Origin of the sequence: Muricoccus vinaceus, from assembly GCF_042433125.1 — a bacterium.
GTDB classification, from domain to species: domain Bacteria; phylum Pseudomonadota; class Alphaproteobacteria; order Acetobacterales; family Acetobacteraceae; genus Roseomonas; species Roseomonas vinacea.
The window spans coordinates 1-53,667 of sequence record NZ_JBHLVZ010000002.1; the positions used below are offsets into that span (position 1 = coordinate 1).

The window sequence follows — 53,667 nt, forward strand, 5'->3', positions numbered from 1 at the left end:
AGCGAATCACATCCGCAGCACGGGCGGGATCACATCCGAGTCAGCGACCAAGGCGCTTGGTATCACACCTTCGCCCGATTGGCCGGGGATAGGCACGGTGCTTCGGGCCGAGGCCGGCTGATCCATGCCGCGCCGCAGATGCCGTGCATCTCCCCTGCCCGACGAAGGGGTCCTTGCTTGCCATGCAGATGCCGATCCTCGCCGACGCGGTCCGCACCGGAGCGCAGCCTGCCACCTTGCTGAACTCCGACAACGGCGCGGGTTCGCACGGCGGAAGCGAGCTGCCGCGGCGCCGCGCCACCGGCCACCGGGCGGGTGACGTGGCGGTGGCGCTGGCGCTGTTGGCGCTGACGGGCCCGTTGCTGCTGCTGACAGCGCTCGCCATCCGGCTGGACAGCCCCGGCCCGGTTCTGGTGGGCTTGCCGCATTTCGGGGAAGGCGGGCAGCTGTTCCACCTCCTGGCCTTCCGGAGCACCAAGGGCGGCGTGCCGGGCCTCTCCGCGCCGAGCCGCATCGGGTTGCTGATCCAGCCGCCCCGGATCGATCAGCTGCCCATCCTGTTCAACCTTCTGCGCGGGGACATGGCCCTGAGCGGTCCTCCGCCTGTGCCATCCGGGTCGGGCTTCTCCGCCCCCGCCGCGCTCAGCCTGCAGAAGCCGGGCCTGTACGGCTGGCTCAACTCCGCCTGAGGCCGTTCAGCCCACAATCCAAACCAGGAACTGCGCCAACAGCCACCAGAGCAGGAAGGAGGCGGCGAAGACCAGCACGGCGCAGACCGGCCAGGGCAGCCGGCTGCGCCGTGCGTCCAGGGGTGCCCTTCCGGGGGCTGTCATGCCGGTCCTTGAGACGTTCTCATCCCGCGCCGCAAGGCTCTCCCTTGCACGAAGCGGCTCCATGCTTCCGGGAGGCCTTCTCCTCCCGCATCATCCTTTGTGAAGCCCGGGCCGATGGCAGGCCGTGGCTCGCAGCCGCCGTTCGGCCTGCGCCGGGCCTCACCGTTCCTCCAGGCGCCTCTGTGCCTTGCGGAGGAGCCAGCCCCATACACCCGGGGCCTTGGCGATCGCATCCTTCAAGGCGCGCAGCTCGGCTTCGGCACGGGATTTGGCGACCGTGGCCTCCACCGCCTGACCGCGGGCGACCTGCCGGTGCTCCTCCAGTTCCGAGAGGCGCCGGCGCAGAAAGTCGTCGGCTCCATTCTGCTCGACCGCGTGCAGCCGGGCGCGCGCCTCCTCCAGCTCCCGGCGCAGCTGGACGATCTCCGCCTTGGGATCCGAACGGTGACGCATGCCCCTCGCGGGCTTCGGAGGACGGCGCCTCATGATCTTCGCTCCTGCAGACGCGGGCCAGCCGGGCGCCCCCTCCACGCGCCAGGCAAAGGCCATGCCCGACCCGGGAAGGGGCGCCTTCCGGTGCCGCCTTCCTTAACTCGCAGCGCCCGGCCCGCAAGTCACGCCCACGCCCTGCCCGCATGGGGTAACCGGGGCCGGAAACCAGCCGCTCAGGCCGGCATGGCAGCGCGCGGGCGACGGCGAAGGCCAAAGAGGCCCAGCAGTCCCATGCCGAACAGCGCGGCCGAGGCGGGCTCGGGCACCGCCACGGCCAGCTGGTCATGGGCGATCCGCTGCAGGGCGATCGCCTGAGCGGTGGTGAAGCCCAGGTCACGGGCGACGTACTCGTTGGCGCCCAGGCTCAGCGGATCGAGACCGGTGACCTGGCCGAAGACCATGAGGCCTTCCAGATAGTAGCCGAAGGGACTGGCATGGTAGTTGTCGGGCGCCCACAGATTCACCAGCCCGGCCGCGATGCCGTCATATGGGTTGGCATCGGCGAAGCCTGTCTCGATCGCGCGGTTCCAGGCGGCGCCAACCGGGATCACCCCGTCGATCAGGGGCGAGTTCGCCTTCGCCGCCTCGTACCCGGCCTGCACGTCCTGCTGCATTGCGCTGATGGGCTGCCCGAACCAGAAGCCCGAAGGAAGGTAGGTCTGGTCCGCGCGGGACCAAGTGGCCATCAGGTTGACGTCCACGTTCGGGTTGCGCGCGGTCAGCTCGTTCGCCAGCAGCGCGGAATACTGGATGAGCTTCGCCGGGTTGCCGGGGTTGGTGGAATCCAGGGTGCTGTAGCTCTGCAGGACCACATGGTCCCAGGGCTGGTTAATCAGGCCCAGGCGGTTGTTGTAATGAAAATCCAGGCCGGTGCCGCCCTGGGTTTCGAGGCTGACGCTGTAGTTGAGGCCGGCCTGCGCGGTGAAGGCCTTGAACAGCGAGGGAACGCCGCCGATGCCGGTGTTGTTCAGGTCGGTCACGGTGTTCGTGCGGTAGTTCTGCACCACCGGCGGGGCGCCGGCCGGTTCGCCGTAGGTGAAGCTGTTGCCGACGAAGAGGATGCTTTCCGCGGAGGCCGGGCCGCAGGGGGCCGCCACAGCGAAGGCAACGGCCGCCACGGCGGTCACCGTTTCGGCGCGCCATCGAAATAACTTCATTGTTTCCTCCGAACACAAATCAAGCCTGATGGTCCATCGGAATACAGCCGCATGAACCGAGCAGACGCAGCGCAAGTTCCATGCCCGATTCCGACCTTTGTCTTTTCATGGCGTTACTTGATCTTCTGCTTGCGTAATATCTCAAGTGTAAAGTTGGTCGACCACCCAACCAGGGATTGTGGCCACCAGCTGGCCGTTCCGGAGGAGCAGGAGACAGCAAGTCCTCAACCGGGTGGGTTCGTTCCAGCCGATGCGCCGTCCCGGTTCCGCCTGCTACTCGGTTGCGGGCTGATGTCAGGCGGTCTTGGTCGAGGCGGGGGCGTGCAGGCTGGCTTACGTCCAACCCTGTTCCGTCGCCCGGGCCCGCCATCTCGGTGCGCCTGGGCCACGGTTCGCACGACGCCCGGGCTGATCGCCGGCAAGGGAGCAACCCGGATGGAACAGCGTTTGGGCAGAGCGAGGAGGCCTCTGGCCGCGCAGGGACCATGACGGATGGCCTGAGCGGCCCCACTCGGCTTCCGGGCCACCATTGCCTGCGTCACCCTCCGGCGGAGCAAGCACTCTGCGGGGCGAAGTGGAGACTTTACGGCATGCCGCCGACCGGAAGGGCTGATTTCCGGCCGGTTAGGCTGCAGGCAGCCACACCGGGACAGCGGTGCCTGATTCCACCCGCTACATCCCGGAAGGGTTCAGGCGGCCTTGATGAATTCAAGGCCGGCACGCGCCCCGCTCGTCCACCGGCAGCGCGCCGAATAGGTGCCGCGATTTCGGATCATGAGGGTGACCTGCGCCGAAATGGGCGCCGGATGGGCGAACTCCACCTGCGCGCCGCCATCGGACAGATCCAGAACCACACAATCGAGGGCTGAACCGCCGGTGGAAACCTGAGCACTCAGATGCACCCTGCGCCGCGGCCAGCGCCGCTTCTCCTCGAAGTCGGTCACCTCTCCCAGCGGCGACTCTTCACCGGCTCGGCTCAGCTTCGATTCCTGCCTTTGGATCTCCGCTTCAAAGATACGGGCCAAGCGGGCGCGCATGGCGATTTCCTTCACGGGGTCCTGCAGCGTTGGCGCCTCCGTGAGCACTTGCTTGAGCTGTCCCCTTAGAAGTCTGAGTACCTCTGCCGGGGCCTCATCAGGTTCATGACGGGAGAGAACGGCCGTCAGCGCGGCGGCAACCGCACTGTTCAGACCATCTTCGTTCGGCGGATCGAGCTCATCAAACATTTGGCGCGCTCCTTTCCAGTGGCCCCAACGGAACGCGAGACCTCCGCGGAGGTTATTGAGAAGAGAATATCCGGTAACGGGCGTGTCTGGGTGTTTTCCTTGGGAAGTGCCAACTTCTCACAATCTCTGGAATTCAGCGGTGCATGTCAGCACAGATGGAGGGCAAAATGGCCGCGGACCCGAAAGAAGGCGACAACCCGCTGGTCGGCAGCGACGAGCGCGACGAAGAGGGCTTTCTGGGCGCCACCCGCGACCTCGCCGCATTCGCCCGCAAACAAGGCTTTTCCAGGGCCGATACGCTCCTGACCGAGCTTCTCGCCATCATTTACGCGAGGAAATCGTAGAACAACCCCGAATCTGGGGTTCTCGGGAAACGAGAGAAGCGCTGGGTGCCGCCGCCCGCATCCGTACGAGCTGACCCGAGGGCGAACCTTCGTCCGACGGGGCGACACCGATGGGCGTGACCTCTTCGTGTTGCAAGAAGGGATGGTGGGCGCAGTAGGGCTCGAACCTACGACCCGCTGATTAAGAGTCAGCTGCTCTACCAACTGAGCTATGCGCCCGCACCACCATTCCGGCCCCTGGGTCAGGTGGCCGGATGTCCCGGAAGAAGATCTTCATCGCCCGGGCGGCGCCTTCTATCCGATCCATGGGACAGGTCAACCCCCGGCGGCAGAATTCTGCCGATCAGAGCGCGGACCGCCTAGCCCGCCGAGGACAGGACATGCCCGAGGCGCTTGATGTCCTCCAGCGCCCGCGCCGTGCCGAGCGCCACGCAGGACAGCGCCTCCTCCGCCACGATCACAGGCAGGCCGGTCGCCTCGCGCAGGACGCCGTCCAGCCCGTGAAGAAGCGCGCCGCCACCGGTCAGCACGATCCCGCGGTCCACGATGTCCCCGGCGAGCTCGGGGGGCGTGTTCTCCAGCGCCTCCCGCACGGCCTCGACGATCCGGAGGACCGGTTCGGCAAGGCTCTCCGAGATCTGGCGGCGGGAAACGAAGACTTCGCGCGGGACACCGCTGGAAAGATCCCGGCCCTTGACCTCGGTGACCGGCCCCTCCTCTCCTTCCTCGGGAGCGGTGGCGGCGCCGACCTCCATCTTGATGCGCTCGGCCGTGCTTTCCCCGATCAGCAGGTTAAACTGCTGGCGGATATGGGCGATGATGGCCTCGTCCATACGGTCGCCGCCCACGCGCAGGCTGCGGGCATAGACGATGCCCCCGAGCGATATGATCGCCACCTCCGTCGTGCCGCCGCCGATATCCACGACCAGGGAGCCCGAGGCCTCGGTCACGGGAAGGCCGGCGCCGATCGCCGCGGCCATCGGTTCCTCGATCAGGAGCACCTTGCGGGCACCCGCCGCCTCCGCACCATCCTTGATGGACCGCCGCTCCACGGCCGTCGCGCCCGAGGGCACGCAGACGATCACCAGCGGCAGCGAAAGGGTCCGGCCCTTGTGCACCTTGCGGATGAAGTGCCGGATCATTTCCTCCGCGGCGCCGAAGTCGGCGATCACGCCATCCCTGAGGGGCCGGATGGCGGAGATGTTCCCGGGCGTGCGGCCGAGCATGATCTTGGCTTCCTCCCCCACGGCCAGGACCTGCTTGCGGCCGCCGATCTCGGCGATGGCCACGACGGACGGCTCGTTGAGCACGATGCCCCGACCCTTGACGTAAACAAGCGTGTTCGCGGTGCCGAGGTCGATCGCCATGTCGGCGGAGAGGAGGCCGAACAGGCGGGAGAACATGGGGGCTTGACCTCTGCTTGGCGAAAAACGGCCGGGTGTTCCTGGCGCTGCGGTGACTAGCGGCTCGGCCACGAGCGCTCAAGCCGGAAACGCCGCAACACCGGGAAGATGACGTTACGGAAACCGTACGCTCGGGAGGACGTTCCTCCTGCAGCGATCAACAAGCCAGGGAACTAGCCCCATGCGGAAGACCAGCCTTGCCCTTCTTGCCCTCGCCGGGCTCAGCCTCGGGGCCTGCGGCTACAGCACGGGCGATCGCGCGGTGTCGGGCGGCCTGCTCGGTGCGGGTGCGGGTGGCCTCGTCGGCTCGCTTTCGGGCAATGCCGGCGCAGGCGCGCTGATCGGCGGCGCCGCCGGTGCTGCGGGCGGCGCCTTGACCACCGGCAACGACGTGAACCTCGGGCGCCCCGCCTGGCGCTGAGCCGGACGGGAAACTCCGGCGTATCGTGAAGGGCGCCCCGAAGGGGGCGCCCTTTTTCGTTGCTGCGCGCTGCAACCGGTTGGGCTTGCAAGGTATCCTGACACAGTCTTCCATTCTCACCAGAGCGCCGGCCGAAGGATGCCGGTGCGCGCAGGGATGGAAAACGAACCAATGGCGATGCTGTTCTGCGAAGCGGGGACCCATGACGTGGTCTGCGGCTGCCGGCCTGCCCCTTTGGCGTCGGGTGGGAGACGGGATCTGCTGCGCGGTGCGGCGGCCATGGGAATGGCGCTGGGAAGCGCTTCGTTGCTGTCCGGACGCGCTCAGGCCCAGGCTTCCCGCCCACGCCGGATCGACGTGCACCATCACCTGACCCCGCCCATCTACAAGGACGCCGCCCTGCGGCGGGTGGAGATGACCCCGGTGGCGCGCGACTGGACACCCGAGAAAACGGTGGCCGACCTGGACGCCGCTGGAATCGACGTCGCACTGCTGTCCGTCAGCACGCCGGGGCTGGGTTTCGCCGAGGGCGAGGAACGGCGGCGGCTGGCGCGGGTCTGCAACGAGTACGCGGCGGAAATGGGCCAGCGCCATCCCGGGCGCTTCGGCTCCTTCGCCGCGCTTCCTTTGCCCGACGTGGACGGCGCCCTGGCGGAAGCCGTCTATGCGCTGGACACGCTGAAGGCGGACGGTGTGCTGCTCTTCACCAGCTACGGCAACATGTATCTGGGCGACGAGAAGCTGCACCCGCTTTACGAGGAGCTGAACCGGCGCAAGGCGGTCGTGGCCACGCACCCGCTCTCCCCGCAGTGCTGCGGCAACCTGGTCCCCGTGATCGCGGACACCGTGGTGGAATTCGGGACGGACACGACGCGCAGCATCGCCAGCCTGATGTTCTCCGGCACGGCCGCGAAGTACCCGGACATCCGCTTCATCTTCTCGCACGCGGGCGGGACCATGCCGTTCCTCATCGAACGGCTGGACTTCCAGGCCCGCCCGCCCGCGCAGTCCGCGAAGCTCGTCGGCGGGGCCGTGCGCCCGGCGCTCGGGCACTTCCTGTATGACACGGCGCAGGCGGCGAACCCCGTGGCGATGGGAGCCCTGCGGCAGCTCGTTTCCGCCGACCGCATCGTGCTGGGCAGCGACTTTCCTTACCGGACCAGCCAGGAGCAGGTGCGCGGGCTGGCCGGCTGCGGGCTGGATGCCGCCACGATGCGGCAGATCGAGTGCGGCAACGCGGAGGCGCTGATTCCCCGGCTGAAGGGGTGAACCGGGCCGGGCCGCCCCTCGCAGGGGCGGCCCGGCCTGCTCAGGCGGCGGGCGCCGCCATTTCGGCCGGGGCGGTGCGCTCGCGCTTGTTCAGCAGCTTGTTGAGCGCGTGCACATAGGCGCGGGCGGAGGCCACGATGGTGTCGGTATCCGCACCCTGCCCGTCCACCAGCTTGCCCTTCTCCTCGAAGCGCACGGTGACGCGCGCCTGGGCATCGGTGCCACCGGTGACGGACTGCACGGCGTAGAGCTTCAGCGCGACCTCATGGGGGAAAACCGTCCGGATGGCGTTGAAGGTGGCGTCCACCGCGCCGTCGCCCACCGCCATGCCCTCGCGCTCCTCGCCGTCCACCTCGACCTTGATGGTCGCCATGGGGCGGGTGTGCAGGCCCGAGGTCACCGTCAGGCCCGTCAGCTTCACGCGGTCGTGCTGGCGCACCACCTCGTCGTCCACCAGGGCGGAGACATCCTCGTCGTAGACGACCTTCTTGCGGTCGGCGAGGTCCTTGAAGCGCCGGAAGGCGTCGTTCAGCGCGTTGTCGCCCAGCTCGTAGCCCAGCGCGCGCAGCTTGTCGCGGAAGGCGGCGCGGCCGGAATGCTTGCCCAGCACCAGGGAGTTGGTGGTCCAGCCCACGCTTTCCGGCGTCATGATCTCGTAGGTGGAGGCATCCTTCAGCACGCCGTCCTGGTGGATGCCGGATTCATGGGCGAAGGCGTTGCGGCCGACGATGGCCTTGTTGGGCTGCACGTCGAAACCGGTGATGGTGGCCAGCAGGCGCGAGGTGCGCAGGATGTTCGGCGTGTTGATGCCGGTGCGCCGCGCGATGGCGTTGCCGCGCGTGCGGAGCGCCATCGCGACCTCCTCGAGAGAGGCATTGCCCGCGCGCTCGCCGATGCCGTTGATGGTGCACTCCACCTGCCGCGCGCCGGCCTGGATGGCGGCCAGCGTGTTGGCGACGGCCAGGCCCAGGTCGTCATGGTTATGGGTGGAGAAGATAACGCCGTCGGCGCCTGGCACCCGCTCGCGCAGCATGGTGAAGATGCGGGTCATGTCCTCGGGCAGCGCATAGCCCACCGTGTCCGGCACGTTGATGGTGGTGGCGCCGGCCTTGATCGCCGCCTCCACGCAGCGGCAAAGGAAATCCGGATCGGTGCGGCTGCCGTCCTCGGCCGACCATTCGACGTCGTCGGTGTGGCTCCGGGCAAGGGCCACGCTGCGGGCCACGGCGGCCAGCACGTCCTCGTTCGACATGCGCAGCTTCACCCGCATGTGCAGCTCGGACGTGGATATGAAGGTGTGGATCCGACCGCGGGCGGCAGGCTTGATGGCTTCGGCCGCGCGCAGGATGTCGCCGTCGGCGGAGCGCGCCAGGCCGCAGATGACCGGCCCGTCCTTGCTGAACCGCGTGGAAATGGAGTGGACGCTGTCGAAGTCGCCGGGGCTGGCAATGGGAAAGCCGGCTTCGAGCACGTCCGCGCCGAGTTCCGCCAGGCTCTCGGCCATGCGGAGCTTCTCCTCCAGGTTCATGGAGAAGCCGGGGGACTGCTCGCCGTCGCGCAGCGTGGTGTCGAAGATGATGACGCGATCGTCGGCGATGGTGCCGAAGCTGGGGTGGTTGCTGGCCATCTGAGCCGTTCCTTGGGTGCCGTGTGGATGGACATACGGGCGCATCGCCCGGGGGACCCCCTGAGCGATGCGGGCCGGTCAGCCGCGCGTCACGCCCAGGGGCGGCGAAGTCGAAGGAGGAGCGGAAGGAGGGCGAAGGCCGGGCGCGCGGCAGCTTCGGCCAGGAGGCCGGTGCGGGTGGGCGCGAAACGGGCGTCGGTCGCCTGCATGGGTCGAAGTTACGTCGCGCCCTGGGTTGAGGCAAGCAGCGAAGTGGCCGAAACGCCCGTGGCAGTCGCGTGCAGCGCGGAAGCGCCGCTTGCATTCTTGTTGCAGTGCAGCACATGAGGAAGCTTCGCTGACGCTCTGGCCGGAGGCATTCCGTGGGCCTGCCGCTCTTCTCCCTCTCGGTGGCCGCCTTTGCCATCGGGATGACCGAATTCATCATCATGGGGCTGCTGCCCGAGTTGGCCGCGGACCTGCGCGTGGGCATTCCGCAGGCGGGCTTCCTGGTCTCCGGCTACGCCCTCGGCGTGGTGCTGGGCGCGCCCATCATGGCGGTCGCGACCGCGCGCGCGCCGCGCCGGCCCGTGCTGATCTCCCTGATGGGCCTGTTCCTTCTGGGCAACGTCGCCTGCGCGCTGGCACCCAGCTATGGCTGGCTGATGGCCGCGCGCGTGCTGACCGCCTTCGCCCATGCCGCCTTCTTCGGCCTGGGCGCCGTGGTGGCCACGCAGGTGGTTCCGCCGGGGCGGCAGGCCCGGGCCATCGCCCTGATGTTCATGGGCCTCACCCTGGCCAATGTGCTGGGCGTTCCGATCGGCACCGCGATCGGGCAGGTGACGGGCTGGCGCTCCGCCTTCTGGGGCGTGGCGGGCATCGGTGGCTTGGCCATGCTCGCGCTGCACCTCTGCCTTCCGCGAAGCCTCGCGCGCGGCACCGGCGGACTCGGGGCGGAGTTCCGGGCCCTGGGGCGGCCGCAGGTGCAGCTTGCCATGCTGATCAGCGTGCTGGCCTCGGCAGCGATGTTCGCCGTGTTCACCTTTATCGCACCGACGCTGCGGACCGTAACCGGCATCACGGGACAGGGAATCTCCGCGGTGCTGCTGGTGATCGGGCTGGGCATGACGATCGGCAACCTGCTGGGAGGGCGGCTCGGCGACTGGCGGCTGATGCCGATGGTCATCACCCTGCTCCTGATCGCTGCGGCGGTGATGGTGGCGATGTCGCGCGTGCTGGGCGTACCCACCCTGGCGGTGGCCGCCATCCTGGCCTGGGCAATCGCGATCTCATCGATCGGCACGCCCATGCAGATGCGGGTGATCCAGATGGCGCCGGGCGCGCCGAACCTGGCCTCCACCGTGAACCAGGGGGCATTCAATCTCGGCAATGCCGGCGGGGCCTGGATCAGCGGGGTGGCGCTGACGCACGGCGCCACCTACCCGATGCTGCCGCTGATCGCGGCGGGGATCGCGGTGCTGGCCGCGAGCCTGGCGGCGCTGTCCCTCGTGATGGAGCGGCGGCAACGGCTCGCCGCCCCCTGCCCCGCCCCGGCGGCGTGAGGCGCACGGCGCCGGGCGGATGGCCCGGCGCCGGTTTCGGCGATCAGTTCTTGGTCTGGTCGACCAGCTGGTTCTTCTTGATCCAGGGCATCATCTCGCGGAGGCGCTCGCCCACCTGCTCGATCGGATGCTCGGCCAGGCGGCGGCGGGTGGCCTTGAACGAGGCCTGGTTCACCTTGTTCTCCAGCATCCAGTCGCGGGCGAACTTTCCGGTCTGGATGTCCGTCAGCACGCGCTTCATCTCGGCCTTGGTCTCGGCCGTCACGATGCGGGGGCCGGTGACGTACTCGCCGTACTCGGCGGTGTTGGAGATGGAGTAGTTCATGTTGGCGATGCCGCCCTCGTAGATGAGGTCGACGATCAGCTTCACCTCGTGCAGGCACTCGAAATAGGCCATCTCCGGGGCGTAGCCGGCCTCGGTCAGCGTCTCGAAGCCGGCCTTGATCAGCTCAACGAGGCCGCCGCAGAGAACCGCCTGCTCGCCGAACAGGTCCGTCTCGCACTCTTCCTTGAAGGTCGTCTCGATGACGCCCGAGCGCCCGCCGCCGATGGCGGAGGCATAGGAGAGCGCGATCTCGAGGGCGTTGCCGGAGGGGTTCTGGTGCACGGCCACGAGGCAGGGCACGCCGCCGCCCTTCTGGTACTCGCCGCGCACGGTATGGCCGGGGCCCTTCGGCGCGATCATGAACACGTCGATGTCCGAACGCGGGTCGAGAAGGTTGAAGTGCACGTTCAGGCCATGCGCGAAGGCAAGCGCGGCGCCCTCCTTCATGTTCGCGTGCAGGTGCTCGCGGTAGAGGTCGCCCTGGCCCTCATCGGGGGTCAGCACCATGACCACGTCGGCCCAGGCCGCAGCCTCGGCGGGGGGGAGGACCTTGAAGCCCGCGGCCTCGGCCTTCTTCGCGGAGGCGCCGGGGCGCAGCCCGATGACGACGTCCTTCACGCCGGAATCGCGCATGTTCATCGCGTGGGCATGGCCCTGGCTGCCGAAGCCGATGACCGCGACCTTGCGGGCCTTGATCAGGTTCACGTCCGCGTCGCGGTCGTAGTAAACGCGCATAGTCTTCCCCTTGTGGTCGGATATCGTCAGGCCGCGAGGCTGCGCGGACCCCGCGCGATGGCGACGGCGCCCGTGCGGGACACCTCCGCCAGCCCCAGCGGCCGCATCAGCGCCACGAAGGCGTCGATCTTGTCGGCCGTGCCGGTCATCTCGAAAGTCGCGCTCTCGTGGCTCGCATCCACCACGCGCGCGCGGAAGGCGTCGCCCAGGCGCAGCGCCTCCATGCGGGCCTCGCCGCGGCCGATCACCTTCACCAGCGCCAGCTCCCGCGTCAGGTGCGGGCCTTCCAGCGAAAGGTCGGCCACCATGTGCACGGGCACCAGCCGGTCGAGCTGCGCCTTGATCTGCTCGATGATCATGTCCGTGCCGGTCGTGACCACGGTGATGCGCGAAAGCCGCCGCTCCGCGTCCACGGGCGCCACGGTCAGGCTCTCGATGTTGTAGCCGCGGCCGGAGAAGAGGCCGATCACGCGCGCGAGCACGCCGGCCTCGTTCTCCACCAGCACGGCGATCGTCGCCGTGCGCTGAGTCGTGTCGGACATGCTCAGACCAGCACCTTGCCTTCGTCGGTGACGCCGGCAACGCCCCCCGCCTGACCCGCGCCGAGGATCATCTCGTTGTGCGCGGCGCCCGAGGGGATCATCGGGAAGACGTTTTCCTTCTGGTCCACGCAGATGTCGGCGATCACCGGGCCGGGATGGGCGATCATCTCGCGGATCACGTCGTCGAGCTGGCTGGCATCGGTGGCGCGCAGCCCGCGGGCGTGGAAGCTCTCGGCCAGCTTCACGAAGTCCGGCAGGGAGGCCGAGTAGCTCTCGGAATAGCGCGATCCGTGCAGCAGTTCCTGCCACTGGCGGACCATGCCCATGTACTCGTTGTTCAGGATGAACACCTTCACGGGCAGGCGGTACTGCGCGAGCGTGCCCATCTCCTGGATGTTCATCAGGATGCTGGCCTCGCCGGCAATGTCGATCACCAGCGCGTCCGGGTAGGCGATCTGCACGCCGGCAGCGGCGGGCAGCCCGTAGCCCATGGTGCCGAGCCCGCCGGAGGTCATCCAGCGGTTCGGCTTCTCGAAGCCGAAATACTGCGCCGCCCACATCTGGTGCTGCCCGACCTCGGTGGAGATGAAGGTGTCCCGCCCCATCTCGCGCGTGATCTCATACAGGCGCTTCACCGCGTGCTGCGGCTTGATGATGGAGCCGGACTGCTCGTAGCGAAGGCAGTCGCGCGCGCGCCATCCGTCGATCTCGCGCCACCAGGCGGAGATCGCCTCGCGGTCCTGCTCGGCGCCGTCCGCCTCCCAGGCCTCGATCAGGGCGCGCAGCACGGCGGCGGCATCGCCCACGATGGGCACGTCCACCTTGACGTTCTTGTTGATGTTGGAGGGATCGATGTCGGCGTGGATCTTCTTCGAGCCCGGCGAGAAGGCGTTCAGCCGCCCCGTCACGCGGTCGTCGAAGCGGGCGCCGATGTTGAACATCACGTCGCAGCCGTGCATCGCGAGGTTCGCCTCGACCGTGCCGTGCATGCCGAGCATGCCGATGAAGCGCGGGTCGCTGGCGGGGAACACGCCGAGGCTCATCAGCGTGTTCGTGCAGGGCATGTTGGCCATGCGCACGAATCTGGCCAGCAATTCGCTCGCCTCGGGCCCGGCGTTGATGACGCCGCCGCCAGCATAGACCACCGGGCGGCGCGCGCCCTTCAGCAGGGCCACGGCCTTGGCGATCTGGGCGCCATCGGGCCGCGTCTGCGGGCGGTAGGAGCGGTGCTCCTCGCGCGGGGCCTCCTCATAAGTGCCCTTGGCCAGCAGGATGTCCTTCGGCAGGTCCACCACCACCGGGCCGGGGCGGCCGGAGCGCGCGACATAGAAGGCGTCGTGCACCGTGCGGGAAAGGTCGCCGATCTTCTTGACGAGGTAGTTGTGCTTCGTGGCCGGGCGGGTGATGCCCGTGGTGTCCGCCTCCTGGAAGGCGTCGTTCCCGATCAGGTGCGTCGGCACCTGCCCGGTCAGGCACACCAGCGGCACGGAATCCATCAGCGCGTCCAGCAGCCCCGTCACGGCGTTGGTGGCGCCGGGGCCAGAGGTGACGAGCACGCAGCCCACCTTGCCGGTGGAGCGCGCATAGCCCTCGGCGGCATGCACCGCCGCCTGCTCGTGCCGCACGAGGATGTGGCGGATGGCGTTCTGTTGGAACAGGGCATCGTAGATCGGAAGCACCGCGCCGCCGGGATAGCCGAAGATGACCTCGACGCCCTGCTCCTTCAGCGCGCGAAGGACGATCTCGGCGCCCGTCAGGGTGCTCTGGTCGGTCTGGGCAGGCAGAGTGGCGGACATGGCGGCTCCTCCGGCGAAGGTCTCGCGGGAGGGGTCATCTACGGGTGTTGTTGCGGCGCGTCAATGCGGCAATTTCAGGAATGATAAGATTTCCCGCATCCAGCTTTCCGAAAGTTGCGCTGTGCCGTCGATTCGCGCATCGATGATATGCGTTCTGCACAAGGCGGCGAGGTCGTGATGGCGGAACCAGGTGGCCTGCCGCTTGGTGTACTGCCCGATGGCCAGGCATGCCCGCCGGCCCGCCTCGGCGAGATCATGGCGCCCCGAAAGCACGGCGGAAAGCTCCGGCACGCCGTGCGCGCGCATGGCAGGCAATGCCGGGTCGAGCCCCTGGGCAAGCAGCGCCTCCACCTCCACCAGCGCGCCGGCGCGCAGCATCCCCTCCCAGCGCGCGGCGATGGCCGCGCGCAGGCTGTCGCGAGGGGGATCGATGCGAATTGCACGAAAGGCGTAGGGCGCCGGGCCGGTGGAGGGGGCCTCCTCCTGCCACTGGGCGATGCCCCGCCCGGTCGCCCGCCAGACCTCCCAGGCGCGGGCCAGGCGCTGCCCATCGCCGGGGCGGAGCCGGGCCGCACTCTGGGGGTCGGCCAACAGAAGCCTGGCGTGCAGAGCCGGCGCGCCCTCCCGTTCCAGCAGGGCACGCGCCTCCTCGCGCAGGGCCGGCGGGATGTCGGGCATGGCGGAAAGGCCGCGCGTCAGGGCGCTGAAGTAAAGCCCCGTGCCGCCGCACAGGATTGGCAGCCGCCCCGCCGCACGGGCCCGCGCCATGGCGCCCAGCGCCGCCTCCCGCCACCAGGCGACCGAGGCCGCCTGCGCCGCGGGATGCACCCCGTAAAGGTCGTGCGGCACCATCCCCTCCTCCTCCACGGATGGGCGGGCGGTCAGGATGCGCAGCTCCCGGTAGACCTGCATCGAGTCGGCGTTGATCACCACTCCGCCCAGCCGCCGTGCCAAGGCGAGCGCCAGGGCAGACTTGCCCGAGGCCGTGGGGCCGGCAACCAGCAGGGCGGGGGGATCCTCGGCGGGCATTTGCTCCAATCCGGCGGCGCGGGCATGAACCGCGCCCATGTCGCACGTCCTCACCCTCGTCGCACCCCCGGGCGCGCTCGCCCCTGCCCTTCCTGCCCGCGCGCGGGACGCCATCGCGGCGCTCGGGGCCGATCCCGGCTCGCCGGACTGGCTGGCCGAGGCCGAGGCCGCCGACCTGCCCTTTGCCAACCTGAACCCCGAGCAGGCCGTCGCCGCCGCACGCGCCGCGCTGGGCGATGCCCCGGTGGACGCCATCGCCCAGCCCGCGGAAGGCCGGCGCAAGGCGCTCCTCATCGCGGACATGGACAGCACCATCGTCACCTCGGAAACCCTGGACGAGCTGGCCGCCTTCGCCGGCCTGAAGGAGCGGGTGGCGGAGATCACCCGCCGGAGCATGAACGGCGAGATCGATTTCGCCACCGCCCTTCGCGAGCGCGTCGCCATGCTGCGCGGCCTGGGGCTGGAGGCGCTGGAGGAAACCTGGCGCGGGACGCAGCTGATGCCCGGCGCGCGCGCGCTGGTGCGGACCATGGCGGCGAACGGCGCCCACTGCGCCCTGGCCTCTGGCGGCTTCACCTTCTTCACCGGCCGGGTCGCAGCGCTCTGCGGCTTTTCGAGCCACCACGCCAACATCCTGCTGGATGACGGAAGCGCCCTGACGGGGCAGGTGGCCGAGCCGGTCTTCGACCGGGACGCCAAGCTCGCCACGCTGATCGCGCTTGCGGCGGAAAAGGGCCTGCCCATGGCCGGGACGCTGGCGGTGGGAGACGGGGCGAACGACCTGGCGATGATCGGCGCGGCCGGGCTGGGCATCGCCTATCGGGCCAAGCCCATCGTCGCAGCGGCCGCGCGCGCGCGGGTGGACCATGCCGACCTGCGCGCGCTTCTCTTTGCCCAGGGCTACCGGGCGGCGGAGATCGCCGCGGACTGAGGCGGAGGTGCCTACAGCGCCCGCAGGGCGGCGCAGACACGCGCGACCTGCGTGTCCGTGATCTCCGGGAAGATGGGCAGGCTCATCACCTCCCCGGCGGCACGCGCGGTTTCGGCGCACCCGGCCGGTCCCATCGCGATGCGACCCTCATAGGCACCCTGCTCGTGCACGGGCACGGGGTAGTGGATGGCGGTGGCGATGCCCTGCACCCGCAGGCGCTCCATCACCGACTCGCGCCCGGGCACCCGCACCACGTACTGGTGAAACACGTGCTCCACATCCGGCGCCCTGTAGGGGGCGGCGAGGGGACCGTCGGCCAGGGCGGCGTCATAGGCATCGGCCACGGCACGGCGGCGGGCGTTCCCGGCGTCCAGCAGAGGCAGGCGCACACGCAGGATGGCGGCCTGCATCTCGTCCAGCCGGCTGTTCACGCCGACCTCGTCCGAGATGTAGCGGCGGTGCCAGCCATATTGCCGGATCGCCGCCATCCGCTTCGCCAGCTCCGCATCCGGCGTCGCGGTCACGCCGGCATCGCCCAGCGCGCCGAGGTTCTTGGTGGGATAGAGGCTGAAGGCGGCGGCGTCACCGATCGTGCCGAGCATGCGGCCGCCCACGCGCCCGCCATGGGCCTGGGCGACGTCCTCCACCACGGCGATGCCGCGCGCGCGGCAGGAGCGGAGGATCGCGTCCATGTCGCAGGCATGGCCGTAGATGTGAACGGGAACCACGGCCCGGATCGGCGGCAGGCCCGGCGGCGGGCTGCGGAGAACCTCCTCCAGCTCGGCCGCGTCCATGCAGAAGGTCCGCGGGTCGATGTCGATCAGCAGCGGGGTCGCGCCCACCATTTCGATGGCGGCGACGGTCGCGACCGCGGTGTGGGACACGGTCGCCACCGCGCAGCCTGGCCCGATGCCCAGGCCGCGCAGAACCAGCGCGATGGCGTCCGTGCCGTTGGCGCAGCCGACCGCAGACATGGCCGGCGCGTCTCCGGCCGAGAGCCAGGCTCCGTATTCCCGCTCGAAGGCCAGGCCCTCCTGCCCAAGGATGAACCAGCCACTCGCCAGCACTTGCGCCACGGCGGCGTCGATCGCCTCCTTTTGCGCGCGGTAGGCGGCGCCCAGGTCGGCCTGCGGAACGGTGATATCCTGTGCGTTCATCGGGGTGGGCCTCAAAGCTCGTCAGTGAGATAGGCGGGAAGGCGGGGGCGGAACCAGTCCAGGGTCCGGCGCAGCCCCTCGGCGAGCCCCACTCCGGGGGCCCAGCCGGTGAGCGTGCGGAAGGCGCGGTCGTCGGCGTGATAGGAGCCGATGTCGATGGCCGCACGCTCGGCCGGAAAGGACTTCAGAACATAGGACCCCTCCCCGGCCGCGGCGACCATCGCATCGCCCAGCGCCTGCAGGCTGATGGGGGCGTCGCCACCCAGGTTGAAGGCCCGTCCGGCCGCGCCGCCCGGGGAGGACAGGGCCTCGGCGGCCGCGATGAAGGCGCGCACCACGTCCTCGGCATAGGAGAAGTCGCGAAGCTGCTCGCCGCCCCAGACCTCGAAGGGCTGCCCCTCCAGAACGCGCCGCACCCAGATGCCCAGAAAGGTCTGCCGCGCATCCACCACGCGCATCCGCGGGCCGTAGCAATTGGTCAGGCGCAGCGCCGTGACGGGCCGGCCGTGAACACGGGTTTCCAGCAGCCAGTACTGCTCGGCGGCGAACTTGGAGACGCCGTTGGCGTCGGGCGGCACGATGGGGTGGGTTTCGGCCACCGGCAGGCTCTGCGGCCGGCCATAGAACTGGCGGGTGGAGGCATGCACCACCCGCGCGCCCGGCGCGGCGGAGCGAAGTGCCGCGATCAGGCGAAGCTGGGCGTGCCCGTTGATCGCGAGATCGGTGAAGGGATCGGCCTGGCTACCGGCATGGCTGGTCTGCCCGGCCATGTTGAACAGCACGTCGACACCTTCGACCAGCGGGTGGAGGTCGGCATCGCGCAGGTCGGCCTCGATCAGGCGGGCGCCGCTGCCCTCGAGGTTGCCCCGGCGCGCGCCGGTGCCGGGCATGAGCGCGTCGAGCGCGACCACCTCCGCGCCCAGGCCCGCCAGGGCGTGGCAAAGCGCCGAGCCCAGGAAGCCCGCCCCGCCCGTGACCAGCACGCGCCTGTTGCGCCAAGCTTCGCTCATTCCCGAACCCTGTCCTCTGCCGAACCTCCGGCCCCATCCAACATGGCCCAGCGCCACGGCGGAAGAGGGACGGAATTGCGGCGGCCGCCGGGCACCCCTCCGCGCCGCTCCCGCCTGCTCACGCGCGTCATTCCCCTCCCGGTCCGGCGTCGTCGCGCCGCGCTTCGTCGGCCGAAAGCCGGCTGCGCGTGATCTCGTAGAAGCCGAAGAGCAGCAGGATCTGCCCTGCCAGCACCTCCACCGCCGCCAGAAGCCGCGCCCCGTCGTCCACCGGCCAGATGTCGCCATAGCCCACGGTTGATATGGTGACGATATTGAAATGGAAGGCGTCGCGGAAGTTCATCCGGATCGGTCCGAAGGGCCCCGAGAAGAGCGCCACATGGGACAGCCCGTCGGCGATGCGGAACAGGCAGGCGAAGACGATGGTGATGAGCGAGAACAGCGCCGCGTAAGCCGCGATCGGCACCACCAGGGCCACCACCCGACCGCTGATCGCGTCCATGAGCTGGGCCATGTCCACCATCAGCCGCACGAGTTCGCGCACCGCCTGCGCCGCCAGCGCGCCGATCAGGCCGGCGCCGGCCACCATCACCAGCCCCTGCAGGCCCGGCGTCATGCGGTTCGCCGGAACGGAAAGGCTGGCCGTGCCGATCAGGGCGAGCAGCAGAAAGAAGCGCCCGATCCGGCGCAGGTGGCGCTCGTCCGGGGTCTCGCCCGCCTCAACCAGGTGGCGCAGCGGGCCCTGGCGCAGCAGCACCGCGAAGAGGAAGCTCGCCATGGGCAGGAGAAAGGCCAGGCCCACCAGAAGATCGGGGGCCTCCGGGAAGGCTGTGCGGGCCACGATGGTGAACAGCGCCGCATAGGTCGCGAAGCCGATGGCGGCGCCCAGGGCGAAGTCCAGGCCGCGCGGGAAGACGCGGAACAGCACCGCGAAGCCGATGCCGGCGGTGGCCAGCACCACCATGGGGAACCAGATCCCGTCGTCCCCCACGCCGCAGGCCACCAGCCCACCCAGCCCCATGGTGGCCAGGAAAGGCCGCAGCCAGGCCTTGTCGCCGGTGAAGATCATCGCGGCAGCGCCCGCGCGGCCCGCCTCATCGGGGCGCGAGGGCGATGCCGGTGATCTCCACCCTCCAGGCCGGGTTCACGAGCGGTGCCTGGATGGTCATCCGCGCCGGCTTGGCGGAGGAATCGAGCCAGGCGTCCCAGGCACGGTTCATGGCCGGAGCGTCCTTGATGTCGGCCAGCACGATCTGCACCTGGACCAGCGCGCGCTTGTCGGTTCCGGCCTCAGCCAGCAGGGCATCCACCTGGCGCAGGATGTCGGCGGTCTGCCCCTCGGCATCAAGCGTGGCGTCGTCGGCCACCTGCCCGGCCAGGAACACGAACCCCCCCGCCACGGTCGCGCCGCTCAGGCGCTCTTCCTCCGCCAGCCTTCTGATGCCCGTCATGTCCGGCCCCTTCGGTTCGCCCTTGTTGTGCCGGTCAGGCAGCCATGCGGGCAAGTGCGGCGGGCAACATCCTGCACGCGGCAGTCTCCTGCCGGCCGCTACCCCGTCGCCGCGTCCTCCAGCGCGCCGGGCACCCGCGGCGCCGTTCTTCCGGCGCTGCGCGTCCCGGCCGGTGCGGGGCGGGTGGAGGGTGCGCCCAAGGCGCGGGCAACGCCCGGGCCACCGGCGGAGGATCGCCCGCCGGTCAACTGAGCGGGCCTTCCCCCTCACCGCCGGCCGGGCGGAAGCCGACCCTCATTCCGCTCGCGGGCGCGCGGTCGATCTGCGGGTGGAGGCGGTGCCGCTCCCCGATGCGCGCGGCGGCGGCGGCGATGTCGTCCTTCTCGCCCTCGGTGCAGGTGATCGTCACCGTGCCCCGCGTCCGGGCCGCCTGTTCCAGCCGGTCATCCCATTTCGAGGTCATCGCCGCATCCTTCGCACCACCCGCTCAACGCAAACGCCGGGGAAAACGCGGCAGGGCGGAGATGGTGGCAGAATGCCCGTCTTCCCCGGCGGGCAGCGGGCCGCAGATGAGCCCGCCGGGAACTAGCCTGCCAAGTGGCGGCGCCGCACCACCCGCGCCAGCACCCCGTCCACCGGCCCCGCCAGCACGGAAACCGCCCAGGCCAGCCCGGCCGAGAGCACCACGGCTGGCCCGGTCGGCACGTCCAGGTGGAAGGAAAGGAGGAGCCCCGCCAGCGAGGCGAGCGCCGCGATCCCCACGGAGGCATAGACCATGCCCCCCACGCCCCGCGCCCAGTGCCGCGCGGCGACCGCCGGAAGCATCATCAGCCCCACCGCCATGAGCGTCCCCAGCGCCTGAAAGGCCGAGAGCACGTTCAGCACAACCAGCGCCATGAACAGCATGTGCCAGAGGCCGCCGCGCGCCCCCTCGGCACGCGCGAAGGAGGGGTCGAAGCATTCCAGCACCAGGGGCCGCCAGGCCAGGGCGAGGGCGAGGAGCGTGATGGTGGCAACCCCGGCCATCATGAGCAGCGAAGGGTCGTCCACGCCCAGCACGCTGCCGAACAGCAGGTTGGTCAACTCCACCGACCCGGCTGTCGCCGAGATCATCACCACGCCCAGCGCCAGGGCCACGAGGTACAGCGCCGCGAGCGTCGAGTCCTCCCGCCCGCCCGTGGCGCGTGAGAGCGCCCCGGCGCCCAGCGTGACCAAGAGCCCCGCGACGAGCCCGCCGAGCGACATGGCGGTGACCGAGAGCCCGGCCACGAGGAAGCCGGCCGCAACCCCCGGCAGGATGCCGTGCGCCAGCACGTCCGCCGTCAGGCTCATGCGCCGGAGCACCAGGAAAACCCCGAGCGGCGGCGCCGCGACCGACAACGCCAGGCAGCCGACGAGGGCGCGCCGGAGAAAGCCGAACTCGGCGAATGGCGCGATCAGGAGGTCGTGGAGCAAGGGATCAGGCGGCGATGCCGCATGGCCCGGCGGCGGCGTCCCAGCTTTCGGCCATCATCCGGGCGCGCAGGCGGTTGGAGGCGGCCAGCGCTCCCTCCGTGCCGCCCCAGGCGATTGGGTCGCGGGCGAGCAGCAGGGTTTCCGGGAATTCCCGCCGCACGAGGTCGAGGTCGTGCAGCACGGCCACAACCGTGCGCCCTTGCCCATGCCAGCCGCGCACCAGGCTCAGAAGGTCGGCCGCGGTGCGCGCGTCCACGGCGTTGAAGGGCTCGTCCAGCAGGATCACCGGCGCGTCCTGCACCAGAAGGCGCGCGAACAGCAGGCGCTGGAACTGCCCGGCCGAAAGGCTGCCCACCGGGCGGCGGGAAAAGCCGGACAGGCCCACGGCCTCCAGCGCCGCCTCGGCCACGGCCCGCGCCGCGGCGCCAATGCCGCGGAACGCCCCGCTCCGCGACCAGTGGCCCAGCATGGCCACGTCCAGGCAGGCGATGGGAAAGGAGCGGTCCAGCGCGGACATCTGCGGCAGCAGGGCAATGCGCTCCGCCGGGCACTCGATGCGGCCCTCGTCCAGCGGGTGCAGCCCGGCGATCGCGCGCAGAAGGGTGGTCTTGCCCGCGCCGTTTGGCCCGACGATGGCCGTCAGGCTGCCCGGGGCGAACTCGCCCGAGAGGTGGTGCACCGCCGGGCGGCGCTCATGCGAGAGCGTCACGTCGCTGAGGCGTATCCCGCCGCTCATGCCGAAAGCGCCCAGAGCACGGCGACCCAGAGGCCGGCGCAGACCAGCACGCCCCATCCCAGCCGCGGCTGGGCGCCGGCGGAAAGCGAGAGCGGGTCCTGGAGGCGGAAGCGTGGGGTCGGGATCATGGTGTTACGACATAACATACGCCCCCCGGCTTCCCCGTTCAACCGCGGAGGGCCATGCCCTTCGGCCCGGCTTCCGTGCAGCCAGGGCCTGGAGAAGCGATGCGCGGATCGCCACTCTTGGCCGGGATGGACATGACGCCCCCCGAAGCCCCCACCCTCGAACCGGCCCGCACGGCTTTCCCGGGCGGTGGTGGCGATGCGGCCCTCCGGGTCCGGCTGAACCGCCAGCGCCGCATCGCGAACGGCCTGCTGGCGGGCATGGCGGGGGTGACGCTCGGCTCCTACGCGCTGCCACCGGGCTACGCGACCGACCTGCTCCAGGCCTCCGCCAAGGCGGGGCTGGTGGGGGGGCTGGCCGACTGGTTCGCCGTGACCGCCCTGTTCCGCCACCCGCTGGGCCTGCCCATCCCGCACACGGCCATCATCCCCCAGCAGAAGGCCCGCCTCGGCCAGGGGCTGGGGCGCTTCGTGGCCAACCACGTGCTGACGGAGGCCGAGGTGCGGCGCGTGGCCGGACGGATCGACGCCCCCGCCCTGCTGCGCCGCTTCCTGTCCGACCCCGAAACCGTGCGGCCGATGGCGGAGGGCATCGCCGCCGCCCTGCCCCGCATCCTCCGCTCGCTGGAGGATGGGCGCGCGCGCCGGCTCCTGCTGCGGCTGCTGCCGCGCATGGTCTCGGGCCCCGCGGCCTCGCGGATGGCGGCCCGTGCGCTCCGGCTGCTGGTGCAGGGCGGGCGCCACCACGAGGTCTTCGACCTTGCCCTCTCGCAGCTCCGCGTCCTGATGACGGCCAAGGAAGAGAGCCTGAAGGTGGCCATCGCCCAGCGGGTGCGGGCGGAGGGCGGGGCGCTGGTCGGCTGGATGGCGGGTGCGGCCGTCGCCCGGCGCGTGCTTTCCGCGCTGAACGCCGAGCTGGACAAGATGGGTCCGGACGACAGCGACCTGCGCGCCGCCTTCGAGGCATGGGTGCAGGCGGAGATCGACCGGCTGGAGAACGATCCGGCGCGTGCGCAGGCCATCGCGGGCGCGCTGCGCGGCGCACTTTCCCACCCCGCCGTCGCCGCCTGGCTGCTGGATGCCTGGGAGCGGCTCCGCGCCGCGCTGGAGGCCGACGCGACGCGCCCCTCGGGCCGCACGGTGTCCCTGATCGCGGGCCTGCTGGGCAATCTGGGCGACCTGCTGGAACAGGACGGTGCCGCGCGGGCGCGGCTGGACAGCGGCATCCAGTCGGCTCTCCTCGCGGTTCTGCCGGCGGCACAAGGCCGCATCGCCGGCTTCATCGCCGAGGTCGTCGCGGGCTGGGACACGGCCACCGTGGTGGACAAGATCGAGCTGCGCGTGGGGCGCGACCTGCAATACGTGCGGATCAACGGCACCGTCGTGGGAGCGCTGGCGGGCGGGGCGCTCTTCGCGATCCTGCACGCGGTGTTCGGGCGGGTCGCCTTCTAGGCCGCGCCGCCGGCCTTGCGGTCCCGCACCCAGGCGATGTGACGACGCAGGTCATAGATCCGGTCGGCGTAGCTGTCGGGCAGCTTCAGGCCCGCCGCTTCCTTGTCCAACGCCTCCAGCCGGGCGACGACCTGCATGGACATGCCCTTCGCGCTCTCCTCTTCCACCTTCCGGACCCGGCTGTAGATGTTCCAGAGCTGCCGCTCGATCTGCCAGGTGTAGATGGGCGGCGCGATGCGGGCGAGCGGCAGCAGCAGCGTCACCAGCGGGATCAGCAGCACCCAGAGCCGCTCCACCGTGATGGCCAGCCAGAAGGGCAGGTAGGTCTGGAGAAAGGAGACACCCTTCTCGTAGAAGCGCGCCGCGTCGGCCTGCAGCGGCAGCTCGGGGTTGAGGCCGGAGGGAAAATGCCCGGCGGCGGAGAACAGGGTGCGGCCCTGGTGCGCGTCGCGCAGGATCCGCATCATCAGCGCCGCCACCTGCGGGTTGAGGTCCGCGCGTGCAAGGAGCGAGGCCGCCGGCGCCATCAGCGTCACGTCCCCGGCCGGCAATCCCTCGGGCAGGCTCAGCGCCGCGTTGGGAAGCCTGACGGCGTTGAGGAAGGGCAGGTTGGCCTCGTAGGCCTGTGCCCGGCTGGCGAAGTTCAGCAGGGTTATGCCGGGGCTGCGCATCAGGCGGTTGATGCCCGGGCTGGGCTCGGCCGCGACCAGAATGGCGGCCTGCACCGCGCCCGTCGCCAGGGCTTCGGCCGCCTCGCTCCCGGCCAGGGGCACGGGGTCGATCGCTCCGGCCGGCAGGCCGTTGGCCGCCAGCATCGCCAGCGCGAGCACGCGCGTGCCGCTGCCCTCCGGCCCGACCGCGACGCGCCGCCCGCGCAGCGCCTGCACGGGGTTGCCGCCCTGCTCGCCCGCCCGGATGAAGAACCAGGCCGGTTCGAAGAACACCTGGCCGAGGCTGACCAGTCCCGCGCTGCCCGAGGTGGAAGGGACGCCGCCCTGCACCAGGGCGAGGTCCACGCGCCCCTCCCGCAGCAGGCGGATGTAATCCACCGAACCCTGCGCCGCCACGCGCTCCACCTTGAAGCGCTCGGCCTCCAGCCCCGCCGCGTACCGGTCGACGGCGCGGTTATAAGCGCTGGCGGGCTCGGCCGTGACGGCGAAGCGCACGGTGTCCGGCGGCGCCGGGGAAACAAAGCGCCAGGCCAATAGCAAGCCCAGGACGGTCGCGAGCGCGACGAGGCCCCATGAGCGGAACAAGGCACCGATCCATCGCCACATGGCGGCGCAACGGCGGGCCGCCCGCGGGGTTGCCGGGCCACTGCAAGGGGAAACCTCCCGCTGCCCGGCGACGTTGCGTTGCCGATCCACCATCGACGGGCCCTCACCGGGACCGCGGGATCGCAGAACAGGAGACTTCCATGTCCCGCAAGCTCGCGGCCGCTGCGGCCGCCTTCGCCTTCACCGCCCTTGTCGCCGTCGCGCCGGGCGCTCACGCCCAGGCCCAGAGCGACATGGTCGCGCCAGGCGCCATGCCCGGCAGCTCCATGCCCGGCACCATGCCGCAGGGCCGCGCCATGGCTCCCGCCTCGCGCGGCACGATGCCGCAGGGCAGCATGTCCTCCGGCGCGATGCCCGAGGCGGCTCCGATGCACCGCGGCATGCACCACAGCCGCGCGATGCGCGAGGAGCGGCGCGAGCGCCGCGCCATGCGCCGCGAGATGCGTGCCGACCGCCGCGCCGCGAACAACCCGGACGCGGCCTACATGGGCGGCGGCGGCGTGTTCGAGCGGGCGCCGGACGGTTCGCTGCGCCCCGTCATGTGATTGCTGGTGCACGGGGCGGCCGCGACGCCGCCCCGGCATGAACATGACGCCGCCGGGTCATCCCGGCGGCGTTTTCGCGTGCATGGCCTCAGCGGCTCAGCAGCACGTCCGGGAGCCAGGTCACCGTGCGCGGCCACACCGTGATAACAGCGACGGTCACGACCAGCATGAGGAAGAAGGGCAGAGAGGCCCGTGCCACCGCCGTCTGCTCGCGCCCGGTCATGGTCTGCATCACGAACAGGTTGAATCCGACCGGCGGCGTGATCTCCGCGATCTCCACCAGCAGCACGATGAAGATGCCGAACCAGACGAGGTCGAAGCCCGCCTGCTGGATCATGGGAACCACGATGGACGTGGTCAGCACGATCATGGAGGTGCCGTCCAGCGCGGTTCCGAGCAGCACGTAGACCACCGTCAGCATCGCGATGATGCCGTAGGGGCCGAGCCCCATCGAGGCCACCGCCGCGGCCAGGGCGGCGGGAATGCCCGTCAGCGCCATGGCCTTGGTCAGGTATGCGGCGCCCGCCAGGATGAACATGATCATGCAGGAGAGCCGCGTGGCGCCCGTCAGGCTGTCTCGAAAGCTTTCCCAGGTGAGGCAGCGCGTGACCGCTGCCAGCAGAAGGCTGCCGAGCACCCCGAAGGCCGCGGCTTCCGTCGCGGTCGCCCAGCCCACGAACATGGTGCCGATCACGCCGACGATGAGGATGCCGCAGGGGATGAGCTGGGCCGACTGCCGCATCTTCTCCCGGAAGGACATGCGAGGTTCCACGGGCGGCTGCTTCTTCGGGTTCAGCAACGCCCAGATGGCGATGTAGAGGCTGAACAGCACCATCACGATCAGCCCGGGGATGCAGCCGGCGATGAAGACCCGGACGATCGAGACCTCCGCCGCCACGGCATAGACCACCATGATGATGGAGGGCGGGATCATGATGCCGAGCGTGCCGGAGGTCGCGAGGCTGCCGATCGCGATGTCCTCGTCGTAGCCGCGGCGCTTGAGTTCGGGCAGGGCGATCTTGGACACCGTGGCGCAGGTGGCGGCGGAGGAGCCGGACACCGAGCCGAAGATGCCGCAGGCCAGGATGTTGACGTGGAGCAGCCGCCCGGGAATGCGCCGCACCCAGGGAGCGAGGCCGTTGAACAGCTCCTCCGACAGCTTGGTGCGGAACAGGATCTCGCCCATCCAGACAAACATCGGCAGCGCCGCCAGGGTCCAGGAGCCGGTCGCCTCCCAGAATGCGCTGGCGAGATAGGTGCCGGGCTGGGGATGCACGAAGGAGACGGCGACGAAGCCGACAAAGGCAAGGCTCATCCCGATCCAGAGCCCGCCGGCCAGCAGCAGGCCGAGCAGAAGGAGCAGCAGGCCCGAGAGTTCGAGCAGGTCCATCGACTACACCTCGGCCGAGAAGTCGCCGCGCGCGGCACGCTCTTCCGCCGCGATCACGTAGTTCGGGCGGCCGCCGCGGATCACCGTCGCCAGCTCGTCCAGCACGGCGACCAGCAGCACGCCGGCGCCGAGCGGCATGGCGAGCTTCGGGATCCAGAGCGGGATCGCGAGGGCACCCTGCGCCATGTCCTCGATCTCGATCGAGAACAGCACGTCGTCCGCCGTCCACCACACCGCGTAGGCGCAGCCGATGGCGGCCAGCGTCAGCGCCACCATCTCCATCACCCGCCGCGGCCCGGGCGGGAGCTTCTCCAGCAACAGCCCGACGCGGATCAGCTCGCCCCGCTTGAAGGTGAGGGCGAGGGCGAAGAAGGTGGTCGCCACGCAGAGATAGGCGCTGATGTCATCCGCGCCGGGAAATTGCAGGTTCAGCGCGCGCATCGCCACCTGGGCCATCATGACCAGGAAGATACCGAGAAGGGAGAGCGCGGCCATTGCCGCGCCCGCCGCGTACAGGGCGTCCAGCCCCCGCCGGATCACCGCCGCGCGCTCAGGCAGCCTTGTAGGCTTCGATCAGCTTGCGGCCATCCTCGCCCGCCTTGCCCGCCCATTCCTCCGTCATCGTGGCGCTGATGCGGTTGAGCCCATCCTTGAGCGCCTGGCTCGGCTGCTCCAGCTTGAGGCCGCGCGCCACCAGCGTGTCCTGCGCCTCCTTCTCCGAGGCACGGGCCATCTCCAGCCCGCGCGCCTGCGCGGCCCTGGCGGCCTCCATCACCGCGCCGCGCTGCGCGGCCGGCAGGCCCTCGAGCGCGCGGCGGCCGACAAAGACGACGTTGTTGGTGTAGCTGAAGTTCACGGGCGTGAAGACCTTGCAGTAGTCCCAGGCCTGGCTGTCCACGCCAGTGGCGGCGCTGGTGACCATGGCGTTGATCACGCCGGTGGCGAAGGCCTGCGGCACCTCCGCCGCCTGCACCAGCGTGGGGTTCGCCCCCACCAGGCTCGCGAAGCGGTTGGTCATGGTGTTGAAGGTGCGGAAGCGCGTGCCGCGCAGCGCGTCCAGGTTCTCGATCGGGGCGTTGCTGTAGAAGCCGCCGGGAGGCCAGGGCACGTTGTAGAGCATCGCCAGGCCCGTGCGCCCGAAGCGCGCCTCGATGAAGGGCTTGGCCGCCGCCGCCAGCTTCACCGCCGCGTCGAAGCTCGGCGCCAGCAGCGGCACGCCGTCCAGCTCGAAGAACGGATCCTCGTTGCCGTAGGCGGAGATCAGGATCTCGCCGAGCTGCACCTGGCCCTGCTGCACGCCGCGCTTGATCTGCGCCATCGGCAGCAGGGAGCCGTTGGTGTGGAGCTGGACCTGCAGTGCCCCGTTGGTGGCCTTCTGGATGTCCTCCACGAAGCTCTTCACGTTGCGCGTGTGAAAGTTCGTATCGGCATAGGGGGTGGCGAACTGCCAGCGCGTGGCCGCCTGCGCCCGGGCCTGGCCCAGCCCGGCAAGGGTCGCGGCGCCGGCGCTGCCGGCCGCCATGAGGTTCCGACGGGTGAGGGCCATGGGGCTGCTCCGCTGCTGCTGGGATGGTGGGACGCCGGGCTCGGCCGATTCCAGGCCGCATCTTCGACACCCCGGCCCCACCGGCGCAAGGGCGGGCATGGCGGCCGGATGCAGGCGCGGGCCCGCACCTGCCGCTTATCCCGGCATGTGCAGAAAGCGCGAGGCCTCTTCTGCCACCTCATTGGGCGACAGCGCGGAGAGCGGCTCCCGCCGCAGCACGGAAACAGCCCGGCCGCGCGGCGCGCAGCGGGCTGGCTCGCTTTCCCCGCCGAACAGGGCCAGCGTCGGGCTGCCGGCGGCCGCGGCCAGATGCGTCGGCCCCGTATCGTTGCCCACCGCCACCGCCGCACGCCGCGCGATGGCGGCCAGCTGGAACAGGCTCGTGCGCCCGGTCAGGTCGATGGTGCCCGGTGCCGCCGCCACGATGGCCGCCGCCAGCTCCGCCTCCCCCGGCCCGCCCGTGACCACGCAAGGCTCGCCCAGCCGCGCCGCCAGCGCCGGAAAATGGGGCCACCGCTTCCCGGGGCGTGAGGGGCTGGCGCCCGGAACCAGCAGCGCGAAGCGATCGGGCAGCGCGAGGCCCGACAGGTCGGCATCCAGCCAGGACAGGTCGGGCCGTGGCACGGCGGGAATGCCGGCCATGCGAAGCTGCTCGGCCTGGCGCTCCACCGTGTGCATGTCGTCGCGGCCGGGATTGGCATGCGGGTGGCTCGCGCCCCAGGCGATGCCGGACCACTCGGCACGAAGCCCCACCAGCAGGCGGTAGCGCGAGGACCGGCCAGAGGTCTGCAGGTCATAGACGCGGTCGAACCGGCCGCCGCGCAGGGAGCGCAACAGGGCGAGCCGCCCGCGCCAGTCCGCCCCGCGCGGGCGGCCATGGGTCCACACCACGTCGAACCACGGGCTGCGGCCCGCCAGTTCGGCGAAGGGCGGCGTGGTCAGCAGGGTGATGCGCGCGCCCGGGTGATGCGCCCGGATGGCCGCGAAAGGCCCGAAGGCCTGCACGAAATCGCCGAGCGCACCGAGCTTGATGACCAGGATGCGCCCGCTCACGCCACTTCCCCGTAAACGGCCAGCGTCGCCGCCTGCATGGCGCGGGTGGTGTAGCGCGCCAGCACGGCCGCCCTCGCGGCCTCCCCGATCGCACGCCGCGCTTCGTCGGGCATGGACAGCGCGCGGCCGATCGCCGCGGCGAGCGCCGGCGGGTCGCCCGGCGGCACGCGCCAGCCGGTCACGCCCTCCTCCACGGTCTCGCGGGGGGCGCCGAGATCGGAGGCGATCACCGGGCGGCGCATGGCCTGGGCCTCGACGATGGTGCGGCCGAAGGCCTCGGCATCGGTGCTGGCATGCACCACCACATCGGCCAGCAGCAGCGCGGCGGGCATGTCGGCGACAGGGCCAGGGAAGCGCACGGTGGCGCCGGCCCCGATCGCCAGCGCCTCCAGTTCCGCCCGAAAGGCGTCCCTCCCCTGCGCGTCCCCGGCCAGAACCAGCACCGGCCGGGGCTCCGGCAGGTGGGAGGCGGCGCGCAGCAGCACCGCCTGCCCCTTCCAGCGTGTCAGCCGGCCGGGAAGCAGGATCACGGGCCGGCCGGGCGGCAGGCCCCAGGCCCGGCGCAGCGCCTCCGCCCGGGCGGGGTCCACCGCCTCGGGGTCGAAGGCATCCGGGTCCACGCCGCGGGGGATCACGCGCAGCCGGTCCGGCCCGACGCCGTGGCGCGCCCGGACCAGCTCCGCGATGTGGCCGCTGATGGCGATCACCCGGTCGCCCCGCGCCATGACGGAGTTGTAGAGGCGCTTGCCCGGGAAGCCCTCGTTGTAGGAGCCGTGATAGGTGGTCACAAAGGCCGCGCCGGTCGCCCGTGCAGCCATCAGCGCGGACCAGGCGGGAAAGCGGCTGCGCGCATGCACCACGCGCACGCCGTCCCGCCGGACGATGCCGCGCAACGCCAGGGCGTTGGCGAGAAGCGCCGCGGGGTTCTTCCGGTCCAGCGGCAGGAGGATGTGGCGGGCGCCCGCTTCCTCCAGCTCCGCCACAAGCGGGCCGCCGGCGGAGGCGACCAGGGCCTTGCCCCCCGCCTCCACCAAAGCGCGCGCGATCTCCACCGTGCCGCGCTCCACCCCGCCGGAGCCGAGGGCGGGCAACACCTGGAGAACGGTGGGGGGAACGGGCGGCATGGGCCTGCCCATACAAGGCGCCGCCGCCCTCGTCACGCCGCCTCCGGCTTGTGCCCCCCGCCCCCGCGGCGCTAGGCCGGGCGAATGGACGAGATCACCGGCACTGTCGCCCGCCCCGACGGCACCCCCCTGGCCTTCGCCGCCCTTCCCGGGACCGGGCCCACCGTGGTGTTCCTGGGTGGCTTCCACTCGGACATGGAGGGCTCCAAGGCGCTGCACCTGCGCGATCACTGCGCCGCGCGCGGACGGGCCTTCCTTCGGCTGGACTATTCGGGCCATGGCAGCAGCGGCGGTGTCTTCGAGGAGGGCACGATCGGTGCCTGGGCCGGGGATGCCGCCCTGGTGATCGAGGCCCGCGCGCCCGGCCCGGTGGTGCTGGTGGGTTCCTCCATGGGCGGCTGGATCGCCCTGCTGCTCGCCCGGCGCTGGGGCGAGGCGCGGGTGCGCGGCCTGATCGGCATCGCCGCCGCGCCGGATTTCACGGAGCTTCTGATCCGCCCCGCGCTGACGGCGGAGCACCGCGAGACCCTCGCGCGCGACGGCGTGCTGCGCGAGCCTTCCGAATACGGCAATCCCATTCCCATCACGCAGCGCCTGCTCGCGGAGGGCGCGGAAAACCTCGTTCTGCCAGGGCCCATCCCTTACGCCGGGCCGGTGCGGCTGCTGCAGGGCATGGCCGATCCCGACGTGCCCTGGGGCCACGCGCTCCGGATCATGGAGGCCCTGCCCGGCCCGGATGCGGAACTCACGCTGATCAAGGACGGCGACCACCGCCTGTCCCGCCCGCAGGACCTCGCCCTGCTGGTGCGGGTGCTGGAGGCGCTCCCGGCCTAGTCCCCGCCCCGCAGCAGGGTGGCCAGGGCAGGGGAAAGCCCCACCGAGTCCCGCCCGCGCACAGGCGCCATCGGCCCATGCCGGGGCTTTGGCGGGGCCAGGGCGACCAGGACTTCGGCCATGCGCACCGCGCAGGCGATGCCGTCCAGCAGCGGCACGGGAGAGGCCGCGCGAAGGGCGGGCTCCATCCCCGCCAGGGCCGCGCCGCCCAGCACCACGCTGTCCGCCCCGCCCGCGGCAAGGGCCGCGATGCCCTCCGCCACCGCCCGCACCGCGGCCTCGGGGTCGGACAGCGCGCGCTGCGGCGTGAAATCCACCCCGACGAGGCCGGACAGGCGGGAGGAAAGCCCGTGCCGCTCCACGAGCTGGCGGTAGGATTCGGTGTGCCCGAAGGTCACCAGCCCGAACCGGTTGCCCAGCATGCAGGCGGTGAGGCAGGCGGCCTCGGTCATGCCCACCACCGGGCAGGGCATGAGCTGGCGCGCGGCTTCCAGCGCGGTGTCGAGGGAAACGGCCAGGACCACCGCGTCCACGGAACCCGCGTGCTCCGCCAGCAGGTCCAGGATGCCATGGGCGGCGATGGCATTCTCCAGCCCCGAGGATATCACCGCCGGGCCGAAGCGCGGGGTGCCCGGCACGATCTCGGTGCCGGGCGAGGCCACCGCGCGCCCGGCGGCGGCGCAGCGCTCGGTGATGGCCTCGGTGGTGTTGGCGTTGGCCAGGAGGATTCGCATGAGCCCTATGCCAGCCCGGAGAAGCCCTCGTTGTCCAGCCGCGACGGCTCGGTGCGGCAGGCCTCCAGCAGCGCGCCCGGCACGCGGTCCGCCCAGACCAGGAAGGGGTTGAGCGCGAGGATGTCGCCGGTGCGGAGCGGCAGGGGGAGGGCCTCACCCAACGCCTCGGCCAGGGCGGAAGGCAGGCGGTCGGCCGGCAGGGCCGCGTCGTCCCAGCGCGCGGCGAAGATGCCGCCATCGTTGGAAAACACCGGCACCGCCGGCTCGCCTCGCGCCTCGTACAGGGCGGCCAGGGCCGCGCGGTCCTGGCGGAGCAGGGTGTTGTGGATGGTGGCGGCCGATCGCAGGGCGGTGGCCGCCGGTTCCGTGGCGCGCAGCAGCAGGATGTCGCAGGCTTCCGCGTGTCGGCTGCCGGTCGCCGGGGCGGGCGGCACAACGCGGCCCAGCCGCCCGGCCAGGGCGCGCAGCGGCGCGGCGGGGTCGCCGTGCATGGGAAGGCCGCGCAGCAGCGCGAAGCCGCGGCCATGGTCCAGGCGCGGGCGAAGCTCCTCCGTCAGCGCATCCAGGCGCGGGGTCGGACCGCTGCCGGCCAGTTCGGCGGCGTGCTCCGCGCCCAGGGGGAGCATCTGCTCGCTGGGCGGCAGCTCGGCCGCCAGCCAGGCCAGGGGGCCCGCGATCGGCACCAGGCGGCGGGGGACGACGTTCAGGGGATCGCTCATTCCACCGTGTCTAGCGCGCGCCGCGCGGCGGCGCCAAAGGCCTGGCCCGCGCGGGCTTCACCCGGCCGCGCCGATCGCGCAGGCTGGAGGGCGCCACACCAAGGATCCCGCCGCATGGATGCCCTTCCGGCCCGCCCAGCCCTGAACCTTCCCTTCGACACCGAGGCCATACTCGGCCGCCTGCGCCCCTGGGTCGAATGCGAGAGCCCGACCTTCGACGCCCGGGCCGTGAACGGGATGATGGACCTCGCCTCCCGCGACCTGGCGATGCTGGGCGCGCGGGTGGAGCGGATTCCCGGCCGGATGGGCTTCGGCGACGCCGTGCGCGCGCGCTTCCCCCATTCCGCCGGCGATGCGCCGGGCATCCTGGTGCTGGCGCACCTGGACACGGTGCACCCCGTCGGCACGCTCTCGGCCCTTCCCTTCCGGCGCGAGGAGGGGCGCTGCTACGGCCCCGGCATCTGCGACATGAAGGGCGGCACCCTGCTGGCCATCGAGGCGATGCGTGAGCTGGCGCGCGCGGGCATTCCCACCTCGCGCCCCGTCACGGTCCTGCTCACCCCCGACGAGGAGGTCGGCACCCCCTCCACCCGCGACCTGATCGAGGCCGAGGCCGCGCGCCATGCCGTGGTGCTGGTGCCCGAGCCCGGCCGGCCCGAGGGGGACAGCCCCATGGGCGGCGTGGTCACCGGCCGCTACGCGATCGCGCGCTTCAACCTGCGCACCACCGGCCGCCCGAGCCACGCGGGCGCGAAGCTCTCCGACGGGCGCTCCGCCATCCGCGAGATGTGCCGCCAGATCCTGGCGATCGAGGCCATGACCACCGAGGCCGCGACCTTTTCCGTGGGCGTGATCCATGGCGGGCAGTGGGTGAACTGCGTGGCCACCCATTGTGATGCCGAGGCCCTGAGCATGGCGCGCCGGCAGGCTGACCTGGACCAGGCGGTGGCCCGCATGCTGGCGCTGCGCGCCGACGCCCCCGACACGGTGCTGGAGGTGCGCCGCGGCGTGACCCGACCGGTCTGGGAACCGGACGCCGCGGTGATGGAACTCTACGGGCGGGCGCGCGAACTCGCGGCCTCGCTCGGGCATGCCATGGGGCACGAGAGCGCGGGCGGCGGTTCGGACGGCAACTTCACGGGCGCCATGGGGATCCCCACCCTGGACGGCCTCGGCGTGCTCGGTGCCGGCTACCACACGCTCGGCGAGTACATCCGGGAGGACAGCCTGGTTCCGCGCGCGCGGCTGCTGGCGGGGCTGCTCGCCAGCGTGTGACCCGGGCGCTTGCGCGGCGACAGCGTGCCCGGGGTTTCGCTCATCCGGTGAAGGGCACCTCCGCGGCGGCCTCCCAGGGCCCGCCGCGATAGTGCCAGAGCAGAAGACCCTCGGCGCGGCCTGCCCAGGGTTCGAAACCCGCGGAAAGCGCGGCGAGCAGCGTGGCGGCGGCCTCCGGCGTCACCTTGTTCTGCAAGGTCACGTGAGGCCGGAAGCCCTGGGCGTCCTGCCGGGTCAGCCGGCGCGCCCAGCCATAGGCCAGCGCCTTGCGCAGCGCGACCAGGGCCGGTGCCTCCACCTCCAGCGCCACGCCGCGCCCGAGGGAGCGGAGGCCGCTGAAGCGAAGCTCCATCGGCGGCGTCGCGGCGCAGGCGGTGCGCAGCCCCGAGACGACCTCCTCCAGCGCCTCTCCCGGCAGCGCGTGGAACAGCGTGAGATGGGCCGGGATCTGGTTCCGCTCGGGGGGGAAGTGCGCGCGGCGCAGACCGTCCAGCCGCGCGAAGGCCGCGTCGTCGAAGCGCAGCGTCAGGATCAACGGTGCCTCGCTCATCGGACGGGCAGCGCCAGCAGGGCGTCGAGGCCGTCGCGGTCGGCCAGCAGCGCCGCCTTTTCCGCGCGGCTGAGCGCGCCGAGCGCCTCCTCCGCCGATGTGGCGGCGGCCACGCGGGCACGGCCCATCACCAGCGGCACCTCGAGCGCCGCGGGGCGTGCCGGCGCAGGCCCCGCCAGCATGGAGCGGTGCGCGGCCAGCAGAGCGGGATCGGCGCGCAGGCGCGCCACCGCCTCGCCTTCCGGCGCCAGTTCCTCCCACTCGCGGCGCAGCGCGACGGTGCGCGCGAGGATCGGCGGCGGATCGCGCTCCTCCGGGATCAGCAGCAGGCCCGCCCGCCGCAGCGCCTGCCCGGCCCCCCGCCGCGCCGTCCAGGCCGCGAGCGGAATGGCCAGCGCCAGCCCCAGCACCACCGGAGACATCCAGGCCGCGAGATAGGGCGAGACGAGGAAGGCGGCGACGCCGAAGGCGAGCCCGAAGGCGGTGTGCCGCCAGTAGAGCCGCGCAACCTGCCCGAGCGGCAGGATGCCGTCGTCCCGCGTCTGGGCGGACCAGCCGGAATCCCGTCCGCGCAGGATCGAGACCACGTCGGCGGATTGCGTCAGCATGGTCACGGGCGCCAGCAGCCCCGCCAGCACGGTTTCGATCAGCACGCTGGCGAGCGAGCGCAGCGCCCCGCCATGCCCGCGCCGCCACGCGCCATCCGCCAGCATGGCGCCCCAGGCGAGCAGCTTGGGCACCAGCAGCAGGCCCATGGTGGCGATGAACACCCATTTCGCGCGCACGGGATCGACCACCGGCCAGTTCGGGAACAGCGTCGGCCCGGCCGAGAAGTATTCCGGCAGCACGAAGCGCGCCTGGAGGGCGAGCAGGACGCCGGCGATGAGGAACAGCAGCCACAGCGGCGCCGTGACATAGGACCCGATCCCGACCAGGAGGTGCGAGCGCGAGATCGGGTGCAGGCCCCGCGCCGGCAGCACGGCCAGGTGCTGCAGGTTGCCCTGGCACCAGCGCCGGTCGCGGATCGCGAGGTCCGAGAGCGCCGGCGGGCTTTCCTCGTAGCTTCCGGGCAGGGCCGGGACGAAGTGGATGCCCCATCCACGGCGCCGCATCAGCGCGGCCTCCACGAAGTCATGGCTCATCACCGTGCCGCCGAAGGGCTTGCGCCCGGGCAGGTGGGGCAACCCGGCCGCCCCCGCGAAGGCCTCGGTGCGGATCATGGCGTTGTGGCCCCAGTAGTTGCCCTCCGCCCCGTGCCAGAAGGCGATGCCGTGGGCGATCACCGGGCCGTAGAGGCGGCCCGCAAACTGCTGCATGCGGGCAAAGAGCGACCGGCCGTTCACGATCACCGGCAGGCTCTGGATGAGGCCCACGCGCGGGTGCGCCTCCATGGCGGCGGCAAGCCGAACCAGGGATTCGGCGGACATCACGCTGTCCGCGTCCAGGATCAGGAACTGCGGGTAGGCGCCCCCGTGGCGGCGCACCCAGTCCGCGATGTTGCCGGCCTTGCGGTCGGTGTTCTTCGCGCGGCGGCGGTAGAAGATCCGCGCCCCCTCCCCCGCGCGTGCCCGGAGCGCGAGGAAGGCCTCCTCCTCCCGCGCCCAGGCGTCCGGATCCGTGGTGTCGCTCAGGATGAACAGGTCGAAGCGGTTCGCGCGGCCGGCGCCGCGCAGCGCCTCCAGGATGGCCTCCAGCCCGGCGAGCACCCTGCGCGGGTCCTCGTTGTACACGGGCATCAGAAGCGCCGTGCGCGAGGCCGGCTCCGGAAGCGGCGCCGCGGGATCGATCCCCAGCGCCCATCCCCCGCCCGAAACGACGCTGAGCACGCCGCAGAGACTGCTGACAAAGGACAGGGCGATCCAGCCGAACAGCGGCACGAACAGCGCGAGCACCAGCGCGCCCGGCGTGAAAACGGAATCGACGCCGAACACCAGCGCCATTTCCCGCGCGCCGAAGGCCGTCAGCAGAAAGGCGGCGCCGAACACCCCGATGCGCCGCCAGGCCATGCCGCGTGGCCCGGTGCCGGGCCTGGGCACCGGCCCGGGGCGCTCGTGGAAGTCCTGCACGGGCATGGCCAGCGGCGCCTCGGCCGGCATGGCCTCCAGCGGCGGAACGCCGGCTTCGGGACGGGTCAGGGTGTCCAGCGGAAGAGCCATGTCTCGCTCAACGGTCCCTCATCGTTCTTCAGCCGGGCCCAGAGCTCGACCAGCTTCTCGTTTCCCGGCACCAGCTCGAAGGAGAGGCGCCAGCCTCCGGTTTCCGGATTGGGCTGCGCCACCACGTTCTGGATCTTCCCGGCGCTCGCCGAAACCTCGGCAACGGGTTGGACCCCTTCGCCGAGGGCCGCGAGGCGCCCTCCCGCCGCTTCCAGCACAAAGAGCCGCGTGCCCGGCGGCTGAGGCTTGCCGCCCTGCCGGGCCTCCCGGAACTGCGCGGGCGCCGGACGCCCCCCCGCCGCGAAGGCGGCGGCCGAGGCCCAGTGAAGGCGATAAACGTAGCTGTATTCCTGCCCCGGCCTCAACGAGGCCTTCGGGCGCCAGAAGGCGGCGATGTTGTCGTGGATTTCCTCCCGGGTTGGAATCTCCACCAGATGCACCGCCCCTTCCCCCCAGTCGCCGATGGGCTCCACCCAGGCACCGGGCCGGCGCTCGTAGCGCGCCTCCAGATCGTTGTAGTCGCTGAAGTCGCGGCGCCGCTGCATCAGGCCGAAGGCGCGCGGATTGGCGTCGGCGAAGACGCTCACCTGGAGTTCGCGCGGGTTGGCCAGCGGCCTCCAGATGGCCTCGCCCCGGCCGGTGGACAGCATCAGCCCGTCGGAGTCGTGCACGGCCGTGCGGTAGTCGTCGGTGCCGAGGCGGTCCAGCGGGGAGAGAAGGAACATGCTGGTCAGCGGGGCGATGCCCACCGTGCTCATCTCGGCGCGCGGGTAGAGGCGGCATTCCACGTCGAACACCGTCTCCTCCCCGGGGCGGATGGTGAAGCGGAAGGCGCCCGTGGTGCTCCGGCTGTCGAGCAGGGCGTGCACGACGGCGGAATTCCCACCTGACTGCGGCCGCTGGAGCCAGAAGGCGCGGAACACCGGAAATTCCTCGCCCGAGGGCTCGGCCGTCGCGATCGCGAGGCCCCGGGCGGAGAGCCCGTAGATGTGCCCCTTGCCGACCGCGCGGAAATAGGAGGCCCCGACAAAGGCCGCCACCTCGTCGAAGTGGTCGGCGCGGTTCATCGGGTTGGTCAGGCGAAAGCCCGCGAAGCCCAGGTCGCCGGCCTGGGGCCCGCCGACCTCGGCCAGGGTGAAGGCGGCGGGGTCGTAAGCGATGGGGGCCGCCCGGCCGTTCGCCACCTCGAACAGCTCCACCTTCTGCTTGAACAGAAAGCCGCGGTGGAAGGGCTGCATCTGGAAGGGCAGGTTTCCGTCCCGCCAGAGGGCGCGCCGCGCGTCGAAGCGGATCGTCCGGTACTGGTCGTAGCCCAGGTCGGAGAGCGGGCCCGGCAGGCGCTCGTCCGGGGCGGCGAAGGGCCTGGTGGCCAGTTCGCGCGCCATCTCGCGCACGGTGGTGTCGTCAAAGGGGCGCGCGGGCGCGTCGGCGGCGCGGGCGGCGCGGATGCTCGCCGGCGAGGCCCCGGGAAGCAGTCCGGCCATGGCGAGGCCGGTCAGGATGGCACGGCGGTTCAAACGGTTCTCCAGTTCCGGCCGGCTTGCGGTGCGGGCCTCACGGCCTAGAAAGGAACGCGGCGGGGTTGGTTTCCGTCGGGGGGCGGACCGCGTTTCGCCTGACGCGCACAAGGGGCCCGGCAGGGCATGATCACGCTTCTCCAGGCCCTGCCGCTGCTGCTCCTGCTGGGGTTGCTCGCCTCCGGCCGCGCGGCTCCGGTCCCGGCCTGCCTGCTGGCCCTTCTCGCCGCCCTGCCAGGGGTGGCGCTGGCCCTGCCGCCCGGCCTGCCGCTGCCCCGCTTCCTGCTTGCCGAAAGCCTCCGCGCGGCCTTTCTCGGCATCCAGCCCGTGGTGATCCTGGCGGGCGGGCTTCTGTTCAGCCTGGCCGTGGCGCCGCGCGTGGACGAGCCGGTGCCTCCCTCCCCGCGGCGGATCTACCTGATGGTTCTTGCGGGCTGCTTCGTGGAAAGCGTGACCGGGTTCGCCGTGGGAACGGTGTTCACCCTCGGCGCGCTCAGGGCCATGGGCGTGCGGGGCGCGCCCGGGGGCCTGCTGGCCATGCTTTCCCTCTGGCTGGTGCCCTGGGGCGGGCTCGGACCGGGGCTCGCGCTGGGCGCCGCGCTGGCGGGACGGCCGGTGGCGGAGTTGTCGATGGTGACGGCCCTGCCCCAGGCCGCCTGGCTGATCTGCCTGCCGCCCGTGGCATGGCGCGCGATGGAGAGCGCCGGCCTGCCCGTGCCCGGCCGGGAAAGGCTGGCGCAGCTGGGCCTCCAGGCCGCGCTCGCAAGCCTCGTTCTGCTCGGCGCCCGCTTCCTGCCCGCCGAAACGGTGGCGCTCGTGGCCAGCGGCGCGGTTCTGCTGCCCGCCCTCTGGCGCCTGGCACCGCCGCGGGACGCCGCCGCGCGCGTGCGGGCGCTCGCCGCGCTGGGCCCCTGGGCGCTGCTCAGCGCCTGCCTGCTGCTGGCGCGCTCGTGGCATGGGGGCCCGGCCTGGAGGCCCTATGGCGACCTTCCGGCGGTGCCGGTGACACATGTGGCCGTCGTGCTCTGGCTCGTTTCCCTCGGCTTCCTCGCGGCCCTGCCGGACGGGGCAGCACGCCTGCGGGACGCCATGCGCCGGATGCGACGCCCGGCAGCGGCCATGATGCTCTACGTTCTTCTCGGGCGCTGGATCGCCGGATCGGGGGTGGCGACCGCCCTGGCCGGGGCCATCGCGGAATCGCTCGGGCCGCTCGCCCCCTTTGCCATTCCGCCGCTCGGCTTCCTGGCCGGGATGGTCACGGGCAGCAATGTCGGCGCGGCGTCCTCCCTCATGGCGGTGCAGACGGGACTGGGCCTCGCGGCGGGGCTGCCGCCCTGGCTGGCGCCGGGGCTGCACAACTTCGCCGGCAGCGTGGGCGCGATGCATTCCTTCGCCAACACCGCCATGGCTTGCGGCCTTCTGGCCGACGGCACGCGGCCGGCCGACCTGTGGCGCGCCGCGCTGCCGGTGGTGCTGGCCGCGATGGCCGTCGGCTGGGCGGCGGTGGCGCTGCTGCCCGTGCTGCTCTAGGCATGTGGGATGAGCGCCCGCGCCGCCCGCCAGCACCTTCTCGCCGACCCCGTGCTCGGCCCTGTGGTCGAACAGGTGGGCGCCATGGCGCTGAAGCCGGTCAAGGGGCGCGAGCCCTACGAGGCGCTGGTTCGCGCCATCGCCCACCAGCAGGTGCACGGCAAGGCGGCCGAGGCCATGCTGAACCGCCTGATCGCCCACGCGCCGCACGAGCCCTTCCCCACCCCCGTCCAGGTGCTGGCCATGCCCGAGGGCGCTCTGCGGGCCTGCGGCTTTTCCGGTGCCAAGCAGGCGGCCATCCTGGACATCGCGCACAAGTCGGCGGCGGGCTGGGTGCCCACGCGCCGCGCCGCGGCCCGCATGTCGGACGAGGCGCTGATCGAGCGCCTCGTGGCGCTGCGCGGCGTCGGCCGCTGGACGGTGGAGATGCTGCTGATCTTCACCCTGGGCCGCCCGGACATCCTGCCCGTGGACGACTTCGGCGTGCGCGAGGGCTATCGCTTGGCGGCGGGGCTGGCCGCGCAGCCGAAGCCGAAGGAACTGGCCGCCATCGGCGAGCGGTGGGCGCCCTTCCGGTCGGCGGCCTCCTGGTATCTCTGGCGGGCGGCGGACCTGAACAAGGCCGGGCGCTTCCGCGCGCCGGCCGCGATATGACGGCGGGTCAGTCCCGGAAAAATCCCTCGGCCACCGCCGCGAAGCTTTCGGGCTGGTCGGCATGGACCCAGTGCCCGGCTCCCTTCACCGTCAGGAAGCGCGCGGCGGGAAAGGCCTCGCGGATGCCCGGCCGGTTCTCGGCCCGGATGTAGCTGGAGCGCTCCCCCGAGACGAAGAGCACCGGCCCCTCGAAGCGCGCGCCCGGCATGACCGGCCAGTCCATGATCGCGCCGATCGAGGCGGAGATGCCCTCCAGCCCGATCCGCCAGCCCGATCCATCCGGCCGGCGGTTGCTGAGGATGAAGGCGCGCACGGCCGGGTCGGGCTCGGCGGGCGCGAGTGCCGCGTCGGCCTCCCCGCGCGCCGCCCCCGCCGGCACGGCGCGCATGGCCGCCACCAGATCCCCGTAGCGCGGCGGATAGGCGATGGGCGCGATGTCCGAGACGAGGAGGCGCTCCACCAGCCCCGGCGCGGTGAGGGCCAGCATCATCGCCGCCTTGCCGCCCATGGAATGCCCCATCACGTCCGCGGCCGGGATGCCCTGCGCCCGCAGCGTTTCCGCCACGTCCGCCGCCATGGAGGGGTAGTCCATGGCGGGCGCGTGGGGGCTCCCGCCATGGTTGGGCATGTCGAGGGCCAGCACGCGCCGACCGGTGGCCAGCCGCCGCTGCAGCGCGCCGAAGTTGCGGGCCTGGCCGAACAGGCCGTGCAGCAGCACCAGCGGCCGCCCCTCCCCCGCCTCCACCATGTTCAGGATCATCGCATCACCCCCTGACCGCCGCGACCACGCCCACGGCGATGAGCGCGCCGCCGAGCCAGACGTCCCATCCCACCGCCTCGCCGAGCCAGAGCGCACCCGTGGCGACGCCCAGCACCGGCCCCAGCATGAAGCCCACCGAGGCGACCGTGGAGGGCAGGCGCCGCCCCGCCTCGATCACGCACCAGGTGCCGACCGGCGCCGCGACGAGCCCCACGAACGCCGCGTGCGGAAAGGCGTGCGACCCGATCCCGCCCGAAGGCTCCCGCAGCAGCGCGAGCGGCACCAGCACCAGCAGGGCGGTCGCGAAGCAGAAGGGCAGCAGTTCCATCATGGGCCGCGCGGGCGGGATGCGGCGGGTGACGATGATGGAAATGCTCCAGAGCAGGGCGGCCAGCACCAGCAGCCCGTTCGCCCGGACGATCCCGGGGCTGGACCAGTCGATGGACCACGGCCCCAGCAGCACCGCGGCACCCGCCAGCGCGATCGCCGCCGCCACCCACCGCCGTGCCGAAACCTTCTCCCCCAGCACCAGCACGGAAAGCGGCACCAGCCAGTAGATCGTCACGTTGGACAGCACGGCGATCCGGCCGGAGGGCAGCGCCGCCAGCGCGATATGCGTCAGCGCGAAGAAGCTGCCGAGCTGCAGCAGCCCCACGGCCAGAACCGCCGGCCAGTCCCGCCGCCCCGGCCAGGAAAGCCGGCGGAGCGCCAGCAGCAGCGCGGCCGCCCCGAGCGCCGCGAGGCCCGCGCGGCTGACCGCGAACCACAGCGGCGTCGCCTCGCGCAGTGCGTCCTTGGTGATCGGCCAGCCGCCCCCGAACAGGAGGACGCCGATGGCCAGCACGCGCAGGTCGCGGAGGTTCACCCGCCGGGCTTCGCGGGATCAGCCCAGGGTCAGCACGATCTTGCCGATATGCGCGCTGCTTTCCATCAGCCGGTGCGCCTCCGCGGCCTGCGCCAGCGGAAAGGTCGCGTGGATGCGCGGCCCCGCGCGTCCGGCCGAGAGCACGGGCCAGGCCTTCTCCTCCAGCGCGCGGGCGATGGCGCCCTTCTCGCGCGTGCTGCGCGGTCGCATGGTGCTGCCCGTCACCACCAGGCGCTTGAGCATGATCGGGCGGATATCGGCCTTGTCCACCTCGTTGCCGCCCATGGTGGCGATGATCACCAGCCGCCCGTCCATGCCCAGAACGCGCAGGTTCCGCTGGAAGTAGGGCGCGCCCACCATGTCCAGCACCACGTCGGCGCCGCGGCCGCCCGTCGCACGCTTCATCTCATCCACGAAGTCCTGCGCCTTGTAGTCGAAGGCCTCCTCCGCGCCGAACGCCAGGCAGGCCGCGACCTTTTCGGCGCTGCCGGCGGTGGCGAAGGGGCGGGCACCGAACTCGCGCGCGAGTTGCAGCGCGGTGGAGCCGATGCCGGAGGTGCCGCCATGCACCAGCACCGTCTCGCCCGCCACCAGCCGCCCGTGCTCGAACAGGTTCACCCAGACGGTGAAGAAGGTTTCCGGCACCGCCGCGGCGCGCACGGCGTCGAAGCCGTCGGGCCAGGGCAGGCACTGCGCCTCGGGCGCCACCGCGTATTCGGCATAGCCGCCGCCATTGGTCAGCGCACAAACGCGGTCGCCCGGCTTGAAGCGCCCGGCCTCGGCGCCGGCCGCCACCACCTCGCCCGCGACCTCGAGCCCGATAACGGGGCTCGCGCCCTTGGGCGGCGGGTACAAGCCCTTGCGCTGCTGCACGTCCGGGCGGTTCACGCCCGCGGCCAGCACGCGGATCAGCACCTCGTCCGCGGCCGGGGCCGGCAGGGGGCCGGTCGCGGGCACCAGCACCTCCGGCCCACCGCCCTCGCCATGCGACATGAAGGTCATCGTCTCGGGCAATCCGGGCATGGCGCGATCCTCACACAGGGGGGCGGAAGGTCGTCGCGGCGCCCTGGCGCGTCAAGCCGCGCGCCGCGTTGCCCTGCCGCGCATCACCTTGCCGCCAGTCGCCCTTGCGCGCCGGGCGCCCAGCGGCGACGATCAGCACCCCCACCCGCACGCGAGAGGAAACGAAGGCTCCTATGCGCCCGGCCGCGCCGCGCCGCAGCCTCCTCGCCGCGATGGCCCTGGCCGGTGCTCCCCTCGGCGCCACCGCCCAGGTCGCGGGCGCTCAGTCCGGCGGCGGCCAGGCCGCGGCGGAATGGCGGTTCGGCGCGATCTATCCACTCTCCGGCGCACCGGCGCTGCTGGGCGACGAATCCTTCCGCGGCCTGGAGATGGCCGTGGAGGAGCGCAACGCGGCCGGCGGATTGCTGAACCGCCCCATCCGCCTGCTGCGCGGCGATGCGGTGGACGAGGCCGCGGCCGTGGGCGAGGCCCGGCGCCTGACCGGGACCGAGCGCGCCACCTTGCTTTTCGGCAGCTACGGCTCCTCCCTTTCCTTTGCCGCGACGCAGGCGAGCGAGGCCGGCGGCACCCCCTATTTCGAGCTGGGCGCCATCGCCGACAGCATCACGGATCGCGGCTTCCGCAATCTCTTTCGCACCTGCCCGCGCGCCGGGGATTTCGCCCGCCTGGCCGCGGAAGCGGTCACCCGGGTGCTGCCGGGCGTGCTGGAGATGCCCCGCCCCGCGATCCGCGCCTCCCTGCTCTACGAGGACGCGCTCTACGGCAACTCGGTTGCGGAGGCGCAGGTGGCCCGGCTGCGCGAGGCGAATGTCGAGGTGCTGGAGCGCATCCCCTATCCCCCCCGCACGAACGACCTGTCGGGCGCGGTGCAGCGCCTGCGCGAGGCCTCCGCGGAGGTGCTGCTGCACACGGCCGGGCAGAACGACCCCATCCTGCTGTTCCGCACCATGCGCGACGGCGGCTGGCGCCCGCGCATGGTGGTTGGCAGCGGCGCCGGATACAGCCTGACGGACACCGCGCGTGCGGTCGGCCCCGGCTTCGAGGGGGTGATGAACGTGGACTTCCCGGCCTTCGCCATCTCCGATCGCGTCGCCCCCGGCAACGCCGCCTTCGCCGAGGCCTATAAGCGCCGCTACGGCGCCGACCCGCGCTCCGGGCACAGCCTCGCCAACTACTTCGGCGCCCGCGTGGCGCTCGATGGCATCCAGCGCGCGGGCGGCCTCGACAAGGAGAGGCTGCGCGCCGCCATGCTGGCGACCGACATCGCCGAAGGCAGCACCCCCACCGGCTGGGGCGCCGCCTTCGACGAACGCGGCCAGAACACCCGCGCCCGGCCTTGCCTGATGCAGTGGCAGGACGGGCGGCTGGTCACCATCCACCCCGAGGCCGCGGCCGTGGCGCCGCCCCGCGCCCGGCTCGGCGCCGATTGAAGGAGCATCGATCATGCGGAACGACGAACAGGTCTGGCGCGCGGTGGACGAGCGCCGCGACGACTACGCCGCGTTTTCCGACCGCGTCTGGGACATGCCGGAGATCGCCTACACCGAGACGCGCTCCGTCGCCGAGCACCTCGCGATGATGGAGAAGGAAGGCTTCCGCATCGAGCGGGACCTCGCGGGCATCCCGACCGCCGTGATGGGCGAGTACGGCGAGGGCGGGCCGGTGATCGCCATCCTCGGCGAATACGACGCGCTGCCCAACCTTTCGCAGGAGGCCGGCATCGCCGAGCACAAGGAGGTGGAGGCCAACGGTCCCGGCCATGGCTGCGGGCACAACCTGCTCGGCGCCGCCTCCCTGCTCGCGGCGGCGGCGGTGAAGGACTGGCTGAAGGAGAACAACCTTCCGGGCCGCGTGCGCTACTACGGCTGCCCGGCCGAGGAGGGCGGCGCAGCCAAGGGCTTCATGGCGCGCGACGACGTGTTCAAGGATGTCGACATCGCCATCTCCTGGCACCCCGCCTCCTTCTCCGGCGTGAACGAGGCGGTGTCGCTGGCCAACACCCGCATCGACTTCACCTTCCACGGCCGCTCGGCCCATGCCGCCGCCGCGCCGGAGCTGGGGCGCTCCGCGCTCGATGCCGTCGAGCTGATGAATGTCGGCGTGAACTACATGCGCGAGCACATGCCCGACCACGCGCGCATCCACTACGCCATGCTGGACGGCGGCGGCATCGCCCCCAACGTCGTGCAGTCGCGCGCCAAGGTCCGCTACCTCATCCGCGCGCGCGACCTGCCGGAGCTGAACATGCTGGTCGGGCGCGTGCGCAAGATCGCCGACGGCGCGGCGCTGATGACCGAGACGCGGGTGGAGACGGCGGTGGTGAGCGCCGTGTCGAACCTGCTGGGCAACGCGCCGCTGGAACGCGCGATGCACGACAACTTCCAGCGCCTCGGCCCGCCGCAGTTCGACGAGGCCGACAAGGCGTATGCGGCGGAGATCCAGGCGACGCTGAGCGAGGCCGACATCGCCGCCGCCCACCGCCGCCACGGGCTGAGCGTGGAGAAGGGCAAGACCCTCTGCGACATCATCGTGCCGCTGGAGAACCGGGGCGAGGGCGGGGTCGGTTCCACCGATGTGGGCGACGTCTCCTGGGCGGTGCCCACCGTGCAGGCGCGCGGCGCCACCTGCGCCATCGGCACGCCCTTCCATTCCTGGCAGCTCACCGCCCAGGGAAAGTCGCCGGCGGCGCACAAGGGCATGGTGCACGTGGCGAAGGTGATGGCGGGCACCGCGGTGGACGCGCTGCGCGACCCCGCGCTGATTGCGCGCGCCAAGGCGGAGTTCGACGAGCGCACGGGCGGGCGGCCCTATGAGTCCCCCCTCCCCCCGGACCTCGCGCCGCCGATCCGTGCCATGGGCCAGGGGGTCTGACCCGCCCGGGCGCGCACCCGGTCCGGCCGGACCGGGTGCGCGGCCTCCCCGCGGCGGTGAGGCGGCCTATCCCGGCCCCCGGCCATGCAGGCCCGAGGCGAAGTAGCCGCTGAGGTAGTCCAGCACGGCGCGGATCTGCGGGGTGTTCCGCCTGCGCGCATCCGCGAGGAGCCAGATTTCGTAGAACGGCTCGATTTCCGTGTCGAAGCAGCGAATGAGGTCCGCATCCCCCGCCGCGACGAAATCCGACATCAGCCCCAGCCCGAGCCCCGCCCGGATCGCCGCGAACACGGCACTGACGCTGCTCGGGCGCAGGAGGATCGCTTCCGCCGGAACGTTTGCCGCGATCCAGGCGGTGAAGGGCCCGGCCGGCGGCAGCATGTCCGTCCCGATGAAGACGTGCCCGGCGACCTCGGCCGGGCAACGCGGCGTGCCGCGGGCGGCGGCATAGGCCCGGCTGCAATAGACGGACCAGCTTTCCGTGGCGATGCGGCGGCCGGCAAGGTCCGGCCGGGTCGGGCGTGGGCCCACCCGCAGCGCGACATCGGCCTCGCCCGCCTCAAGGTTCAGGTGACGGTCACTCGTGATCACGTCAAGGCAGATGCCGGGATAGGCCGCGTGGAAGTCCCGCATGGCCCGCAGCAGGAAGCCCGTCGCGAAGGCCTCGTTGGTGGTGAGCCGCACCACGCCGGACAGGCCCCGCTTTTTCGCCGCGGCCTTGTTCTCGAACAGCTCGGCCGCCGCCTCGACGCCCTTGGCCGCCTGAAGCAGCTCCGCGGCTGCCTCCGTCGGGAGGTAGCCGGCCGGCGTCTTCTCGAAAAGCTCCAGCCCCAGGGCCGCCTCCAGCGCCGCGACGCGGCGCGCCGCGGTGCTCTGGCTGACGCCGAGCGCGCGGCCGGCGGCCAGAGTGCTTCCGCTCCCCGCCACGGCGAGGAAATGCCGCAGGTCGTTCCAGTCCAGCATGATGCCGATTCTGCATTTCCGCCGAACCATTCCGCAAGATCGGTGTTTGAACGGCCTTGCCCGCCTGCGTAATGAGGGAGCCGCTTCGTTTCCAGGGACAGCGGCCATGAAACTCCACTTCGACCCCCTCTCGACCTCCTCGCGCAGCGTCACTTTCTTTCTCTTCGACCAGGGCATCCCGTTCGAGGAGGAGGTTGTCGGCATCCATGCCGGGGAGCAGCGCGCGCCGGACTTCCTGCGCCTAAACCCGAACGGGCAGGTTCCCGTGCTGGAGGACGGCGATTTCCACCTGTCCGAGAGCGCCGCCATCCTTCGCTTCCTGGCCGAGCGGCACGCACCGGCGACCTACCCGTCCGAGCCACGCGCCCGCGCCCGAGTGCACGAGGCCATGGACTGGTTCTCCAGCAACTTCCACGTCGGTTACTGCGTCTTCCTCGCCTATCGCCGCATGCTCCCGCCGCTCCGGTCCATGCCTGCCGAGGCCCATGCGGCAATGGAACATGTGGGCCGCGCGATGGCCGCGAAGTACCTCTCGGTGCTCGACCGGCAGATGCTGGGGGATCGGCCCCATGTCTGCGGCGGCGCGGTCTCGATCGCCGATTACCTCGGCTTCGCGTATGTCACCCTCGGCGAATACGTGGACTTCGACCTCTCGCCCTATCCGCGTGTCGTGGCGTGGGTGCAGCGGATGAAGGCGCGCGGCGGATACGCCCCAAGCTACGCGGGCTTCCGCGGCTACGTCCAGGCCGCGCGCGCGGCGCCGGCCGAAGCGGGGCTCGCCGCGGACTGACATCCCTCCAGCGGAAAGGAACGGCCCGATGCGCCGGATCGATCTCGCCTTCCTCATCCTCGCCACCGCGACGCTGCTCATCGGCGTCGGCATGGGAACCTGGATGGGCCTGACCCACAACTTCCACTTCGCGCCGGTTCATGCACACCTGAACCTGCTGGGCTGGACCTCGCTGGCGCTTTTCGGGCTCTGCTACCGCGCCTATCCCCCGCTCGCTGCCTCGCGCCTCGCGCTGCCCCACTTCGCGCTGGCTGCCAGCGGGGCCATCTGCTTCCCCGCGGGGATCGCGCTCTCGATCGCCGATCTCACGATGGAGGTCGCCAAGCTCGGCGCCCTTCTCTGGACCCTGGCGGTGCTGGTCTTCCTCGTCGCGTTGGTCAGGCTGGCCCTGGGGGAAAGGGCGGGGCTGGAAAAGCGGGCGGCGCCGGCCGTGGCGGCGTGAAGCACCGGGCGGCACGAACGGCCGCCCGGCAGCCCCGATCAGTCCGCCTTGATCCCGGCCGCCTTGATGATCGGCTCCCACTTCGCGATCTCGTCGTCGAGCCACTTCCGCGTGCTGGCCGGCGTGCTGTCGGAGCGGGTTTCCATCGTCAGGTCGGACAGGCGCTGCTTCACGCTGTCCATCGCCATCACCTTGTTCAGCGCGGCGTTGACGGCGTTCACCACCGGCTCCGGCGTGCCGGAGGGGGCCAGCACCATGTGCCAAGTGTAGGCCTCGTAGTCCGGCACCCCCGCCTCGACGAAGGTGGGGATGTTCGGCACCTGCGGCAGGCGGTGGGCACCGGAGATGGCCAGCCCCTTCACCTCGCCGCGCGTCACGAAGGGCAGGGCGGAGTTCGCCACGTCCAGCATCATCGCGACCGTGCCGTTCAGCAGGTCCGGCATGGCCGCCGCCGAGCCGCGATAGGGAACGTGGGTCGCCTTCAGCCCGCCCGCCCGGCTGAGGAACAGCTCCGTCGCCAGGTGCAGGGCCGCCCCGTTGCCCGTGGAGGCGTAGTCGTACTTGCCCGGATTCGCCTTGAGGAGCGCCACCAGCTCCGGCAGCGAATTCACCGGCAGGTCCTTGTTCACCATCATCAGCATCGGGATCACGCCGGTCAGCGCCACCGGGGTGAAATCGGCCAGGGGGTCGAAGGGCAGGCGCGGGAAGATGGAGCGCAGCGCGGCATGCGCGATGGTGGTGTAGAGCAACGTCTGCCCGTCCTTGGGCGCCTTGGCCACCACGTCGGAGCCGACCACGACGCCCGCGCCCGTGCGGTTCTCCACGATCACGCGCTGGGGCAGCAGCTTGGACAGCTCATCGGCTACCAGGCGGGCGGGCACGTCGGTCGGGCCACCGGCGGCGAAGGGCACCACCAGGCGCACGGGGGCGCTCGGCCAGGTGCCCTGGGCCAGGGCGGGTCTGATCAGGGCTGGCACCGAGAGCGACGAGGCCGCGATGCCGGCGATGAGGTGGCGGCGCTGGATCATGGGGTGACCCTCCGGAAGATTGCGGTTTCTTCACCCCAGAAGGGGAAGCAGGGGAGTCGTGTCAACGCCCGGCCCGGTCACGAGAGCCTCATACACGGCGCGATCCGTGGCGCCCTCGGTGCCGAACAGCAGCACCCGGCTTTCCGGACCCAGGTCCAGGGCGGCACGGGCCGCGGGGTCCTGCGCGGCCAGCGCCAGGGCGGCCAAGCCGGCCACGCCGCTCTCCCCGCCCTCGACCGCCGGGTTCCGGCACGCCAGGAACCGCATGGCCGCGGCGGCGGCCGTGTCGGGGATGGCGGAGAAGGCAAAGGCGGCGCGCTCCAGCTCCTGCCAGGCGAGGAGGCTCGGTTCGCCGCAGGCCAGCCCGGCCATGATGGTGTCCAGCTCCCCCGGAACGGCGGTGGCGGAGCCGGCCTCGGCGCTGGCCAGCAGGCAGGCCGCCTTTTCCGGTTCCACCACCACCAGGCGCGGCGCGGACCCGTGCCGGGCGCGCAGCGCCACCGAGACGGCCGCTGCCACGCCCCCGACCCCGGCCTGGATGAACACATGGCTCGGCGCCGCCGGAAGGCTGTCCAGCGCTTCCTCCGCCATCAGGCGATAGCCCTGCATCACCTCGCGCGGAACCTCGGTGTAGCCGGGCCAGGACGTGTCGGAAACGAGGTGCCAGCCCCCTTCCCGCGCAGCCGCCTCGGAGGCACGGACGGAATCATCGTAGTTGCCGGAAACCTCCCGCACCTCGGCGCCGAAGGCGGCGATGGCGTCGCGCCTCCCCCGGGTGACGCCGGGATGCACGAAGATCACGCAGCGCGCGCCGAAGCGCCTCGCACCCCAGGCGACGCTGCGGCCGTGATTGCCGTCGGTGGCGCAGGTGACGGTGATGGCGGCGGCCCCGGCGGCATAGCGCCCGGCCTCCAGCTCCGCGGGTGTCGCAGCATTCGCGACGCCCGCACGCGCGAGCTCCTGCGCGATCACGCGCGACACCGCATGGGCACCGCCGAGCGCCTTGAAGGACCCGAGCCCGAAGCGCGGCGCCTCGTCCTTGTAGTGCACGGCGCCAAGTCCGAGGGCGGCGGCGGCGTCATCCAGGGCCAGCAGGGGCGTGGGCGCGTATCCCGGCCAGGAGGCGATCGCCACCCGCGCCCGGCGCCCCGCGCCCTCGGGCAGCACGACCACGCCGGGCACGCCGTGCCGGGGGTTGAGGAAAAGGCGGAGCGTCATGGCCCGTGGCTTCCCATGCCGCGCGCCGCGCCGCAATCAGCGCCAGCAGAACAGCAGGTCGATCAGCGCCAGCAGGTATCCGAGCGCCATCACCACCAGCCCCAGGAAGACCAGCACGATCCCCACGCCGTAGCGCAGCGTCGCGATGCCGTAATCCACCAGAAGGCGCCCGAAGGCGATCGTGTCCTGGCCACCCTGGCACCGCCGCGGCGGAACCTCGCCGGCGGACCGGGGCGACGGCAGGCGGATGGCCGGCCCGCAGGCAGCGGCCGGCGCGGGCGCGGCGGAAAGCAGCAGCAGCGGCAGGACGAGCGCCCGCGCGGCCCGCCGCATGTCCGGCAGCCCTAGAGGCCCGCCCGGTCCAGCCTGAGGATGGCGCGCGCGACCGCCTGGGCGCGGGGCACGAGGGTCGCCACCTCCAGGTATTCCTCGGGGCTATGCGCCTTGCCGCCCACCGGGCCTACCGCGCAGAGCGTCGGCGCGCCCATCGCGGCGGTGAAGCCGCTGTCCGCGCAGCCGCCCGAAAAGTCGCCGGTGACGGACAGGCCGCTCTCGGCCGCGGCTTCCACATAGGCCTGGAACAGCTTCGCGGCGGCCGCGGTCTGGGTGAGCGGGAGGAACTCGCCGCGGATGGTCATGGCGGCGCGGGTGCCGGGAATGAAGGAGCGCCCGACGATCCCGTGGATGCGGCCCATGACCTCGTCGCGGTCCGCGGGCTCCACGTAGCGCAAATCGATCTGCATCTGCGCGGAAGGGGCCACGGTGTTCACGCTCTGCCCACCCGACACCAGGCCCACGTTGAGCGTGATCCCGCGCGGCAGGTCCGTGAGAGCGTGGATGGCCGTGACCTTGGCGGCCAGTTCCCCGATGGCGCTGATCCCCGCCTCGAAGTTTCCTCCCGAATGCGCGGCGCGGCCCTCGATCTCCACGGCCATGAAGACCCCGCCCTTGCGCCCCGTCACCACGCCGCCGTTCGCGCGCCCCGGCTCGGAGTTGAACACCACGCGGGCGCGGCGCGCCTCGGCCTCGATCACCGGCCGCCCCTCGGGCGAGCCGATCTCCTCGTCGCCCGTGAACAGCGCGACCAAGGGTCCGGGCGCACCGCCCACGGCCTTGAAGGCGGCGAGCACGAACATGTTCATCACCAGCCCCGCCTTCATGTCGGCGACGCCCGGGCCCGTGGCGATGCCGTTCTCGACCTTGAAGGGGCGCCGCTCCGGTTCGCCCTTGGGGAAGACGGTGTCGCGATGGCCCATCAGCAGGATGTTCCGCCGCGCATTTCCCTCGGCTCCGCCGGCCTCGCCCGCTTCAACCGTTGCGCGCAGGCAATCGCCGAAGCGGGACTGGGGGATGGTTTCCACGGGAATGCCGTGCTGCTCGAGAAAGCCGCGCACCTGGGCGCCCACCGCGTCCACGCCAGGCTTGTCGTAGGAGCCGCCATCGGTGTTCACCATGCGCTCCAGCGCCGCGAGCATCTCGTCCTGGCGGCCGGAAAGCCAGTCGAGCACGCGGGCTTCGGTGGTCTTGCTCATGGGGTGCCTTTCCTCGGGGTGGTCGGGTGGCGGTCCGGATGGACCGGGCGCGCGCCCGGTGCAACCCCGGGCGCGCCTGCGCTGCCCCGGGCGCGCCTGCGCTGCCCCGGGCGCGCGCTTGCGCTGCCGCGGTCCGGAGCACCCGGCCTCAGCCGACCGGGTTGGCCTCGGGCATGGCCAGGGCGCGCTCCAGCGCGCGCGCCCCGCGCAGGCAGAGGTCGTCCCGCCCCTGGGCGGCCACGATCTGCACGGCGCGCGGCATTCCCTCGGCGTCCAGCCCGGCCGGCAGCGCGATGGCGGGCTGGCGCGTGAGGTTCTGCGCGAAGGTCCATGGGGCCCAGTCCCGCCACAGCGCGTCCGTGGGCTTCAGCGTCGGCTGGTCTGCGGCGAAGGCGGCGGTCGGGGTGGCCGCGGTCAGCACCAGGTCGTAGCGGAGGTGGAACAGGGCCATCGCGTGCGCGGCCTGCACCCGGAGCGCGTCGGCGCCCAGGAAGTCGATGGCGGAAAGGCCGCCCTCGCGCCGCGCCACCTCCTCCAGCCCGTCATCCAGGTCCCCGCGCTTCTCGGCGGGGGTGGAGGCGACGAGCTTGGCCAGGGCCACGCCCCAGACCCGGCCAAAGATCTGCCGGGTGTCGGGCAGCTCGGGATCGGCCTCCTCCACCAGGGCTCCCTCGGCGCGAAGCGTGTCGGCGGCGCGGGCCAGGGCGGCCTCGCCTTCCTGGTCCAGTGGCGGCTCGTAGCCCCAGCGGCGGACCAGCGCGATCCGCATGCCCCGCACGCCCTCCTCGATGCCCGCGCGCCATTCGCGGGGCTCGTCCGGGAGGCAGAGCGGGTCGCGGACATCGGCACGGGCGATGGCGTTCAGCATCAGCGCCGCGTCCCGCACGCCGCGCGCCATGGGCCCGGCGCAGGCCACGGCGGAGAAGGCGCCGTGCGGCCATTGCGGCACGCGCCCGTAGCTCGGCTTCATGCCGACGATGCCGCAATAGGCGGCGGGAATGCGGATGGAGCCGCCCGCATCCGTGCCGATGTGCAGCGCGCCGAAGGCCGCCGCCGCCGCCGCGCCCGCCCCGGAGGAGGAGCCGCCCGTGGTGCGCCGGGGGTCCCAGGGGTTGCGGGTGATGCCGTTCAGCGGGCAGTCGCCTGGAGTCTTCCAGCCGAACTCGGTTGTGGTGGTCTTGCCGATGACAACCGCGCCGGCCGCCTTCAGCCCCATCACCGCCGGTGCGTCCTCCGCCTGCGGGCGGGGATCGGTGGTGCGGCTGCCGCGGCGGGTGGGGAAGCCCGCCATGTTCAGCAGGTCCTTCACCGTGCAGGGCACGCCGTCCAGCACGCCCATGGGGCGGCCGGCGGCCCAGCGTGCCTCGCTTTCCCCGGCCTGGCGGATGGCCTGGGGGTTCATGGTGGCGAAGGCGTTGATGCCGGGATTGTGGCGGGCCACCCGCTCCATCACGGCCTTCAGGGCCTCGACGGGGCTGAGCGCACGGCGGGCGTAGAGGGCGAGCAGCGTTTCCGCGCTCATCAGCGCGGGGTCCGTGGCGGTCATTCGTGATCCTGGAAGAAAAGCCGGTCCGGAGGATGGACCCTCCCGCCCCTCAGCGGAAGCGCGGCGGGGCCCGCCGCGCGCCGCCCGTGTCAGGAGACGGTGATGCCCGCGCCCTTCGCCACCGCCGTCCACTCGGACGCGAACTTCGCGATCATGGCCGTATAGGCCGCGCCCGTGAGCGGCACGGCGGGGGTGTAGGAGGCCAGCTCGGCCAGCTTCGCCTTGATCTCGGGCGTGCCGGTCGTGGCGAGCACCGCGTCCCGCACGGCCTCCGCGATGACGGGCGGCAGGCCCCTGGGAGCGGAGATGCCGATCCAGGTGGTGGCGGTCAGCGCGGGCAGGCCGAGTTCGGCGAAGGTGGGCACGCCCGGCACGGCCGGCACCCGGTTGGCCGAGGAAACGGCCAGGGCGGTCACCGTGCCGTCCCGGATCATCGCGACATTGGTGGTCAGCGGGTCGAAGACGCTCTCGATATGGCCGGCGAAGAGGTCCTGCATGGCCGGCGCGCTGCCGCGATAGGGCACGTGGTCCAGCCGCGGCGCCCGCGCCTCGCGCGTCAGCACCTCACCCATCAGGTGGGTGATGGAGCCGATGCCGGAGGAGCCGTAGCGGGCGCCGGGACCGCGCGCCTTCTCCAGGAACGCGTCCAGCGTGGGCGTGGGCGAGCC

General features: G+C 71.8%; 55 protein-coding genes and 1 tRNA gene (1 of these 56 only partly in view). 16 read left to right on the top strand and 40 right to left on the bottom strand.

The features are described 5' to 3' along the window. Positions 1-182: 182 nt before the first annotated feature. The gene (locus ACFFIC_RS01610) at positions 183-689 is read left to right on the top strand and encodes a sugar transferase (protein WP_377048279.1); all 507 of its coding nucleotides are present in this window, start codon (positions 183-185) and stop codon (positions 687-689) included. 6 nt (positions 690-695) lie between these two features. On the opposite strand, the gene ACFFIC_RS01615 is transcribed toward ACFFIC_RS01610, so the two are convergent. The 4 genes from ACFFIC_RS01615 to ACFFIC_RS01630 all read right to left on the bottom strand — a co-directional run bounded on the left by ACFFIC_RS01615 (position 696) and on the right by ACFFIC_RS01630 (position 3,708). Continuing rightward, entirely contained in the window at positions 696-833 is a 138-nt protein-coding gene (locus ACFFIC_RS01615; RefSeq protein ID WP_377048280.1) for a hypothetical protein, read from the bottom strand. 159 nt (positions 834-992) lie between these two features. Then, positions 993-1,319, bottom strand: a complete 327-nt coding sequence (locus ACFFIC_RS01620; protein ID WP_377048281.1) for a hypothetical protein — start codon at positions 1,317-1,319, stop codon at positions 993-995. Between the two features lie 179 nt (positions 1,320-1,498). Beyond that, positions 1,499-2,482, bottom strand: a complete 984-nt coding sequence (locus tag ACFFIC_RS01625; RefSeq protein ID WP_377048282.1) for a PEP-CTERM sorting domain-containing protein — start codon at positions 2,480-2,482, stop codon at positions 1,499-1,501. Positions 2,483-3,171: 689 nt separating this feature from the next. After that, positions 3,172-3,708: a PilZ domain-containing protein gene (locus ACFFIC_RS01630; RefSeq protein WP_377048283.1), complete on the bottom strand. Its 537-nt coding sequence runs from the start codon at positions 3,706-3,708 to the stop codon at positions 3,172-3,174. Between the two features lie 143 nt (positions 3,709-3,851). Between ACFFIC_RS01630 and ACFFIC_RS01635 the strand changes: the two genes are divergently transcribed. Then, positions 3,852-4,052, top strand: coding sequence for a hypothetical protein (locus ACFFIC_RS01635; protein WP_377048284.1), 201 nt, complete (start codon positions 3,852-3,854; stop codon positions 4,050-4,052). Between the two features lie 143 nt (positions 4,053-4,195). Here ACFFIC_RS01635 and ACFFIC_RS01640 read toward each other — a convergent pair. Beyond that, positions 4,196-4,271, bottom strand: a tRNA-Lys gene (locus ACFFIC_RS01640). Positions 4,272-4,411: 140 nt separating this feature from the next. After that, the gene (locus ACFFIC_RS01645; RefSeq protein WP_377048285.1) at positions 4,412-5,455 is read right to left on the bottom strand and encodes a rod shape-determining protein; all 1,044 of its coding nucleotides are present in this window, start codon (positions 5,453-5,455) and stop codon (positions 4,412-4,414) included. Between the two features lie 181 nt (positions 5,456-5,636). Between ACFFIC_RS01645 and ACFFIC_RS01650 the strand changes: the two genes are divergently transcribed. Both ACFFIC_RS01650 and ACFFIC_RS01655 read left to right on the top strand, forming a co-directional pair. Then, positions 5,637-5,876 carry a hypothetical protein gene (locus ACFFIC_RS01650; protein ID WP_377048286.1) on the top strand — a complete coding sequence of 80 codons (240 nt, stop codon included), beginning with the start codon at positions 5,637-5,639 and terminating at the stop codon, positions 5,874-5,876. A 306-nt stretch (positions 5,877-6,182) separates the two neighbouring features. Further along, entirely contained in the window at positions 6,183-7,145 is a 963-nt protein-coding gene (locus ACFFIC_RS01655; RefSeq protein WP_377048287.1) for an amidohydrolase family protein, read from the top strand. 40 nt (positions 7,146-7,185) lie between these two features. Here the strand turns inward: ACFFIC_RS01655 and ACFFIC_RS01660 are convergent, their stop codons facing one another. After that, positions 7,186-8,772, bottom strand: coding sequence for a 2-isopropylmalate synthase (locus tag ACFFIC_RS01660; RefSeq protein WP_377048289.1), 1,587 nt, complete (start codon positions 8,770-8,772; stop codon positions 7,186-7,188). A gap of 362 nt (positions 8,773-9,134) precedes the next feature. Between ACFFIC_RS01660 and ACFFIC_RS01665 the strand changes: the two genes are divergently transcribed. Further along, a complete protein-coding gene (locus ACFFIC_RS01665) occupies positions 9,135-10,313 on the top strand; it encodes an MFS transporter (protein ID WP_377048290.1) in 1,179 nt (392 codons plus the stop codon). Positions 10,314-10,356: 43 nt separating this feature from the next. Here the strand turns inward: ACFFIC_RS01665 and ilvC are convergent, their stop codons facing one another. From ilvC to miaA, 4 genes are read right to left on the bottom strand one after another with little or no spacing between them, the layout of a single operon-like run. Then, positions 10,357-11,373, bottom strand: a complete 1,017-nt coding sequence (gene ilvC / locus ACFFIC_RS01670; protein ID WP_377048291.1) for a ketol-acid reductoisomerase — start codon at positions 11,371-11,373, stop codon at positions 10,357-10,359. A gap of 26 nt (positions 11,374-11,399) precedes the next feature. Continuing rightward, positions 11,400-11,915 (bottom strand): acetolactate synthase small subunit, encoded by a 516-nt coding sequence (gene ilvN / locus ACFFIC_RS01675; protein ID WP_377048292.1) that lies wholly within the window; start codon positions 11,913-11,915, stop codon positions 11,400-11,402. A 2-nt stretch (positions 11,916-11,917) separates the two neighbouring features. Next, the gene (locus ACFFIC_RS01680; RefSeq protein ID WP_377048293.1) at positions 11,918-13,711 is read right to left on the bottom strand and encodes an acetolactate synthase 3 large subunit; all 1,794 of its coding nucleotides are present in this window, start codon (positions 13,709-13,711) and stop codon (positions 11,918-11,920) included. 60 nt (positions 13,712-13,771) lie between these two features. Further along, positions 13,772-14,779, bottom strand: coding sequence for a tRNA (adenosine(37)-N6)-dimethylallyltransferase MiaA (gene miaA, locus ACFFIC_RS01685; RefSeq protein ID WP_377048294.1), 1,008 nt, complete (start codon positions 14,777-14,779; stop codon positions 13,772-13,774). Between miaA and serB the strand changes: the two genes are divergently transcribed. Then, on the top strand, positions 14,778-15,671 hold the full coding sequence (gene serB, locus ACFFIC_RS01690) for a phosphoserine phosphatase SerB (protein WP_377048295.1): 894 nt from the start codon (positions 14,778-14,780) through the stop codon (positions 15,669-15,671). The genes miaA and serB overlap by 2 nt on opposite strands. Positions 15,672-15,682: 11 nt before the next feature. Here serB and ACFFIC_RS01695 read toward each other — a convergent pair whose 3' ends face one another. The 8 genes from ACFFIC_RS01695 to ACFFIC_RS01730 all read right to left on the bottom strand — a co-directional run bounded on the left by ACFFIC_RS01695 (position 15,683) and on the right by ACFFIC_RS01730 (position 21,608). After that, entirely contained in the window at positions 15,683-16,828 is a 1,146-nt protein-coding gene (locus tag ACFFIC_RS01695; RefSeq protein WP_377048296.1) for a DegT/DnrJ/EryC1/StrS family aminotransferase, read from the bottom strand. Positions 16,829-16,839: 11 nt separating this feature from the next. Beyond that, entirely contained in the window at positions 16,840-17,838 is a 999-nt protein-coding gene (locus tag ACFFIC_RS01700; protein WP_377048297.1) for an NAD-dependent epimerase/dehydratase family protein, read from the bottom strand. 127 nt (positions 17,839-17,965) lie between these two features. After that, the gene (locus ACFFIC_RS01705) at positions 17,966-18,907 is read right to left on the bottom strand and encodes an ion channel (RefSeq protein WP_377048298.1); all 942 of its coding nucleotides are present in this window, start codon (positions 18,905-18,907) and stop codon (positions 17,966-17,968) included. 25 nt (positions 18,908-18,932) lie between these two features. After that, on the bottom strand, positions 18,933-19,289 hold the full coding sequence (locus tag ACFFIC_RS01710; protein ID WP_377048299.1) for a RidA family protein: 357 nt from the start codon (positions 19,287-19,289) through the stop codon (positions 18,933-18,935). 244 nt (positions 19,290-19,533) lie between these two features. Beyond that, positions 19,534-19,752, bottom strand: a complete 219-nt coding sequence (locus ACFFIC_RS01715; RefSeq protein WP_377048300.1) for a hypothetical protein — start codon at positions 19,750-19,752, stop codon at positions 19,534-19,536. Positions 19,753-19,874: 122 nt separating this feature from the next. Continuing rightward, the gene (locus ACFFIC_RS01720; protein ID WP_377048301.1) at positions 19,875-20,744 is read right to left on the bottom strand and encodes a metal ABC transporter permease; all 870 of its coding nucleotides are present in this window, start codon (positions 20,742-20,744) and stop codon (positions 19,875-19,877) included. 4 nt (positions 20,745-20,748) lie between these two features. Further along, complete coding sequence (locus ACFFIC_RS01725) at positions 20,749-21,480, bottom strand: metal ABC transporter ATP-binding protein (protein ID WP_377048302.1); 732 nt, start codon at positions 21,478-21,480, stop codon at positions 20,749-20,751. Further along, a complete protein-coding gene (locus ACFFIC_RS01730) occupies positions 21,477-21,608 on the bottom strand; it encodes a hypothetical protein (protein ID WP_377048303.1) in 132 nt (43 codons plus the stop codon). The genes ACFFIC_RS01725 and ACFFIC_RS01730 overlap by 4 nt, the downstream gene beginning before the upstream one ends. Before the next feature lie 132 nt (positions 21,609-21,740). Here ACFFIC_RS01730 and ACFFIC_RS01735 point away from each other — a divergent pair, with 132 nt between their 5' ends. Next, positions 21,741-23,057, top strand: coding sequence for a DUF445 domain-containing protein (locus tag ACFFIC_RS01735; RefSeq protein WP_377048304.1), 1,317 nt, complete (start codon positions 21,741-21,743; stop codon positions 23,055-23,057). Here the strand turns inward: ACFFIC_RS01735 and ACFFIC_RS01740 are convergent. Continuing rightward, positions 23,054-24,313 carry a TAXI family TRAP transporter solute-binding subunit gene (locus ACFFIC_RS01740; protein WP_377048305.1) on the bottom strand — a complete coding sequence of 420 codons (1,260 nt, stop codon included), beginning with the start codon at positions 24,311-24,313 and terminating at the stop codon, positions 23,054-23,056. The genes ACFFIC_RS01735 and ACFFIC_RS01740 overlap by 4 nt on opposite strands. 161 nt (positions 24,314-24,474) lie before the next feature. On the opposite strand from ACFFIC_RS01740, the gene ACFFIC_RS01745 reads away from it, so the two are divergent. Continuing rightward, complete coding sequence (locus tag ACFFIC_RS01745; RefSeq protein ID WP_377048306.1) at positions 24,475-24,879, top strand: hypothetical protein; 405 nt, start codon at positions 24,475-24,477, stop codon at positions 24,877-24,879. An 88-nt stretch (positions 24,880-24,967) separates the two neighbouring features. Here the strand turns inward: ACFFIC_RS01745 and ACFFIC_RS01750 are convergent, their stop codons facing one another. The 5 genes from ACFFIC_RS01750 to ACFFIC_RS01770 form a co-directional block, all read right to left on the bottom strand. Further along, positions 24,968-26,269, bottom strand: coding sequence for a TRAP transporter large permease (locus ACFFIC_RS01750; protein ID WP_377048307.1), 1,302 nt, complete (start codon positions 26,267-26,269; stop codon positions 24,968-24,970). A 3-nt stretch (positions 26,270-26,272) separates the two neighbouring features. Then, positions 26,273-26,809, bottom strand: a complete 537-nt coding sequence (locus ACFFIC_RS01755; RefSeq protein ID WP_377048308.1) for a TRAP transporter small permease — start codon at positions 26,807-26,809, stop codon at positions 26,273-26,275. A 10-nt stretch (positions 26,810-26,819) separates the two neighbouring features. After that, positions 26,820-27,815, bottom strand: coding sequence for a TRAP transporter substrate-binding protein (locus tag ACFFIC_RS01760; RefSeq protein ID WP_377048309.1), 996 nt, complete (start codon positions 27,813-27,815; stop codon positions 26,820-26,822). Between the two features lie 135 nt (positions 27,816-27,950). Continuing rightward, complete coding sequence (locus tag ACFFIC_RS01765) at positions 27,951-28,868, bottom strand: glycosyltransferase family 9 protein (RefSeq protein ID WP_377048310.1); 918 nt, start codon at positions 28,866-28,868, stop codon at positions 27,951-27,953. Beyond that, a complete protein-coding gene (locus ACFFIC_RS01770) occupies positions 28,865-29,992 on the bottom strand; it encodes a glycosyltransferase family 4 protein (protein ID WP_377048311.1) in 1,128 nt (375 codons plus the stop codon). Before ACFFIC_RS01770 ends, ACFFIC_RS01765 begins: the two co-directional genes overlap by 4 nt. A gap of 84 nt (positions 29,993-30,076) precedes the next feature. Here ACFFIC_RS01770 and ACFFIC_RS01775 point away from each other — a divergent pair, with 84 nt between their 5' ends. Continuing rightward, on the top strand, positions 30,077-30,826 hold the full coding sequence (locus tag ACFFIC_RS01775; RefSeq protein WP_377048312.1) for an alpha/beta fold hydrolase: 750 nt from the start codon (positions 30,077-30,079) through the stop codon (positions 30,824-30,826). On the opposite strand, the gene ACFFIC_RS01780 is transcribed toward ACFFIC_RS01775, so the two are convergent. Then, positions 30,823-31,560 carry an aspartate/glutamate racemase family protein gene (locus tag ACFFIC_RS01780; RefSeq protein ID WP_377048313.1) on the bottom strand — a complete coding sequence of 246 codons (738 nt, stop codon included), beginning with the start codon at positions 31,558-31,560 and terminating at the stop codon, positions 30,823-30,825. The two genes, ACFFIC_RS01775 and ACFFIC_RS01780, sit on opposite strands and share 4 nt — an antisense overlap. Before the next feature lie 5 nt (positions 31,561-31,565). Continuing rightward, positions 31,566-32,279 (bottom strand): hypothetical protein, encoded by a 714-nt coding sequence (locus ACFFIC_RS01785; RefSeq protein WP_377048314.1) that lies wholly within the window; start codon positions 32,277-32,279, stop codon positions 31,566-31,568. A gap of 114 nt (positions 32,280-32,393) precedes the next feature. Here ACFFIC_RS01785 and ACFFIC_RS01790 point away from each other — a divergent pair, with 114 nt between their 5' ends. Beyond that, positions 32,394-33,554 carry a M20/M25/M40 family metallo-hydrolase gene (locus ACFFIC_RS01790; protein ID WP_377048315.1) on the top strand — a complete coding sequence of 387 codons (1,161 nt, stop codon included), beginning with the start codon at positions 32,394-32,396 and terminating at the stop codon, positions 33,552-33,554. A 40-nt stretch (positions 33,555-33,594) separates the two neighbouring features. On the opposite strand, the gene ACFFIC_RS01795 is transcribed toward ACFFIC_RS01790, so the two are convergent. From ACFFIC_RS01795 to ACFFIC_RS01805, 3 genes are read right to left on the bottom strand one after another with little or no spacing between them, the layout of a single operon-like run. Then, on the bottom strand, positions 33,595-34,104 hold the full coding sequence (locus ACFFIC_RS01795; protein WP_377048316.1) for a 2'-5' RNA ligase family protein: 510 nt from the start codon (positions 34,102-34,104) through the stop codon (positions 33,595-33,597). Beyond that, complete coding sequence (mdoH, locus tag ACFFIC_RS01800) at positions 34,101-36,260, bottom strand: glucans biosynthesis glucosyltransferase MdoH (RefSeq protein WP_377048317.1); 2,160 nt, start codon at positions 36,258-36,260, stop codon at positions 34,101-34,103. Before mdoH ends, ACFFIC_RS01795 begins: the two co-directional genes overlap by 4 nt. Further along, a complete protein-coding gene (locus ACFFIC_RS01805; RefSeq protein ID WP_377048318.1) occupies positions 36,236-37,777 on the bottom strand; it encodes a glucan biosynthesis protein in 1,542 nt (513 codons plus the stop codon). Before ACFFIC_RS01805 ends, mdoH begins: the two co-directional genes overlap by 25 nt. 126 nt (positions 37,778-37,903) lie before the next feature. On the opposite strand from ACFFIC_RS01805, the gene ACFFIC_RS01810 reads away from it, so the two are divergent. Further along, complete coding sequence (locus tag ACFFIC_RS01810; protein WP_377048319.1) at positions 37,904-39,307, top strand: L-lactate permease; 1,404 nt, start codon at positions 37,904-37,906, stop codon at positions 39,305-39,307. Between the two features lie 9 nt (positions 39,308-39,316). After that, positions 39,317-39,961, top strand: a complete 645-nt coding sequence (locus ACFFIC_RS01815; RefSeq protein ID WP_377048320.1) for a DNA-3-methyladenine glycosylase family protein — start codon at positions 39,317-39,319, stop codon at positions 39,959-39,961. Positions 39,962-39,968: 7 nt separating this feature from the next. Here ACFFIC_RS01815 and ACFFIC_RS01820 read toward each other — a convergent pair whose 3' ends face one another. Genes ACFFIC_RS01820 through ACFFIC_RS01830 form a run of 3 tightly spaced genes read right to left on the bottom strand, consistent with a single transcriptional unit; the run spans position 39,969 to position 42,609 of the window. Continuing rightward, positions 39,969-40,721 (bottom strand): alpha/beta fold hydrolase, encoded by a 753-nt coding sequence (locus tag ACFFIC_RS01820; protein WP_377048321.1) that lies wholly within the window; start codon positions 40,719-40,721, stop codon positions 39,969-39,971. A gap of 4 nt (positions 40,722-40,725) precedes the next feature. Further along, positions 40,726-41,586: a DMT family transporter gene (locus ACFFIC_RS01825; RefSeq protein ID WP_377048322.1), complete on the bottom strand. Its 861-nt coding sequence runs from the start codon at positions 41,584-41,586 to the stop codon at positions 40,726-40,728. An 18-nt stretch (positions 41,587-41,604) separates the two neighbouring features. Next, positions 41,605-42,609, bottom strand: coding sequence for an NAD(P)H-quinone oxidoreductase (locus ACFFIC_RS01830; RefSeq protein WP_377048323.1), 1,005 nt, complete (start codon positions 42,607-42,609; stop codon positions 41,605-41,607). Positions 42,610-42,782: 173 nt separating this feature from the next. Here ACFFIC_RS01830 and ACFFIC_RS01835 point away from each other — a divergent pair, with 173 nt between their 5' ends. Further along, positions 42,783-44,039, top strand: a complete 1,257-nt coding sequence (locus ACFFIC_RS01835) for an ABC transporter substrate-binding protein (protein WP_377048324.1) — start codon at positions 42,783-42,785, stop codon at positions 44,037-44,039. A gap of 13 nt (positions 44,040-44,052) precedes the next feature. Beyond that, complete coding sequence (locus ACFFIC_RS01840; RefSeq protein WP_377048325.1) at positions 44,053-45,480, top strand: M20 family metallopeptidase; 1,428 nt, start codon at positions 44,053-44,055, stop codon at positions 45,478-45,480. 66 nt (positions 45,481-45,546) lie between these two features. Here the strand turns inward: ACFFIC_RS01840 and ACFFIC_RS01845 are convergent, their stop codons facing one another. Then, complete coding sequence (locus tag ACFFIC_RS01845) at positions 45,547-46,443, bottom strand: LysR family transcriptional regulator (protein ID WP_377048326.1); 897 nt, start codon at positions 46,441-46,443, stop codon at positions 45,547-45,549. A 106-nt stretch (positions 46,444-46,549) separates the two neighbouring features. Here ACFFIC_RS01845 and ACFFIC_RS01850 point away from each other — a divergent pair, with 106 nt between their 5' ends. Both ACFFIC_RS01850 and ACFFIC_RS01855 read left to right on the top strand, forming a co-directional pair. Beyond that, the gene (locus tag ACFFIC_RS01850) at positions 46,550-47,233 is read left to right on the top strand and encodes a glutathione S-transferase family protein (RefSeq protein WP_377048327.1); all 684 of its coding nucleotides are present in this window, start codon (positions 46,550-46,552) and stop codon (positions 47,231-47,233) included. Positions 47,234-47,261: 28 nt separating this feature from the next. Beyond that, the gene (locus ACFFIC_RS01855; protein ID WP_377048328.1) at positions 47,262-47,675 is read left to right on the top strand and encodes a hypothetical protein; all 414 of its coding nucleotides are present in this window, start codon (positions 47,262-47,264) and stop codon (positions 47,673-47,675) included. A 38-nt stretch (positions 47,676-47,713) separates the two neighbouring features. Here the strand turns inward: ACFFIC_RS01855 and ACFFIC_RS01860 are convergent, their stop codons facing one another. The 6 genes from ACFFIC_RS01860 to ACFFIC_RS01885 all read right to left on the bottom strand — a co-directional run. Continuing rightward, a complete protein-coding gene (locus tag ACFFIC_RS01860; protein WP_377048329.1) occupies positions 47,714-48,703 on the bottom strand; it encodes a Bug family tripartite tricarboxylate transporter substrate binding protein in 990 nt (329 codons plus the stop codon). 30 nt (positions 48,704-48,733) lie between these two features. Beyond that, the gene (locus ACFFIC_RS01865) at positions 48,734-49,921 is read right to left on the bottom strand and encodes a diaminopropionate ammonia-lyase (protein WP_377048330.1); all 1,188 of its coding nucleotides are present in this window, start codon (positions 49,919-49,921) and stop codon (positions 48,734-48,736) included. 36 nt (positions 49,922-49,957) lie between these two features. Next, positions 49,958-50,254: a hypothetical protein gene (locus ACFFIC_RS01870; protein ID WP_377048331.1), complete on the bottom strand. Its 297-nt coding sequence runs from the start codon at positions 50,252-50,254 to the stop codon at positions 49,958-49,960. Positions 50,255-50,265: 11 nt separating this feature from the next. Beyond that, complete coding sequence (locus ACFFIC_RS01875; protein WP_377048332.1) at positions 50,266-51,453, bottom strand: M20 family metallopeptidase; 1,188 nt, start codon at positions 51,451-51,453, stop codon at positions 50,266-50,268. Between the two features lie 148 nt (positions 51,454-51,601). Then, positions 51,602-52,999: an amidase gene (locus ACFFIC_RS01880; protein WP_377048333.1), complete on the bottom strand. Its 1,398-nt coding sequence runs from the start codon at positions 52,997-52,999 to the stop codon at positions 51,602-51,604. A gap of 89 nt (positions 53,000-53,088) precedes the next feature. Then, on the bottom strand, positions 53,089-53,667 hold the 3' portion of the coding sequence (locus ACFFIC_RS01885; RefSeq protein ID WP_377048334.1) for a Bug family tripartite tricarboxylate transporter substrate binding protein. The gene runs 405 nt beyond the window's last position; the window shows 579 of its 984 coding nt (coding positions 406-984); its start codon lies beyond the right edge, outside the window; its stop codon occupies positions 53,089-53,091.

What these genes read in the sequence shown, in the direction of transcription:
- ACFFIC_RS01610 (WP_377048279.1), top strand. Translation starts at nt 183, where the DNA reads ATGCAGATGCCGATCCTCGCCGACGCGGTCCGCACCGGAGCGCAGCCT.
- ACFFIC_RS01615 (WP_377048280.1), bottom strand. Translation starts at nt 833, where the DNA reads ATGACAGCCCCCGGAAGGGCACCCCTGGACGCACGGCGCAGCCGGCTG.
- ACFFIC_RS01620 (WP_377048281.1), bottom strand. Translation starts at nt 1,319, where the DNA reads ATGAGGCGCCGTCCTCCGAAGCCCGCGAGGGGCATGCGTCACCGTTCG.
- ACFFIC_RS01625 (WP_377048282.1), bottom strand. Translation starts at nt 2,482, where the DNA reads ATGAAGTTATTTCGATGGCGCGCCGAAACGGTGACCGCCGTGGCGGCC.
- ACFFIC_RS01630 (WP_377048283.1), bottom strand. Translation starts at nt 3,708, where the DNA reads ATGTTTGATGAGCTCGATCCGCCGAACGAAGATGGTCTGAACAGTGCG.
- ACFFIC_RS01635 (WP_377048284.1), top strand. Translation starts at nt 3,852, where the DNA reads ATGTCAGCACAGATGGAGGGCAAAATGGCCGCGGACCCGAAAGAAGGC.
- ACFFIC_RS01645 (WP_377048285.1), bottom strand. Translation starts at nt 5,455, where the DNA reads ATGTTCTCCCGCCTGTTCGGCCTCCTCTCCGCCGACATGGCGATCGAC.
- ACFFIC_RS01650 (WP_377048286.1), top strand. Translation starts at nt 5,637, where the DNA reads ATGCGGAAGACCAGCCTTGCCCTTCTTGCCCTCGCCGGGCTCAGCCTC.
- ACFFIC_RS01660 (WP_377048289.1), bottom strand. Translation starts at nt 8,772, where the DNA reads ATGGCCAGCAACCACCCCAGCTTCGGCACCATCGCCGACGATCGCGTC.
- ilvC (WP_377048291.1), bottom strand. Translation starts at nt 11,373, where the DNA reads ATGCGCGTTTACTACGACCGCGACGCGGACGTGAACCTGATCAAGGCC.
- ilvN (WP_377048292.1), bottom strand. Translation starts at nt 11,915, where the DNA reads ATGTCCGACACGACTCAGCGCACGGCGACGATCGCCGTGCTGGTGGAG.
- ACFFIC_RS01680 (WP_377048293.1), bottom strand. Translation starts at nt 13,711, where the DNA reads ATGTCCGCCACTCTGCCTGCCCAGACCGACCAGAGCACCCTGACGGGC.
- serB (WP_377048295.1), top strand. Translation starts at nt 14,778, where the DNA reads ATGTCGCACGTCCTCACCCTCGTCGCACCCCCGGGCGCGCTCGCCCCT.
- miaA (WP_377048294.1), bottom strand. Translation starts at nt 14,779, where the DNA reads ATGGGCGCGGTTCATGCCCGCGCCGCCGGATTGGAGCAAATGCCCGCC.
- ACFFIC_RS01695 (WP_377048296.1), bottom strand. Translation starts at nt 16,828, where the DNA reads ATGAACGCACAGGATATCACCGTTCCGCAGGCCGACCTGGGCGCCGCC.
- ACFFIC_RS01700 (WP_377048297.1), bottom strand. Translation starts at nt 17,838, where the DNA reads ATGAGCGAAGCTTGGCGCAACAGGCGCGTGCTGGTCACGGGCGGGGCG.
- ACFFIC_RS01705 (WP_377048298.1), bottom strand. Translation starts at nt 18,907, where the DNA reads ATGATCTTCACCGGCGACAAGGCCTGGCTGCGGCCTTTCCTGGCCACC.
- ACFFIC_RS01710 (WP_377048299.1), bottom strand. Translation starts at nt 19,289, where the DNA reads ATGACGGGCATCAGAAGGCTGGCGGAGGAAGAGCGCCTGAGCGGCGCG.
- ACFFIC_RS01715 (WP_377048300.1), bottom strand. Translation starts at nt 19,752, where the DNA reads ATGACCTCGAAATGGGATGACCGGCTGGAACAGGCGGCCCGGACGCGG.
- ACFFIC_RS01725 (WP_377048302.1), bottom strand. Translation starts at nt 21,480, where the DNA reads ATGAGCGGCGGGATACGCCTCAGCGACGTGACGCTCTCGCATGAGCGC.
- ACFFIC_RS01730 (WP_377048303.1), bottom strand. Translation starts at nt 21,608, where the DNA reads ATGATCCCGACCCCACGCTTCCGCCTCCAGGACCCGCTCTCGCTTTCC.
- ACFFIC_RS01735 (WP_377048304.1), top strand. Translation starts at nt 21,741, where the DNA reads ATGACGCCCCCCGAAGCCCCCACCCTCGAACCGGCCCGCACGGCTTTC.
- ACFFIC_RS01745 (WP_377048306.1), top strand. Translation starts at nt 24,475, where the DNA reads ATGTCCCGCAAGCTCGCGGCCGCTGCGGCCGCCTTCGCCTTCACCGCC.
- ACFFIC_RS01750 (WP_377048307.1), bottom strand. Translation starts at nt 26,269, where the DNA reads ATGGACCTGCTCGAACTCTCGGGCCTGCTGCTCCTTCTGCTCGGCCTG.
- ACFFIC_RS01760 (WP_377048309.1), bottom strand. Translation starts at nt 27,815, where the DNA reads ATGGCCCTCACCCGTCGGAACCTCATGGCGGCCGGCAGCGCCGGCGCC.
- ACFFIC_RS01770 (WP_377048311.1), bottom strand. Translation starts at nt 29,992, where the DNA reads ATGCCGCCCGTTCCCCCCACCGTTCTCCAGGTGTTGCCCGCCCTCGGC.
- ACFFIC_RS01775 (WP_377048312.1), top strand. Translation starts at nt 30,077, where the DNA reads ATGGACGAGATCACCGGCACTGTCGCCCGCCCCGACGGCACCCCCCTG.
- ACFFIC_RS01780 (WP_377048313.1), bottom strand. Translation starts at nt 31,560, where the DNA reads ATGCGAATCCTCCTGGCCAACGCCAACACCACCGAGGCCATCACCGAG.
- ACFFIC_RS01785 (WP_377048314.1), bottom strand. Translation starts at nt 32,279, where the DNA reads ATGAGCGATCCCCTGAACGTCGTCCCCCGCCGCCTGGTGCCGATCGCG.
- ACFFIC_RS01790 (WP_377048315.1), top strand. Translation starts at nt 32,394, where the DNA reads ATGGATGCCCTTCCGGCCCGCCCAGCCCTGAACCTTCCCTTCGACACC.
- ACFFIC_RS01795 (WP_377048316.1), bottom strand. Translation starts at nt 34,104, where the DNA reads ATGAGCGAGGCACCGTTGATCCTGACGCTGCGCTTCGACGACGCGGCC.
- mdoH (WP_377048317.1), bottom strand. Translation starts at nt 36,260, where the DNA reads ATGGCTCTTCCGCTGGACACCCTGACCCGTCCCGAAGCCGGCGTTCCG.
- ACFFIC_RS01810 (WP_377048319.1), top strand. Translation starts at nt 37,904, where the DNA reads ATGATCACGCTTCTCCAGGCCCTGCCGCTGCTGCTCCTGCTGGGGTTG.
- ACFFIC_RS01815 (WP_377048320.1), top strand. Translation starts at nt 39,317, where the DNA reads ATGAGCGCCCGCGCCGCCCGCCAGCACCTTCTCGCCGACCCCGTGCTC.
- ACFFIC_RS01820 (WP_377048321.1), bottom strand. Translation starts at nt 40,721, where the DNA reads ATGATCCTGAACATGGTGGAGGCGGGGGAGGGGCGGCCGCTGGTGCTG.
- ACFFIC_RS01830 (WP_377048323.1), bottom strand. Translation starts at nt 42,609, where the DNA reads ATGCCCGGATTGCCCGAGACGATGACCTTCATGTCGCATGGCGAGGGC.
- ACFFIC_RS01835 (WP_377048324.1), top strand. Translation starts at nt 42,783, where the DNA reads ATGCGCCCGGCCGCGCCGCGCCGCAGCCTCCTCGCCGCGATGGCCCTG.
- ACFFIC_RS01840 (WP_377048325.1), top strand. Translation starts at nt 44,053, where the DNA reads ATGCGGAACGACGAACAGGTCTGGCGCGCGGTGGACGAGCGCCGCGAC.
- ACFFIC_RS01845 (WP_377048326.1), bottom strand. Translation starts at nt 46,443, where the DNA reads ATGCTGGACTGGAACGACCTGCGGCATTTCCTCGCCGTGGCGGGGAGC.
- ACFFIC_RS01850 (WP_377048327.1), top strand. Translation starts at nt 46,550, where the DNA reads ATGAAACTCCACTTCGACCCCCTCTCGACCTCCTCGCGCAGCGTCACT.
- ACFFIC_RS01855 (WP_377048328.1), top strand. Translation starts at nt 47,262, where the DNA reads ATGCGCCGGATCGATCTCGCCTTCCTCATCCTCGCCACCGCGACGCTG.
- ACFFIC_RS01860 (WP_377048329.1), bottom strand. Translation starts at nt 48,703, where the DNA reads ATGATCCAGCGCCGCCACCTCATCGCCGGCATCGCGGCCTCGTCGCTC.
- ACFFIC_RS01865 (WP_377048330.1), bottom strand. Translation starts at nt 49,921, where the DNA reads ATGACGCTCCGCCTTTTCCTCAACCCCCGGCACGGCGTGCCCGGCGTG.
- ACFFIC_RS01870 (WP_377048331.1), bottom strand. Translation starts at nt 50,254, where the DNA reads ATGCGGCGGGCCGCGCGGGCGCTCGTCCTGCCGCTGCTGCTGCTTTCC.
- ACFFIC_RS01875 (WP_377048332.1), bottom strand. Translation starts at nt 51,453, where the DNA reads ATGAGCAAGACCACCGAAGCCCGCGTGCTCGACTGGCTTTCCGGCCGC.
- ACFFIC_RS01880 (WP_377048333.1), bottom strand. Translation starts at nt 52,999, where the DNA reads ATGACCGCCACGGACCCCGCGCTGATGAGCGCGGAAACGCTGCTCGCC.